Origin of the sequence: Comamonas odontotermitis (genome assembly GCF_020080045.1) — a bacterium.
GTDB lineage: Bacteria > Pseudomonadota > Gammaproteobacteria > Burkholderiales > Burkholderiaceae_C > Comamonas > Comamonas odontotermitis.
Map to the genome: position 1 here is coordinate 1,079,092 of NZ_CP083451.1, position 56,692 is coordinate 1,135,783.

General features: G+C 61.9%; 52 protein-coding genes (2 of these 52 running past the window's edge). 29 read left to right on the top strand and 23 right to left on the bottom strand.

What is annotated here, in order from left to right:
• The 5 genes from LAD35_RS05030 to LAD35_RS05050 all read left to right on the top strand — a co-directional run.
• Nucleotides 1-394: the final stretch of a serine/threonine protein kinase gene (locus LAD35_RS05030; RefSeq protein ID WP_224151605.1), read on the top strand. It extends 608 nt beyond the left edge of the window; only the last 394 of its 1,002 coding nucleotides appear in the window; its start codon lies beyond the left edge, outside the window; it ends in the stop codon at nt 392-394.
• Nucleotides 391-1,227 carry a PP2C family protein-serine/threonine phosphatase gene (locus tag LAD35_RS05035; protein ID WP_224151606.1) on the top strand — a complete coding sequence of 279 codons (837 nt, stop codon included), beginning with the start codon at nt 391-393 and terminating at the stop codon, nt 1,225-1,227. Before LAD35_RS05030 ends, LAD35_RS05035 begins: the two co-directional genes overlap by 4 nt.
• Before the next feature lie 184 nt (nt 1,228-1,411).
• A complete protein-coding gene (locus LAD35_RS05040; RefSeq protein ID WP_184709140.1) occupies nt 1,412-2,047 on the top strand; it encodes a non-canonical purine NTP pyrophosphatase in 636 nt (211 codons plus the stop codon).
• A 79-nt stretch (nt 2,048-2,126) separates the two neighbouring features.
• On the top strand, nt 2,127-3,374 hold the full coding sequence (gene hemW / locus LAD35_RS05045; RefSeq protein WP_224151607.1) for a radical SAM family heme chaperone HemW: 1,248 nt from the start codon (nt 2,127-2,129) through the stop codon (nt 3,372-3,374).
• 163 nt (nt 3,375-3,537) lie between these two features.
• Nucleotides 3,538-4,779: an MFS transporter gene (locus LAD35_RS05050; RefSeq protein WP_224151608.1), complete on the top strand. Its 1,242-nt coding sequence runs from the start codon at nt 3,538-3,540 to the stop codon at nt 4,777-4,779.
• A 155-nt stretch (nt 4,780-4,934) separates the two neighbouring features.
• Here LAD35_RS05050 and LAD35_RS05055 read toward each other — a convergent pair whose 3' ends face one another.
• From LAD35_RS05055 to LAD35_RS05085, 7 genes are all read right to left on the bottom strand, one after another.
• Nucleotides 4,935-7,286 carry a CHASE2 and HATPase_c domain-containing protein gene (locus LAD35_RS05055; protein WP_224151609.1) on the bottom strand — a complete coding sequence of 784 codons (2,352 nt, stop codon included), beginning with the start codon at nt 7,284-7,286 and terminating at the stop codon, nt 4,935-4,937.
• Nucleotides 7,287-7,338: 52 nt separating this feature from the next.
• The gene (locus tag LAD35_RS05060; protein ID WP_224151610.1) at nt 7,339-9,054 is read right to left on the bottom strand and encodes a FecR domain-containing protein; all 1,716 of its coding nucleotides are present in this window, start codon (nt 9,052-9,054) and stop codon (nt 7,339-7,341) included.
• A 115-nt stretch (nt 9,055-9,169) separates the two neighbouring features.
• Nucleotides 9,170-9,880, bottom strand: a complete 711-nt coding sequence (locus LAD35_RS05065; RefSeq protein ID WP_224151611.1) for a response regulator transcription factor — start codon at nt 9,878-9,880, stop codon at nt 9,170-9,172.
• 156 nt (nt 9,881-10,036) lie between these two features.
• A complete protein-coding gene (locus LAD35_RS05070; protein WP_224151612.1) occupies nt 10,037-11,329 on the bottom strand; it encodes a tryptophan--tRNA ligase in 1,293 nt (430 codons plus the stop codon).
• A 145-nt stretch (nt 11,330-11,474) separates the two neighbouring features.
• On the bottom strand, nt 11,475-12,098 hold the full coding sequence (locus LAD35_RS05075; RefSeq protein ID WP_224152594.1) for a site-2 protease family protein: 624 nt from the start codon (nt 12,096-12,098) through the stop codon (nt 11,475-11,477).
• Nucleotides 12,099-12,302: 204 nt separating this feature from the next.
• Nucleotides 12,303-12,938: an L-threonylcarbamoyladenylate synthase gene (locus LAD35_RS05080; protein WP_224151613.1), complete on the bottom strand. Its 636-nt coding sequence runs from the start codon at nt 12,936-12,938 to the stop codon at nt 12,303-12,305.
• A gap of 82 nt (nt 12,939-13,020) precedes the next feature.
• The gene (locus LAD35_RS05085; protein WP_224151614.1) at nt 13,021-13,881 is read right to left on the bottom strand and encodes a 3',5'-nucleoside bisphosphate phosphatase; all 861 of its coding nucleotides are present in this window, start codon (nt 13,879-13,881) and stop codon (nt 13,021-13,023) included.
• A gap of 235 nt (nt 13,882-14,116) precedes the next feature.
• Here LAD35_RS05085 and LAD35_RS05090 point away from each other — a divergent pair, with 235 nt between their 5' ends.
• The 5 genes from LAD35_RS05090 (at nt 14,117) to LAD35_RS05110 (ending at nt 17,665) form a co-directional block, all read left to right on the top strand.
• The gene (locus LAD35_RS05090) at nt 14,117-14,950 is read left to right on the top strand and encodes a transporter substrate-binding domain-containing protein (RefSeq protein WP_224151615.1); all 834 of its coding nucleotides are present in this window, start codon (nt 14,117-14,119) and stop codon (nt 14,948-14,950) included.
• 92 nt (nt 14,951-15,042) lie between these two features.
• Nucleotides 15,043-15,711: an amino acid ABC transporter permease gene (locus LAD35_RS05095; protein ID WP_224151616.1), complete on the top strand. Its 669-nt coding sequence runs from the start codon at nt 15,043-15,045 to the stop codon at nt 15,709-15,711.
• Nucleotide 15,712: 1 nt separating this feature from the next.
• Nucleotides 15,713-16,486, top strand: a complete 774-nt coding sequence (locus LAD35_RS05100) for an amino acid ABC transporter ATP-binding protein (protein ID WP_224151617.1) — start codon at nt 15,713-15,715, stop codon at nt 16,484-16,486.
• A 16-nt stretch (nt 16,487-16,502) separates the two neighbouring features.
• Complete coding sequence (locus LAD35_RS05105) at nt 16,503-16,976, top strand: Lrp/AsnC family transcriptional regulator (protein ID WP_224151618.1); 474 nt, start codon at nt 16,503-16,505, stop codon at nt 16,974-16,976.
• Nucleotides 16,976-17,665 carry an aspartate/glutamate racemase family protein gene (locus LAD35_RS05110; RefSeq protein WP_224151619.1) on the top strand — a complete coding sequence of 230 codons (690 nt, stop codon included), beginning with the start codon at nt 16,976-16,978 and terminating at the stop codon, nt 17,663-17,665. The genes LAD35_RS05105 and LAD35_RS05110 overlap by 1 nt, the downstream gene beginning before the upstream one ends.
• A 145-nt stretch (nt 17,666-17,810) precedes the next feature.
• Here the strand turns inward: LAD35_RS05110 and LAD35_RS05115 are convergent, their stop codons facing one another.
• From LAD35_RS05115 to LAD35_RS05125, 3 genes are all read right to left on the bottom strand, one after another.
• On the bottom strand, nt 17,811-19,067 hold the full coding sequence (locus tag LAD35_RS05115; RefSeq protein ID WP_224151620.1) for an NAD(P)/FAD-dependent oxidoreductase: 1,257 nt from the start codon (nt 19,065-19,067) through the stop codon (nt 17,811-17,813).
• Nucleotides 19,068-19,336: 269 nt separating this feature from the next.
• Nucleotides 19,337-21,112: a single-stranded-DNA-specific exonuclease RecJ gene (recJ, locus tag LAD35_RS05120; protein ID WP_224151621.1), complete on the bottom strand. Its 1,776-nt coding sequence runs from the start codon at nt 21,110-21,112 to the stop codon at nt 19,337-19,339.
• Nucleotides 21,109-22,029, bottom strand: a complete 921-nt coding sequence (locus LAD35_RS05125; RefSeq protein WP_224151622.1) for a phosphoglycerate mutase — start codon at nt 22,027-22,029, stop codon at nt 21,109-21,111. Before LAD35_RS05125 ends, recJ begins: the two co-directional genes overlap by 4 nt.
• Before the next feature lie 75 nt (nt 22,030-22,104).
• Here LAD35_RS05125 and LAD35_RS05130 point away from each other — a divergent pair, with 75 nt between their 5' ends.
• The 4 genes from LAD35_RS05130 to LAD35_RS05145 all read left to right on the top strand — a co-directional run bounded on the left by LAD35_RS05130 (nt 22,105) and on the right by LAD35_RS05145 (nt 25,499).
• Nucleotides 22,105-23,361 (top strand): lipoprotein-releasing ABC transporter permease subunit, encoded by a 1,257-nt coding sequence (locus LAD35_RS05130; protein WP_224151623.1) that lies wholly within the window; start codon nt 22,105-22,107, stop codon nt 23,359-23,361.
• Nucleotides 23,354-24,034 carry a lipoprotein-releasing ABC transporter ATP-binding protein LolD gene (gene lolD / locus LAD35_RS05135; RefSeq protein ID WP_224151624.1) on the top strand — a complete coding sequence of 227 codons (681 nt, stop codon included), beginning with the start codon at nt 23,354-23,356 and terminating at the stop codon, nt 24,032-24,034. Before LAD35_RS05130 ends, lolD begins: the two co-directional genes overlap by 8 nt.
• Nucleotides 24,035-24,115: 81 nt before the next feature.
• Nucleotides 24,116-24,982 (top strand): TatD family hydrolase, encoded by an 867-nt coding sequence (locus LAD35_RS05140; protein ID WP_224151625.1) that lies wholly within the window; start codon nt 24,116-24,118, stop codon nt 24,980-24,982.
• On the top strand, nt 24,975-25,499 hold the full coding sequence (locus LAD35_RS05145; protein ID WP_224151626.1) for a DNA-deoxyinosine glycosylase: 525 nt from the start codon (nt 24,975-24,977) through the stop codon (nt 25,497-25,499). The genes LAD35_RS05140 and LAD35_RS05145 overlap by 8 nt, the downstream gene beginning before the upstream one ends.
• On the opposite strand, the gene LAD35_RS05150 is transcribed toward LAD35_RS05145, so the two are convergent.
• Entirely contained in the window at nt 25,478-25,753 is a 276-nt protein-coding gene (locus LAD35_RS05150; protein ID WP_224151627.1) for a DUF2798 domain-containing protein, read from the bottom strand. The genes LAD35_RS05145 and LAD35_RS05150 overlap by 22 nt on opposite strands.
• A gap of 99 nt (nt 25,754-25,852) precedes the next feature.
• Here LAD35_RS05150 and LAD35_RS05155 point away from each other — a divergent pair, with 99 nt between their 5' ends.
• The 3 genes from LAD35_RS05155 (at nt 25,853) to LAD35_RS05165 (ending at nt 29,626) form a co-directional block, all read left to right on the top strand.
• Entirely contained in the window at nt 25,853-26,776 is a 924-nt protein-coding gene (locus LAD35_RS05155) for a LysR family transcriptional regulator (RefSeq protein WP_224151628.1), read from the top strand.
• The gene (locus tag LAD35_RS05160) at nt 26,773-27,552 is read left to right on the top strand and encodes a spermine/spermidine synthase domain-containing protein (protein WP_224151629.1); all 780 of its coding nucleotides are present in this window, start codon (nt 26,773-26,775) and stop codon (nt 27,550-27,552) included. The genes LAD35_RS05155 and LAD35_RS05160 overlap by 4 nt, the downstream gene beginning before the upstream one ends.
• Nucleotides 27,553-27,862: 310 nt before the next feature.
• A complete protein-coding gene (locus LAD35_RS05165) occupies nt 27,863-29,626 on the top strand; it encodes a GspE/PulE family protein (protein ID WP_224152595.1) in 1,764 nt (587 codons plus the stop codon).
• A gap of 14 nt (nt 29,627-29,640) precedes the next feature.
• Here LAD35_RS05165 and LAD35_RS05170 read toward each other — a convergent pair whose 3' ends face one another.
• Nucleotides 29,641-29,856, bottom strand: a complete 216-nt coding sequence (locus LAD35_RS05170; protein ID WP_224151630.1) for a hypothetical protein — start codon at nt 29,854-29,856, stop codon at nt 29,641-29,643.
• 60 nt (nt 29,857-29,916) lie between these two features.
• Between LAD35_RS05170 and LAD35_RS05175 the strand changes: the two genes are divergently transcribed.
• From LAD35_RS05175 to LAD35_RS05195, 5 genes are all read left to right on the top strand, one after another.
• Nucleotides 29,917-30,405, top strand: a complete 489-nt coding sequence (locus LAD35_RS05175) for a tripartite tricarboxylate transporter TctB family protein (RefSeq protein ID WP_224151631.1) — start codon at nt 29,917-29,919, stop codon at nt 30,403-30,405.
• A 14-nt stretch (nt 30,406-30,419) separates the two neighbouring features.
• Entirely contained in the window at nt 30,420-31,934 is a 1,515-nt protein-coding gene (locus tag LAD35_RS05180; protein WP_184709183.1) for a tripartite tricarboxylate transporter permease, read from the top strand.
• A 260-nt stretch (nt 31,935-32,194) separates the two neighbouring features.
• Nucleotides 32,195-33,508, top strand: coding sequence for a DUF3422 family protein (locus tag LAD35_RS05185; protein ID WP_224151632.1), 1,314 nt, complete (start codon nt 32,195-32,197; stop codon nt 33,506-33,508).
• A 102-nt stretch (nt 33,509-33,610) separates the two neighbouring features.
• Entirely contained in the window at nt 33,611-34,522 is a 912-nt protein-coding gene (locus tag LAD35_RS05190) for a DMT family transporter (RefSeq protein ID WP_224152596.1), read from the top strand.
• A 64-nt stretch (nt 34,523-34,586) separates the two neighbouring features.
• Entirely contained in the window at nt 34,587-35,414 is an 828-nt protein-coding gene (locus LAD35_RS05195; protein ID WP_224151633.1) for an SDR family oxidoreductase, read from the top strand.
• Between the two features lie 77 nt (nt 35,415-35,491).
• Here the strand turns inward: LAD35_RS05195 and LAD35_RS05200 are convergent.
• From LAD35_RS05200 to LAD35_RS05210, 3 genes are all read right to left on the bottom strand, one after another.
• A protein-coding gene (locus tag LAD35_RS05200) for an IS3 family transposase (RefSeq protein WP_396022749.1) occupies nt 35,492-36,750 on the bottom strand; the annotation gives its coding sequence in 2 pieces (ribosomal slippage) (nt 35,492-36,402 and nt 36,402-36,750; 1,260 coding nt in all).
• 109 nt (nt 36,751-36,859) lie between these two features.
• Nucleotides 36,860-37,645 carry a DUF2076 family protein gene (locus LAD35_RS05205; protein ID WP_224151634.1) on the bottom strand — a complete coding sequence of 262 codons (786 nt, stop codon included), beginning with the start codon at nt 37,643-37,645 and terminating at the stop codon, nt 36,860-36,862.
• Between the two features lie 143 nt (nt 37,646-37,788).
• Nucleotides 37,789-38,691: a DMT family transporter gene (locus LAD35_RS05210; RefSeq protein WP_224151635.1), complete on the bottom strand. Its 903-nt coding sequence runs from the start codon at nt 38,689-38,691 to the stop codon at nt 37,789-37,791.
• Nucleotides 38,692-38,842: 151 nt separating this feature from the next.
• On the opposite strand from LAD35_RS05210, the gene LAD35_RS05215 reads away from it, so the two are divergent.
• The 3 genes from LAD35_RS05215 (at nt 38,843) to LAD35_RS05225 (ending at nt 42,088) form a co-directional block, all read left to right on the top strand.
• A complete protein-coding gene (locus LAD35_RS05215) occupies nt 38,843-39,823 on the top strand; it encodes a quinone oxidoreductase family protein (RefSeq protein WP_224151636.1) in 981 nt (326 codons plus the stop codon).
• 120 nt (nt 39,824-39,943) lie between these two features.
• Nucleotides 39,944-40,795 (top strand): NUDIX hydrolase, encoded by an 852-nt coding sequence (locus tag LAD35_RS05220; RefSeq protein ID WP_224151637.1) that lies wholly within the window; start codon nt 39,944-39,946, stop codon nt 40,793-40,795.
• A 15-nt stretch (nt 40,796-40,810) separates the two neighbouring features.
• Nucleotides 40,811-42,088: an NAD(P)/FAD-dependent oxidoreductase gene (locus tag LAD35_RS05225; protein WP_224151638.1), complete on the top strand. Its 1,278-nt coding sequence runs from the start codon at nt 40,811-40,813 to the stop codon at nt 42,086-42,088.
• Between the two features lie 165 nt (nt 42,089-42,253).
• Here LAD35_RS05225 and LAD35_RS05230 read toward each other — a convergent pair whose 3' ends face one another.
• From LAD35_RS05230 to LAD35_RS05255, 6 genes are all read right to left on the bottom strand, one after another.
• On the bottom strand, nt 42,254-44,578 hold the full coding sequence (locus LAD35_RS05230; protein ID WP_224151639.1) for an NADP-dependent malic enzyme: 2,325 nt from the start codon (nt 44,576-44,578) through the stop codon (nt 42,254-42,256).
• 98 nt (nt 44,579-44,676) lie between these two features.
• Complete coding sequence (locus tag LAD35_RS05235; RefSeq protein ID WP_224151640.1) at nt 44,677-46,164, bottom strand: nucleobase:cation symporter-2 family protein; 1,488 nt, start codon at nt 46,162-46,164, stop codon at nt 44,677-44,679.
• 296 nt (nt 46,165-46,460) lie between these two features.
• Nucleotides 46,461-47,729, bottom strand: coding sequence for a M20 family metallopeptidase (locus LAD35_RS05240; protein WP_224151641.1), 1,269 nt, complete (start codon nt 47,727-47,729; stop codon nt 46,461-46,463).
• Nucleotides 47,726-49,501, bottom strand: a complete 1,776-nt coding sequence (uraD, locus tag LAD35_RS05245; RefSeq protein ID WP_224151642.1) for a 2-oxo-4-hydroxy-4-carboxy-5-ureidoimidazoline decarboxylase — start codon at nt 49,499-49,501, stop codon at nt 47,726-47,728. The genes LAD35_RS05240 and uraD overlap by 4 nt, the downstream gene beginning before the upstream one ends.
• Nucleotides 49,502-49,572: 71 nt before the next feature.
• A complete protein-coding gene (puuE, locus tag LAD35_RS05250; RefSeq protein WP_224151643.1) occupies nt 49,573-50,532 on the bottom strand; it encodes an allantoinase PuuE in 960 nt (319 codons plus the stop codon).
• Nucleotides 50,529-51,206: a GntR family transcriptional regulator gene (locus LAD35_RS05255; RefSeq protein WP_184709207.1), complete on the bottom strand. Its 678-nt coding sequence runs from the start codon at nt 51,204-51,206 to the stop codon at nt 50,529-50,531. Before LAD35_RS05255 ends, puuE begins: the two co-directional genes overlap by 4 nt.
• 92 nt (nt 51,207-51,298) lie before the next feature.
• Between LAD35_RS05255 and uraH the strand changes: the two genes are divergently transcribed.
• Complete coding sequence (gene uraH / locus LAD35_RS05260; protein ID WP_224151644.1) at nt 51,299-51,649, top strand: hydroxyisourate hydrolase; 351 nt, start codon at nt 51,299-51,301, stop codon at nt 51,647-51,649.
• 107 nt (nt 51,650-51,756) lie between these two features.
• Here the strand turns inward: uraH and LAD35_RS05265 are convergent, their stop codons facing one another.
• Nucleotides 51,757-52,251, bottom strand: a complete 495-nt coding sequence (locus tag LAD35_RS05265) for a hypothetical protein (protein WP_224151645.1) — start codon at nt 52,249-52,251, stop codon at nt 51,757-51,759.
• 62 nt (nt 52,252-52,313) lie between these two features.
• Between LAD35_RS05265 and xdhC the strand changes: the two genes are divergently transcribed.
• Together xdhC and LAD35_RS05275 are read left to right on the top strand one after the other, a co-directional pair.
• The gene (gene xdhC, locus LAD35_RS05270; RefSeq protein WP_224151646.1) at nt 52,314-53,138 is read left to right on the top strand and encodes a xanthine dehydrogenase accessory protein XdhC; all 825 of its coding nucleotides are present in this window, start codon (nt 52,314-52,316) and stop codon (nt 53,136-53,138) included.
• Nucleotides 53,139-53,492: 354 nt separating this feature from the next.
• Entirely contained in the window at nt 53,493-54,728 is a 1,236-nt protein-coding gene (locus tag LAD35_RS05275; RefSeq protein ID WP_224151647.1) for a urate hydroxylase PuuD, read from the top strand.
• Between the two features lie 250 nt (nt 54,729-54,978).
• Here the strand turns inward: LAD35_RS05275 and LAD35_RS05280 are convergent, their stop codons facing one another.
• A complete protein-coding gene (locus LAD35_RS05280; protein ID WP_224151648.1) occupies nt 54,979-55,995 on the bottom strand; it encodes a porin in 1,017 nt (338 codons plus the stop codon).
• Nucleotides 55,996-56,188: 193 nt separating this feature from the next.
• Between LAD35_RS05280 and LAD35_RS05285 the strand changes: the two genes are divergently transcribed.
• Nucleotides 56,189-56,692: the 5' portion of a Crp/Fnr family transcriptional regulator gene (locus LAD35_RS05285; RefSeq protein ID WP_224151649.1), read on the top strand. 129 nt of this gene lie beyond the right edge of the window; 504 of the gene's 633 nt are visible here — the first part of the coding sequence; it begins with the start codon at nt 56,189-56,191; the stop codon falls past the right edge of the window.

The window sequence follows — 56,692 nt, forward strand, 5'->3', positions numbered from 1 at the left end:
GGGCTTTGCAGCGCCCGAGATGTACCGCCGCGACACACCGCTGGGGCCGTGGACCGATATCTATGCCATTGGTGCCTGTATCTATGCCTGCATGCAAGGCATTCCGCCCAATGACGCGCCCAAGCGGCAGGAGAAGGATCGCCTGGGCCTTGCGCTTTCGAAAGTGCGCGGCGTTTATTCCGACAACCTGATCGAACTGGTGGAGTGGTGCATGGCGCTGGATCCCCAGGCGCGCCCGCAGTCGGTGTTTCTGCTGCAGAAGGAGCTGGCGCGGGAGGACGAGCGCCGCTACACCAAGCTGACGGTTTCCGAGAAAGTTCGTATGTCGATTGACTCGCTGGTAAGCGATACCAAGAAAAATATCCAGGCGCGTGCAGGGAGCTCCACCAAATGAAGTTCTCGGTCTTCCAGCTCAGTCGCAAGGGTGGTCGGGAAAAGAACGAAGACAGGATGGGGTACAGCTACACCAAAGAGTCCTGTCTGTTCGTCGTTGCCGATGGCATGGGCGGTCACCCCGAAGGCGAGGTTGCAGCCCAGCTGGCGCTGCAGACGGTTTCGCTGGATTTCCAGCGTCTGGCGCGCCCCAAGCTGGATGACCCGGCGGAGTTCCTCGAAAACGCACTGCTGTCGGCACACCACAACATCCTCAAGTACGCCATTGCGAACAATATGGAAGACCCACCGCGCACCACTCTGGTGGCTTCGGTGGTTCAGGACGGCAATGTCTGGTGGGTGCACTGCGGCGATTCACGGCTGTACATGGTGCGCGGCGCCAAGGTGATGGCGCGTACGCGTGACCATTCGTACATGGAGCTACGCGGCTCTGGTGTCACCAGCGTCAACCCGGATCGCTTCAATCGCAATGTGCTGTTCACCTGCCTGGGCAGCCCTTCCCGGCCGTTTTTCGATGTGGCAGGGCCCACTGAGCTGCATCGCAGCGATCGCATCATGCTGTGTTCCGACGGGTTGTGGAGCAGCGTGTCCGAGACGGTGATTGCCCGTGAGTTGGGCAACAAGTCGGTATCGCGCGCCATCCCTGATCTGATTGACGCCGCACTGCGCAAGGCCGGTGCCAGCAGCGACAACGTCACCGCCGTGGCTTTGGAATGGGAAATGCCGGGGGCGGAGCGGTTTGTCTCTGAGGAAGATCCGTCTGCGGCAGGCGCCATGCCGCCAGAGCCGCCCGCCGAGCCAGACGGGAGCAAGGCCCAGCCGCCATTGCCCTGAGGCGTCTGTAGTCCGGCGTGCAGAAGGCCCGCAGCATGCAGCGTTTTGGCCGTCGGCTGATAATGAGGACTTACCACACCCACAACATCTGCAAGGCGGTCACCCAGGCCGCCTTGTTGCTTGGGTACTATTAAAAATATAGCGTTTGGCGTTTGATCATTGCACGCCAAGCGCCATTCAGACCATGAAAATCGTTCTTGCATCCAACAACCAGGGCAAGCTCGCCGAGCTGCAGGCCATGTTCCATCCATTGGGCGTAGAACTGGTGCCGCAAGGCGCATTGATGGATGGTGAGGCGCCCGAGCCCTATGGCACTTTTCTGGAAAATGCCCTGTCCAAGGCACGCTTTGCGTCAGAGCGTACGGGTCTGCCTGCAATTGCTGATGATGCGGGCCTGTGCGTGGCGGCATTTGGCGGCTTGCCTGGCGTGGATACCGCCTATTACTGCATGCAGTTCGGCTACGAGAAAAGCGATGCCAACAATGTGCGCGCCCTGATCGAGCAGATGAGTGGCGTGACAGACCGCCGCGCGGCCATGGTGAGCACCCTGGTGGCCGTGCGCCACCCCAAAGATCCGGAGCCCCTGGTGGCAGTAGGCCGGGTGGCCGCACTGATTGCGCAGCAGCCCATGGGTGAGGGGGGGTTCGGCTTTGATCCAGTGCTGCTGATCCCTGAGCTGGGAATGACCTTTGCGCAGATGACCCCTGAGGTCAAGCACGCCCACAGCCATCGCGGCCGTTCGTCGCGCCTGATGATGGAGCTGGTGCGCGAGAACTGGCTGGCTGGAAGCGCTGCTGTACGCGCTGCGGCAAAGGACTGAGGCGCATACGCTCGTCAGGCTGCAGCGCCGCTTGCTCGTCTCGGACGGCGGCTTTTGCTTCGGCCAAGGAGCCTGGGATATGACAGATTCAAAAATGATAGCTATCGGTGCCCACGAGGCGGTTGCAACAGGCCTGAAAGACGTTCAGCATTACATGCGGCCGGGCACTTTGCAGCTGGCCAGCCTGCCGCCGTTGTCGCTGTACGTACACCTGCCCTGGTGCCTCAAGAAGTGTCCCTACTGTGACTTCAACTCGCACGAGGCGCGCGATGGCCGCGCCGGGTTGCCGGAGGACCGCTACATCGACGCCGTGATTGCCGATCTGGAGCAGGCGCTGCCGCTGGTCTGGGGGCGCAGCGTGCACAGCATCTTCCTGGGTGGGGGCACGCCAAGCCTGTTTTCACCGGCGGCGATCGACCGGTTGATCTCGGCCATCCGCGCACGCCTGCGGGTCGATGCCGGGTGTGAGATCACCATGGAAGCCAACCCCGGCACCTTCGAGAAGGACCGTTTCAAGGCCTTCCGCGCCGCAGGCATCACGCGTCTGTCGATTGGCGTGCAGAGCTTTGACGACCGGTACCTGCAGGCGCTGGGCCGGGTGCACGACAGTGCTCAGGCGCTGGCTGCCGTGGCGGAAGCTGCCAGCAGCTTCGATACCTTCAATCTCGACATCATGTACGCCCTGCCGGGGCAGACCGCCGCCGATCTGCAGCGTGATCTCGATGTGGCACTCAGCTTTGCGCCGCCGCATATCTCGATCTACCACCTGACCATCGAGCCCAACACCTATTTCGCCAAATACCCGCCGGCCATTCCGGAGGACGACGAGGCCTACGCCATGCTCGACCAGATCACCGAGCGGACCGCCATCGCAGGCATGCAGCGCTACGAGGTGTCGGCCTACGCCAAGCCGGGCCACACATGCGTGCACAACAGCAACTACTGGTCGTTTGGCGATTACCTGGGCATTGGCGCTGGCGCGCACAGCAAACTGAGCTTTGCGCACCGTGTAGTGCGCCAGGTGCGTGTGCGCGATCCGGCCCGCTACATGGACGCTGCCTTGCAAGGCAATGCACTGGCGCAGGACGAAGATGTGAAGCGTGCCGATCTGCCGTTCGAGTACATGCTGAATGCGCTGCGACTGCGTGAAGGCTTTGCGCTGCAGGACTACCTGGACCGCACCGGCCTGCCGCTCAGTAGCATCGACAAGGCCTTGCAGCAAGCCGAGGCCAAGGGGTTGATCACGCGCGATTGGGCCCGGGTGCGGCCTACCGAGCGGGGTTTTGATTTTCTGAGCGACCTGCAAGAGTTGTTTCTGGCCGATTGAGTGGGCGTTCGGCAAGTCAATTTTTACCGAGTAGTCAATGTGTGATTTTTCGCTTTCTACGCAGAGCGTATAGATAAAGTGCAAAATCACGCTCCGCGTCAAATCATGCCGCCCTGTGCGGCATTTTTTGTGCGCGTTTCTTTCCGCACTACCAGAACCTCCCATGTCCGCTTCTGCATCACCGCCATCTGCCCTCCAGCCGCTCACGACCGTCAATGGCTATGGGTGGAAAGCGCTGGCGGGATCGGCGGTCGGCTATGCGATGGATGGGTTTGACCTGCTGATTCTGGGTTTCATGCTGGGCGCCATCCGGGAAGACCTGGGCCTGTCGACCGCACAAGCAGGTGCCTTGGTGACATGGACCTTGATTGGTGCGGTCGTGGGCGGCATTGTGTTTGGTGCGCTCAGCGACCGGTTTGGACGCATCCGCGTGCTCACCTGGACCATTGTGATGTTTGCCGTATTCACCGGCCTGTGCGCATTTGCGCAAGGCTACTGGGACCTGCTGGTCTACCGCACGCTGGCTGGCATCGGCCTGGGCGGCGAGTTCGGCATCGGTATGGCATTGGCAGCCGAGGCCTGGCCCGCACGTTATCGAGCCCGAGTATCGTCGTATGTGGCACTGGGCTGGCAGGTGGGCGTGTTGGGCGCGGCGCTGCTCACGCCGTTGCTGCTGCCATATATCGGCTGGCGTGGCATGTTTCTGGTGGGCGTGATTCCGGCATTTGTGGCCTGGTTCATTCGCAATCGCCTGCACGAGCCGGAAGTCTTTGTGCGCAGCCAGGAGAAGAAGCCCTCTGCGCTGCAATGCTTCAAGCTCCTGGTCAAGGACCGTGCCACCACCAAGATCAGTGCGGGCATCGTGGTGCTCACCTCGGTACAGAACTTCGGCTACTACGGCATCATGATCTGGATGCCGGGCTTTCTGGCGAACAAGCTGGGCTTCAACCTGACCAAATCCGCCATGTGGACGGCTGTCACCATCCTGGGGATGATGGCCGGCATCTGGATCTTCGGCCAACTGGCCGACCGCATCGGGCGCAAGCCGAGCTTCCTGCTGTTTCAGGCGGGTGCCGCCGTCATGGTGCTGGTGTACTCGCAGTTGAACGACCCGATCACCATGCTCTGGGCAGGCGCGCTGATGGGCATGTTTGTCAATGGCATGATGGGGGGCTTTGGTGCGCTGATGAGCGAGGCCTACCCAACCGAGGCGCGTGCAACGGCGCAGAACGTGCTCTTCAACCTCGGCCGGGCCGTGGGCGGGCTGGGGCCGGTGGTGATTGGCGCGATTGCCTCGCAATACTCATTCCAGATGGCGATTGCACTGCTGGCTGCCATCTATGTACTGGATGCATTCGCAACCATGTTTCTGGTGCCTGAACTCAAAGGCAAGGAATTGCATTGAGCGGCAGTGGATAGCTGCCACTGCGCTATTGAAATAGGAGCGGCGTGCGCACGCACGCATGATTCAGCCTGCCGCTTTCAGGCGGAAACCGTACTGACAAGCGGCAGTCGTGCGCAGCGTGCGGCGTGCGCGTGGGGTGATGGCCTCACTATGTTTCATGGGGTTGGTGGCAATGCGGTGTCATCCCCACCATTCATGGGCAGGTGCACGCTGAAGCACGAGCCTTCGCCTTCGGTGCTGGTGACCGATACAAAACCCTGGTGGCGTTGCACCACAGTCTGAACAAAGGTCAGCCCCAGGCCAATACCGGCAATGTGCGGCTGGCTGTTCTGGTGAAAGCGCTGAAAGGGCTGGAACAGGCGTGTCAGCTGTTCTTCGTTCATGCCGTATCCGTGGTCCTGGATATGCACCACCCAATAGCCGTGCTCCGCAGTCACATTGGCCTCGACCACGCCGCCGGCAGGGCTGTATTTGATGGCATTGGTGATCAGATTCACCAGGCAGCGGTGCAGCAGCGAACGGTCACCCAGGGTGGTGATTTCGGTGTGGGTGGCTTCCAGGCGGCCGGGGGCGTAGCGTACCTGCAGCTTTTTCTCGGTTGCCTTGGCCCAGCAGTCATCGATGGCCTCCTGCAGCAGGATGTCCAGGTGCACCGGCCTTCTCTGCAGGCTTTGCGACTGGGCAGAGGCCAGTTGCACGAAGCTCTCCGCCATTTCCAACGACTGGTTGGCCAGGCGGCCGATCTTGTGGTGCAGGTCGGCCTCGGTCATCTGGCCAGGGAATTCCTGGTACATCTCCAGCAAGGTGATGATGGAGGCCTGCGGCGAGCGGAAATCGTGGGAGATGAATCGCAGTGCCTGGTCGCGCTGCTCCATGGCCTTGTGCAGCTCGGTCATGTCCACCAGCATCAGGAGCCAGCCATCGGGCGCAGGTGCGCGAAACGCCTCGGCCAGAAGCAGCCAGGGCCGCTGCTGGCGGTCGATCACTTCACTTTCGGTCGGCAGGGCGCCCAGCTGTTCAGGCGTCGCAAACCACAGCTCCTGTCCAGTGGATTTGATGCGCAGGCCTTGCAGCACGGTGCGGATCGGGATCAGCCCTTGCGGAGGGATGCCCAGGTTCTGCATGTATTGGTCGGCGGCCTGGTTGTGTAGGCTGACCATGCCCTGCGGATCAATCGCGAAGGTGGGCGAAGGGATCTGGCGCAGGGTATCGCGGACGAAGCCGTGCATCTGGCGCAAGGTGCTGGTGGCGGTCTCGACGGCCTTGATGCGCCTGTCCAGAAAATCGTCCACCAGAGCAGTATTGCGCTGCGGTGCACCGGTGTTTTCGAGCGCTTCGCGCAGAGTGACCATCTCCTGCTGCAGAAAGGAGGCTGCCGCACTCAGGCGCCGCCAGCTCCAGATGGGATAGATGACGACCAGGCCCATCAGCGCGGCAGCAGGTGCGAGCTGCACACCCGCCCAGTTGCGCAGTGCAAAGCTCAGCAGCAGCGCTCCCACCGCCAGGGCCAGCTGCATGGCCAAGCCCGCCATCGGGCCCAGCACGGCAATGGCAGCCAGAGCCAGCAGGATGATGCCGACATTGACCACGGCATCAGTGGTTGCAGAGGCTGGGGTCACGTGCCGGCCAGAGAGCTGTGAATCCAGCGCATGGGCAATCAGCTCCACCCCGGCGATATGGCGCGAGGAAGGGCGTGCGGGACTGGCAAAGTAATCGCCAAGACCTGACGCAGTGGCGCCCAGCAGCACGTACTTGCCGGTGAACGCGTTGGATGGCACGCGTCCGGTCAGCACCGTTTCCGCAGAGTACAGGCGATAGGGCTCGGCGCCACGGGCAAAATTGAAGACCTCTGGAGACTGCTGTACCCAGGCGTCTCCGGGCCGGGGGGCTTGCACACCCCGGCAGAGTGGGTGGCTGCGTCCAGCCGCGCACAGCATGGCGATACCGAAGTGTGGCCAGGGGCCCGTGTCTTCTCCCTGGGCGGCAAAATAGCGGCGAATCACCCCGTCTTCATCCACGCTGACATTGACATGGCCCAATTCGCTTGCTGCGCTGCGCAGGTTGGCAATCGGCAATTCGGCACCGATGTCGACGCCAGCCATACGCCAGTCCACGGGCAGCACGATATTGCCTGCACTGCGGATGGCATCGGCCAGCAACTGGTCGTCCTGGGGATTCGCCCGGTCCGGCTCGCTGAACAGCACGTCAACGCCAATGGCAGCAGGTTTTTGCGCCTCGATGTCTCGCAGCAACTGGGCGAGAATCGCGCGCCGCCATGGCCAGCGGCCTACGCTTTGCAAGCTTGCGTCGTCAATGGCGACAATGACGATATCGTTGCGCGCGTAGGGCGCACTGACCCAGCCAGCCAGGTCTTGCACCATTGCGTTGACCGCACGCGGCTGGCCGCGCAGGCTGGCCCATGCCACACAGGCCAGCAAAATGGCAGCCAGCACCAGCCATTCCAGCCAGCGTAGCTGGGTTCGGGTCAGCAGAGGAGAGCGGCTCACGTTGTGGCGGACTGGTTGCCTTGGGCAGGGTGCCCGCAGGCTGGCAGATCGATCAGCGTGGGCTCTGCACCGGTCTGCCGTCGTCGGATTTGAGCATGGAACCGTAGCCAGTTGTGATCGCGGACTCCACGGTCAGCTTGCGAGCGGCTGAGTAGCGGCTTTGGAGTCCGGAAGGATCCAGCACCTGGATGCGCACGAAGTAATCGCCCGGGGCAAGTTCGTCGGAAACCCAGCGCGGCTGATCCAGTTGCACGGTGCTGAGGGGGGCGTCGAACTGCTCATTGCGTGCCAGTTGCAGGTTGTATTTTTGCCCTGGCTCTCCGGTCCAGAACAGCTGCAGTTGATTGGGCATGTCCATTTCACCAGGGCTGAGTGCATCCGCACTCAAGGATGCAGGATTGGTGCCCGCCTTGAAAGCCTGGGGTTTGGAAAACGGCCCCTGGTCCAGGCTGCCGTCGGCAGCCTTGCGCACGCTGGCTGCACGCCAGTAGTAGTTGCCTGCAGCCAGCTTGCCGATAGTCGTTTGGCATTCCGTCACCACGCCACTGTCTGCCAGAGGTTGGGTGAAGTCGGTGCTGGCTGCCACCTGAATGCGATAGCCGATGACCCCCTTGCCTCCTTCGGTGCAAGTCAACGTGCCATCACTGATGCCGATCAGACCACCCGGCGCGGGGTTGGAATACAGGGGGGGCACCGGCGTTGCCTTGACCTTGATCGCCTCCACATGGGGCCTGCCGGGAATCTGCTGGCTGTCGACTGCGCGGACTGCAACGTAGTAGTTGCCGTCTTCAACGCCGGGAAATTTGGCCAGCGGCGTATTGAAGCGTTGGCTGCGTACCACCTGCCGCATGTCGGCATCGTGCGCCAGTTTGACCTGGTACTGACGGGCTTGCTCCACGGGGCTGAGCTGGATGGTCAGAAAGTCGGCGTCCTCAAACACCGGCGGGTTGCCTTGCAGGCTGGGCGCTGCGAGCTGATCCACGATGGACCCCACACGACCATTGTTCTGCACGGCGATGCCCCGGCCGGCCGTGACCGAGGTTTCGCGTGCTGCGGCACTACCGGCCACCACGACCACACCGTGGTCAACTGCGGTGACGGCCTCGCCGGAATCGGAGACGCTGACTGAGAACACGGTGCCGCGCACACTGGTGGTCGCCATGGGCGTCTTGATCTCGAACTTGCGCTTGCGGCGCTGCTCAATAGCGGGGGTGACCTGCGACTCGATACCGCCTTTGTGCAGGTCCACCACGGACTGCTGCTCCTGTGTGCGCTGGTTCTTGCGCATTTCGCTGAGTTTCAGCTCCGATTTCTCGTTGATGCGGACCGAACTGCCATCGGCAAACTTCAGCGTGACAAAGCTGCCGGGCGCCACTTTCAGTTCATCACCTTCGGTCAGTACGGCTCCCTGGATGAGCCTCTGCCAATTGGCGCCACCGGCCATGTGGGGGGAGCGCAACTGGGCATCGCCTTGCACATACTCGGCAACGGCGTTCTGGTATCCCACCAACCGTGCAGGAATGACGATGGTCGAGCCGACCGGCAGACGGGTTGGATACCTGACCTGATTGAGTTCACCGAGCGCGCGCCACTGCTGCGGATCCTTGAGGTAGCGCTTGGCCACATCTTCCAGGGTGTCACCGGGCTGCACCCGGTGCTGGATATCCGGCAGCTGATCGGCTGAGGCAGCACTGGCCACGCATGGCAGCAGCACTCCCAAGGCAATCAGCAGCGAAACAGGCAGCGTTACGTGCAGGTTTACAAACATCAAAAATCCTTTTGTACCGCAAACATGCGGTGCGTATTTGCCAGCGTCATAGCGGCAAGACGGCCAACGCACCCCTAGGGGTGGGTTGGCCGGCAGGCGTATATGGCTTGGCAGCTCAATTCGGCGGCACGGCCTCAGCCTGCGGCTTGACCGCTTCAAAACGGTAACCTACACCGTAGACAGCATTGATCACGTAACCATTTTCCGGTCGCAGATCAAGCAGCGTGCGCAGGCGCGATACATGGGTGTCCAGCGAGCGGGAGATCACATCCGAGTTCTGGCCCCAGATGATTTCGCGCAGATGGTCGCGTGAGAGCAGGCGTCCCATGTTCTGGAACAGGAACAGCGCCAGATCGTACTCGCGGTTTTTCAGCTCCACCTGTTTGCCATCGACTTCAAGCGTGCGTGAATCCGACATGAAGCGGTAACGGCCAAACTCCATGGTGCCCTTGGTGGCTGCCGGGTAGGCACGGCGCAACAATGCACGTACGCGCGCCACCAATTCGGCAACACGCAGGGGCTTGACCATGAAGTCATCCGCGCCCGATTCCAGGCCTTCGACAATGTCGGCTTCACCCTGCCGACTGGTGATGAACAGCACCGGCAACTCCTGGCTGACATTGTCACGGATCCAGCGCACCACCACGGGGCCAGACGTATCGGGCAATTGCCAGTCCAGAATCAGCAGGTCGTAGGTTTCGCGGCGCATGTCTTTCATCAAAGACGCGCCAGTGGTATGGGTCGTACAGGCGTGGCCTTCCGCCTCCATGGTTTTGGAGAGCATGTCCAACACCACCAGATCATCATCCAGCGCCACAATCCTCATAGTAGCTCTCTCCCAAAACTTAATAGTTTGCCTTTATAAGATAAACCATCTTAAAGGCAAATCCAATCACCTACCCCAACTCATACAAATAACGAGCTGGCCTTCACCTATTCAACTGTTACAACATTTGGTTGCATTTGAAGTATAGGCAGCTAATCAACTTTCCGCTATCTCTTTTAGAGCCAATTGCACGTCAGAAAGCGAAAAACTGTCGCCCAATTGCACGTTATCCATGATCTGCCCCAAGGTTTCTGGTTGCGATTGCAACTGGGCGATCATCACACCCGCATCGCGTGGTGCATCAAATGCCTGGCTCTGCAGCAGTATGGCGCCATCTGCGCGTACCAGCTTGAAATAGAACTTGCCATCCTTTTCACGGTACTGCTTGAAGGATGCTGCCGCAGCCTTGGTGCTGACCTTGGCTGTGGTGGCGGTGGTCGCCACGGTCAGTGGCCTCAAACCAACGGCGCCGCGCAGCTTGTGCAAGAGCGGCTGAGAGTAGGCACGGGCCTTCTCGGCGCCTTGCAGCAAGATGGTCTCCACCTCCTGCGGATGGGCCATCAGGTCGTTGTAGCGCTCGCGCAGGGGCGCAATTTCGCGATCCACACATTCAAACAGCATGGTCTTGGCATCGCCCCAGGCAATGCCATCGGCGTAGGCCTGGCGCAGAGCTGCGGTTTCCCCATCGCTGGCAAAGGCCTGGTAGATCTGAAACAACGCCGATCCTTCCACATCCTTAGGCTCGCCCGGTGCCCGTGAATCGGTGACGATGGAGCCAATCAGCTTTTTGAGCTGCGCCTGTGTCGAGAACAGCGGAATCGTGTTGTCGTAGCTCTTGCTCATCTTGCGGCCATCCAGGCCTGCCAGGGTGGCTACCTGTTCATCGATCGCGGCCTCCGGCAGCGTGAAGAACTCGCCATACAGATGGTTGAAGCTCGATGCCATGTCGCGCGCCATCTCGATGTGCTGGATCTGGTCACGGCCCACGGGCACCCTGTTGGCGTTGAAGGCCAGAATGTCGGCACCCATCAGCACGGGATACATGAAGAGGCCTGCCGTCACACCATCATCGCTGTCCTTGCCTGCTTCATGGTTCTTGTCCTGCGAGGCCTTGTAGGCATGGGCGCGGTTGAGCAGGCCTTTGCCGGTGACGCAGGTCAGAAACCAGGTCAGCTCGGGGATCTGGGGAATGTCCGACTGGCGGTAGAAGGTCACATGTTCAGGATCCAGTCCGGCGGCGAGCCAACTGGCTGCGATCTCCAGGGTCGAGCGATTGACGCGCTCAGGGTCCTGGCACTTGATCAGGGCATGGTAGTCGGCCAGAAAATAGAAATTCTCGACATCCTTGGCGCGACTGGCGGCGATGGCCGGGCGCATCATACCGGCATAGTTACCCAGATGGGGAGTGCCCGATGGGGTGATGCCGGTGAGGAAACGGGTTTTTTGCATGGTTCTGTTATTGGGGAAATAAGCCGGGGTACAGGCTTTTTGCGTCTGTGCCCAGAGATATCAGTGGCGAGATGCAATGTAGCACTATCGTCCGAGCACCCATGGCGAGGCGTAATGGCGCTGTGCAGTTGCCATGCTAGCCGGTCTATAGAAAAAGCTTCAGGATGGTGTCCACGATCGCGTAGCCCACCGACATCAACGGACGCATCCAGACGGCGCTGATGACGCCGGCAACGACCAGTCCCATCACAATGAAAAAGCCATAAGGCTCGATCCGGGAAACCGCCTCGGCCTGCCGGTAGGGAAGCAATCCGACCAGCACACGGCCTCCATCCAGTGGGGGCAGTGGGAACAGGTTGAATGCCCACATCACCAGATTGACCGCGATACCGGCCTTGGCCATGCCCAGGAAGAACGGCTCGTGCAGTCCGGTGATGGCCAGAATGCCCAGTACCACCGCCCAGAGCAGAGCCTGAATGAAGTTGGTGGCAGGGCCAGCCAGCGCGACCCAGATCATGTCGCGCTTGGGGTTTCGCAGATTGCCAAAGGCCACTGGCACGGGCTTGGCATAACCGAACACAAAGGCACCCGAAGTCATGAAATACAGTGCCAACGGCATGACGATGGTGCCGATCGGGTCGATGTGCTTGATCGGGTTGAGCGTGATGCGCCCCAGCATCGCGGCAGTGTTGTCACCGAAATGACGAGCCACATAGCCATGCGCGGCTTCGTGCAACGTGATGGAAAACAGCACGGGCAGCGCATACATCAAGACGTTTTGGATCAGTTCAGGATTCACAGGACGATGGTCACAAGGTTGTATGGTGTGTTGCGGTGCAGCAACCGAGGCAGTCTAGCCTATCAGGCTGGAAATGGCCCCTCGGTTGGCGAAACGGATAGAAATGCTATCAAAATAAAAGTTCCTGCGCGCACTGGCTGTACGCTGAAAGCCCATTTTGCTTATAAAAGAATCTCATAGGCCAAGCTGCGCAAGTGGACCTCGCCCTTCGCGCACCACAACCGGAGCACCACCGGCGCCCATGGGGGTCAGATCCACGATGGTCGTGGGCTCCAGCGGGCAGGGGCCGGCGTCTACCACCAGTTCGATCTGTGATTCAAAGCGCTCACGGATTTCCTGCGGATCGTTCAAGGGCTCGGTCTCGCCGGGCGGGATCAAGGTAGTCGAGAGCAAGGGCTCGCCGTGCAGTTCCAGAAGCATCAATAGGCCCTTACGGTCGGGTACACGCAGGCCGATCGTCTTGCGGGAGGGGTGGCTGATACGACGTGGAACCTCCTTGGTGGCATCCAGAATGAAGGTGTAGGGGCCGGGTGTGCCAAGCTTGAGGATGCGGAACTGGTGGTTGTCCACCATGGCGTAGCTGGCCAATTGCGAGAGGTCGCTGCACAGCAGTGTGAGCATGCGCTTCTCGTCGATCTGGCGGATGCGGCGCAGCCGGTCCACCACCTGCTTGTTGTCCAACTGGCAGACAAAAGCGTAGCTGGAATCAGTGGGCACGGCCAGAATGCCTCCATCCTTGAGCATGGCCGCAGCCTGCTTGAGCAGGCGCGGCTGGGGATTGTCGGGGTGAACTTCAAAGTACTGGGCCATGGTGGTACTCCGGATGGGGAATTGTTTTTGCTCTTATCTTGATAGCTGTTGGCATTTGATGTGCAAGCGCAACAGCCGCATTTCATGGATGGATGATACGCGCTTGCAGCGCATCCCACACGGGCGTTACGCCGGCGGGCAACGGAGGGAGGGCGCCAAAGTCGGTGCTCGACTCTGCCGGGCTGTGGAAGTCCGAGCCACGCGAGGCGTACAAGCCAAACTCGCGGGCCTTGTCCGCGTAGCTGCCGTATTCGTGAGGAAAGTGGCTGCCGGTGACCACCTCCACGCCTTGGCCGCCATGCTGTTTGAACTCGGAGAACAGCACATACTCCTCGGTGGCGTTCAGCCGGTAGCGCGCGGGGTGAGCCAGCACGGCCATGCCGCCGGCGTCCACGATCCAGCGGACGGCATCGTGCAGCCGGGCCCAGCGGTGCGGCACGAAACCGGGTTTGCCTTCCACCAGATAGTTGCGAAAGACTTCATTCGTATCGCGGCAGACCCTGGCATCCACCAGAAAGCGCGCAAAATGCGTGCGTGAAATCAGATCGGGGTTGCCTACGTAGCGCAAAGCGCCTTCGAATGCGTCTGCAATGCCCGCCTGGGCAAGACCGGCCGCCATTTCGCGTGCGCGCTGCTCGCGGCCGCCCCGAGTGCGGGCCAGCCCTGCCTGCAGAGCGGCGTTGTCCGCATCGAAACCCAGGCCGACAATGTGCACGGTGGTTTCGATGAAGGTGACCGAGATTTCCACACCAGTCAGGAAGTCAAGACCCGCTGCGCTTGCCGCTTGTTGCGCCTGGGCCAGACCGCTGACTTCGTCATGGTCGGTCAGTGCCCACAATTGCACACCGCATTCGCTGGCGCGCGCAACCAATTGCACCGGCGTCAGGGTTCCGTCGGAGAAGGTGGAGTGGCAATGCAGGTCAGCGTTGAGAGTAGAAGGCACCGCTACATTGTAGGCGTGCAGGCCGATAGGCGCTTCTGGATTCCCAAAGCCCGGCCAGGTTGAGCCCTGGCGCCCCCGTCGAAAGTCGGTATTAACCCCTAAATTGTCAGTTTTTCGTCAGTCTGACGAAAATATTGATGCATCTCGACGTTTTGTATTTTTCACCAGGGTTTTCAGAGGAATACACTGTCGGTTTTTACATTGCGCGGTGCAACACTGCGAGCGGGGAATCAGAATGTTTGCTGTCAAAAGGTGGATGGGTGTGGCCGCGCTGGCGGTTGCTGGCGTTGCGGTCGCGGGCACAGCCATGGCGCAGGAGTCGACCATGGAACGCGTCAAGCGTACCAAGGAGTTGCGCGTGGGGACCGTGGCTGGCGCGATTCCTTACTTCAACAAGGATCTGGTCTCGCAAAAATGGGAAGGCTTTGGCCCCGATTTTGGTGAAAGCCTGGCCAAGAAGCTCGGCGTGCAGGTCAAGTTTGTGGAAACGACCTGGGGCAATTCCGTGCTGGACCTGCAGTCCAACAAGATCGACCTGATGTTTGCCCTGGCGCCGACACCGCAGCGCCAGGAGGTGGTGAATTTCTCCAAGCCCCTGTTGAACAATACCTTCACAGCCGTGTGCAAGAAGGGCCATGAGCCGGTCAAGACCTGGGAGCAACTGAACAAGCCGGAGGCCAAGGTCGTCGTGGACATTGGCTCCAACCAGGACCAGTTCGCCACCCGCGCGCTGCCCAAGGCCAGCATCTCGCGCCTGGAAAGCTCGGGCGCTGCCACCATGTCGGTGCAGACGGGCCGCTCCGACTGCCAGGTGCTGGTGGTGCTGCTGTCGCAGCCACTGGTTGCCAAGCGCCCCGATGTGGGCACGGTGTATGTGCCAACGCCTGTCGAGACCGCCAACACCAATGTCGGTCTGCGCAAGGAGGCGAACAAGGATTTCGAGAACGCCGTGAATGAGTGGCTGGATGAGGCCCGCAGCAAGGGTGAGATCCAGTCCGTGGTGCTCAAGAACATGGAAAAGCTCGCCGGCGTGAAGGCCGACGCCTTCCCCAAGGAAGTGAAGTTTTAAGCATGTACATGCATGGGCCCCAGGCCTGTGCGACGCACCCCGGCATGGCATTGCGCCGTTCCGGGGTGTATGCGTTCAAGGTTGGTTGAGATATGTACGAATGGGACTTTGGCTTCCTCTGGAAGTACCGCACCTTGCTGGTGGGTGGAATCGGTTACACCCTGCTGTTCACGGTGATCTGTGTGCTGGGCGGGCTGGCGATCGGACTGGTCGCGGGGCTGGGTCGGCTCTCGCGCCACAAAGTGGTCACTGTGCCGCTGCGCGCCTTTGTGGAGGTGTTCCGCTGCACGCCGGTACTGGTGCAGCTGGTGTGGTTCTACTATGCGCTGCCGGTGCTCACCGGCATCGAGATGAGCGCGCCGGTGGCGGCTGCGCTGTGCCTGTCGCTGTATGGCGGGGCCTTCTATTCTGAAATCATCCGGGGAGGCATCATCTCCACGGACATTGGCCAGACCGAGGCCGGCCAGGCCATCGGCATGACGCGCGGGCAGGTCATGCGCCGCATCATCCTGCCACAGGCTTTTCGCAAGATGATTCCGCCGCTCGTCAACCAATCCATTCTGCAGCTCAAGAACACTTCGCTGCTGATGGTGCTGGCAGTGCCGGATCTGCTCTACCAGGGCCAGGTGATTGCGCACGACACCTACCGTCCGCTGGAGGTCTACACCTTCATCGCGATTGCGTATTTCGTGATCCTGTTCCCGATCACCCTGTGGGCCAAGCGTCTGGAACACGGCAACCTGACTGCCAAGGAGGCCTGAGATGCAGGACCAACCGCTCATTTGTATCAAGGGCCTGAAAAAGTCCTTCGGCAAGCTCGAAGTGCTCAAGGACATCTGCCTGGAAGTGAACCGCGGCCAGGTGGTTGCATTGATCGGCCCTTCGGGCTCGGGCAAATCCACTTTGCTGCGCTGCATCAATCTGCTGACGGTGCCGGACGGCGGTGACATCCGCGTGGATGCGCAGTCGCTCGCCTTCAGCGGCAGCGCCACGCAACTGCCCAAGGACAAGGTGCTGGCCGGTTTTCGTGCGCGAACCGGCATGGTGTTTCAGCACTTCAACCTGTTTCCGCACATGAGCGTGCTGAAAAACGTGATGGAAGGGCCGATCACCGTATTGCGCCTGCCCAAAGCGGAGGCCGAGGCCCGTGCCCAAGCCTTGCTGCAGAAGGTGGGGCTGGCCGAGCGCGCGCACATGGTGCCCGATCAGCTCTCGGGCGGCCAGAAACAGCGGGTGGCCATTGCCCGTGCATTGGCCATGCAGCCTTCGGTAATGCTGTTTGACGAAGCCACCTCGGCGCTGGACCCGGAGCTGGTGGGCGAGGTGCTGCAGGTCATCCAGTCGCTGGCGAAAGACGGCATGACCATGATCCTCGTGACGCACGAAATCGCCTTTGCGCGCGAGGTGGCCGACAAGGTCGTCTTCATGCGCGATGGCGTGGTGGTCGAAGAAGGGCCGCCGTCACAAGTCATCGACAATCCGCGCGAGGAAGCCACGCGCAGCTTTTTGGGCCGTATCATCGGCCACACTGCTTAAGAAGAGGGAACAAGGAATGGATTTTCGACTTGACGACATCGACCGCAAGCTGCTCGCCTTGCTCCAGGCCGATGCCCGTGAATCCACGGCCAAGCTGGCCCGCAAGCTCAACCTGGCGCGCACCACCGTCGTGGCCCGCATTGCGCGGCTTGAAAAGGAAGGCGTCATTGCCGGTTACGGGGTGCGCCTGGGCAGCAAGCTCGAGCAATCGGCTGTGCGAGCCTATTGCGGCATTTCCGTCATGCCCAAGACGGCGCAATCGGTGATGCAGGTGCTCGAAGGCATTCCCGAGGTGGAAGAAGTCTCGGCCGTTTCCGGTCAGCACGACTACATGATCTTTCTGCGCTGCGACTCCAATGAAAAGCTCGACGCGCTGCTCGACCGCATTGGCCTGATCGATGGCATTCGGCAGACCTATACCTCGGTGGTTCTGAGCCGCAAGATCGACCGCCGCGGCGCACTGCCCACCATGCCCAACCTGGGCGGCTGATGGGCTCCAGCCAAACCGCCGTCAGGCGGCCGGCGCCGTTTCTCGGCATTCTGATGCTGGATACGCGCTTTCCACGGCCTCCTGGCGATATCGGCAACCCGCAAACCTGGGCGGAGTTGGGTATTCCGGTCCGCATGCTGAAGGTCGAAGGTGCATTGCCGGCCAAGATTGTGCAGGAGGCCGATCCGCGCTTTGTGCAGCCCTTTGTGGAAGCCGCGCAGCAGCTGGAGGCTGAAGGCGCCGCGCTCATCTCCACCAGTTGTGGATTTCTGGCGGCTTACCAGGGCCTGCTGGCGCAAAGCGTGGCGGTGCCGGTGGTCAGCTCCAGCCTTCTGCAATGCGCAGACCTGCCCGTGCCCGGTGTCGTGACGATTGCTGCAGCGTCGCTGACCCCGCGCATCCTGCAGGCCGCTGGCGTACCTGCGGGAACGCCCGTGCAAGGCGTGGCGCCTGGCAGTGAATTTGCCACGCGCATTCTGCAAAACGAGGCCGACATGGACATTGTCCAAGCCGGGCGCGATGTGGTTGCCGCTGCAGTGGCACTGCAGCAGGCGCATCCCCAGATCCAATCCCTGGTTCTGGAATGCACCAACATGCCGGTCTACCGCGATGCCGTGGCGCAGGCAACGGGCCTGCCAGTGTGCGATGTGGTGAGCCTGCTGGCTGTGCGCTGGGCTGCCTTGGGCTGAACAGACGCTATTCAAACCAAGCGCTGGCGTACATGGATTGCGCGCCAGCGCTTGGTTTTTGATAGCAACGTTGGGGGTGACATCAAGCCCTCTGCTGCGTCACTTTGCGGCGCCGCGTGCTTGGCTTCCGCATCAATGACGCAGGTCAAGCTTTCAGAAACCGCTCTGCCCGGAACGGAGTCGCATCCACGGGGGCGGCCTCGCCGTTCATCAGGGCTGCCAAAATGGCGCCGGTGCCGGGCCCGGTGCTGAAGCCGATGTGCTGGTGGCCAAAGGCGAGCCACAGGTTGCGCTTGCCGGGCATGGCGCCGATGATGGGGCGGCTGTCGGGCAGGGTGGGGCGACGGCCCAGCCAGGGCGTGGGCTCCAGCCGTGCACCCATGTCGATGGCCTGGCGGGCTGCGGCTTCTGCCAGATCCAGTTGCAGCGGATTGGGCGGGGCATCCAGGTCGGTCAACTCCACACCGCTGCTCACGCGCAGGCCTTGCTCCATGGGCGTCATCACGTAGGCGCCGGCGGTGTCGTAAATGGGGCGGCTGATGTTGCAGGCAGCAGGCGGCGCAAAGTGCATGTGGTAGCCGCGCTCATAGGCCATGGGCACATGCACCCCCAAGGTGGCCATGAAGTCGCGGCTCCAGGGGCCCAGGGCGACGACGATCCGGTCGGCTTCCACTGCGCCACCGGCATCGCCCACCACGCGCCAGCGGCTGCCCGCCAGAGGCTCCAGCGTCTTGAGGCGGGCCTGCAGAATCTGCCCGCCTTGCTTGCGGAACAGTTCGGCATAGGCTTTGACGACAGCGCCCGGGTTGTCGACCGACCAGGTGTCCTTGATCCAGAGCGCGCGCTCAAAGATAGGGTTGAGCGCGGGCTCCAGTTGGCGGATATGGTCGCGCTCCAGCACCTCGGTCGAAACGCCGAAATGTGCCATGCGCTCGCGGGCCAGTGCCGCGCCTCCCAGGGCGGCCGCCTGCCGGTAGGCCATCAGGTAGCCGTTGTCGCGCATGCGATGCGCGGAGCCGCTTGCGCGCAGCAGTCGGGCATGCTCGGTCATCGACAGGCGGATAAGGCTGTCGAGTGCCGTGGTGGTTTCGCGGAATATGCTGGCGCGGGCATTGGCCAGAAACTTCGCTGCCCAGCCCAGGTTGTGCAACAGAAACTGCGGGCGGTAGCGAAAGCCGGCGCTCTGGTTCTTCAGCAAGGTCGGCAAATTTCCAAACAGGGCAGGATTGTTGAATGGCATCAACGAGCTGCGGGCAATCACGCCCGCATTGCCATACGAGGTTTCCTCGCCGGGTGCACGCCTGTCCAGCAAGGTGACCTGGAAGCCTTTTTTCTGCAGGGCCAGCGCCGTTGCAACGCCGACCATGCCGGCTCCAAGTACGGCTACGGAAATATTGCTCATGGATGATGGTGGTGTGGTGCGCTATTGATATGAAATCAATAGCAAGCAGCGCTTTCTGGATATGCGAGAGCGCCATTTTTTCAGCAAAAAAACCGCAGCTACAGCGGACTGCTTTCATGCCGATGCAGCATTTAAAAACTATAGCACTTCCTGGCGGCAAGGTGGGTGAGCTGTAGCTACGCGCAGGTGCTTGGGTCTCTGCAAATTTTCGATTGCCTACAAGCTTGCAGTGCTCTGCGGGGGCGTAGGCGGCTTGCAGCCAGGGTTTTCTACCCAGCGGTCAACTGCGCACCTTCCACCAGAAACTGCAGCTTGCGCTGGCCCTGCCATTCGTTGATGTCGAGACGATAGGCGAGCAGCACCTTGGCAGGCAGGGGCTCGGTATGGCCGAACCAGATGCCGTCCACCATTTCGCCCTGGTGGCGCAGCTTGAGGGACAGATGCTTTTCGCCCACCAGGCGCTGGCTGATCACCTCCAGCTCTTCGCTGAAGGTCGGAGGCGCAAAGCCCTGGCCCCAGACCTGGCTGTTGATCGCGTCCACGGTCTCGGTACGGCGAAACTGCGCGGGCAGCGGGCCGTCGGTTTCCATCTGGCGGGTGAGCGTGCGCTCGTCCAGCCACTCCTGCGCCACCTGTGCCAGCGCCTGCTCGAACACCTCAAAATGTTCTTCTGCAATCGTGCAGCCTGCCGCCATGGCATGGCCGCCAAACTTGATCAGCACGCCCGGGTGGCGCTTGGCAACCAGGTCGAGCGCGTCGCGCAGGTGAAAACCTGCGATCGAGCGGCCCGAGCCTTTGAGCTCATGCTCATGCCCCGGCGCACTGCTGGCGGCAAAGACGAAGGTGGGGCGGTGCAGCTTGTCCTTGATGCGTGACGCCACGATGCCGACCACGCCTTCGTGGAAATCCGGGTCGAACACGCTGACGGCGGGAGGCGGCTCCTCGCCTTCTTCAAACAGTTCCTCGACCAGCAGCATGGCGTGCTCGCGCATGCCGCTTTCGATATCGCGGCGCTCGCGGTTGATGGCGTCGAGCTGGCGTGCCAGTTCGTCGGCGCGCAATGCGTCCTCCGTCAGCAGGCATTCGATGCCGATCGTCATATCCGCAAGGCGCCCTGCGGCATTGATGCGCGGGCCCAGGGCAAAGCCGAAATCAAAAGTGCTGGCGGCTGCCGCGCGCCGGCTGGCGGCCGAGAACAGGGCCCCCAGGCCTGGCGGCATCTGGCCCGCACGGATGCGGCGCAGGCCCTGGGCTACCAGGCGGCGGTTGTTGGCATCGAGCTTGACCACATCGGCCACCGTGCCCAGTGCCACCAGGGGCAGCAGGGTGTCCAGCCGGGGCTGAGGCCGTTTTGCCGCCGCGTTTGGCGCTGCATGCGCTGCATTGTTTCCCGAGGGAGTGCCCGCATCCTCAAAAGCGCCACGGCTGCGCAACTCGGCGCGCAAGGCCATCAGCACATAGAACATCACGCCGACACCTGCGATGGATTTGCTGGCAAAGCCGCAGGCTGGCTGGTTGGGGTTGACGATGGCGTCCGCTGCGGGCAGGGTGGCTGCAGGCAGGTGGTGGTCAGTCACGATCACCGTCAGGCCCAGCGCCTTGGCGCGGGCCACGCCATCCACGCTGGCGATGCCGTTGTCCACGGTCACCAGTACATCGGTGCCCAACTGGTGCACCCGCTCGGCGATTGCAGGGGTGAGACCGTAGCCGTCCACCACGCGGTCGGGCACCAGGTAGCGCACGTTGGCCGCGCCCAGCATGCGCAGCCCGCGCAGGGCCACGGCGCAGGCGGTGGCACCGTCGCAGTCGTAATCGGCCACCACGCAGATGCGCGCCTGCTGCTCAATGGCGTCGGCCAGCAGGCGGGCGGCATCCTGCGCGCCAAGCAGGTCGGCGGGCGAGAGCAATTGGGCCAGACCATCGTCCAGCTCGGCAGCGGCCTGTACACCGCGCGCGGCAAACAGCCGGGCGAGCAGCGGATGCACGCCTGCCTGCTCCAGCGCCCAGGCGGTACGTGGCGGGATATCTCTTGCTAGGATTTTCATAGTGAACGGAGCATATCGGCAGCATGCTGGCTGCCAAACAGTTGTTTGATTTTCTGGAGCAGTCCTCCAGGGGCATGCTCCAGCGTGACGGCATTTTTTTCGCCGCACAAGGTGAGTCTGGCAGGGGCGGCTGCAGGCAGGCTGGCATCGAGCCGCTGCCAGGTCTTTTGCCAGGCAGGCCAGTTGCCGGTGAGCGCTGCATTGCGCAAATCAGTATTCAGTACCGGCATGGTGGCGGGCAACTGGTAGCCGGAAGGCAGGGCGCCGGCGCCATGCACCCAGAAGGAATTGATGGGCGCCTGGCCCGCAGCCTCGCGCGCGTCGCTCCAGGCATGGGTGTAGAGCAGCATCTGCATTTCGGTCTGCAGGCGGTGCAGCACGGCGGCCTGGTCCTTGCTGGGCAGCCAGGGGCGCACATCGCGCAGGGCAATGCGATCCAGCGAAGCGGTTTCCAGGCCCCGGAATACCTCGCCCTGCGCCAGCCAGCGGTCTGCGCGGTCATAGGCGAGGGTGATGCCGTCCTCGGCAAACCAGGGCGCCATGATGGCAAGCAACTCGCGCGACTGCGCCTCGTGCATCTGCGCGGCTGCCAGCTCGCTCATGCGGACCTGGTCGGGCGAAATATGCCAATGGCAAGGGGTGATGAAGGCCCAGGCGGCATCGCCGGGCGTGGCGCCTTGCTGCAGCTGGTGCAGCGCTGCCCACGGTGTGGCGCGGGCGGGCAGTTGCAGGGCGCGGGCGAGGGCGCGTTCGTGCGGCGGGGCAAAATCCTCGGTCTCGCCGCTGTCGGTGGCGGCGGGCTGCAGGGTTTTGAGCCACTGCTGCAGCCGGGGCAGTGCAAGGTCTTGCAGCGCCTGCTGGCAGCCCTCCTCGTCGGAGGCTGCGTAGGAAATGATCAAATGCTGGAATTCCGACATGGGCCTATTGTCAGCGATGCCACAATGCTGGATTGCAAGCGGTGGCTTCCGCCGCCATGATGGCTACAAAAACATATGCAGATTCCCTATGAGCTGGCGCTGGGCTGGCGCTACACCCGGGCGGGGCGTGCCACGCGCCGCAACGGGTTCATTTCATTCATCTCGGGTGTGTCCATGCTGGGCATTGCGCTGGGGGTGGCAGCCCTCATCATCGTGCTGTCCGTGATGAACGGGTTCCAGAAAGAGGTGCGTGACCGCATGCTCAGCGTGGTCTCGCACATCGAAATCTTCACGCCCGGCGGCGATGCCCTGCCCGACGTGGCCAAGACCATGGCAGAGGCGCGGCAGAACCCCAATGTCATCGGTGCAGCCCCCTTCGTGGCGGCCCAGGCGCTCGTGGCGCGTGGGGAAGACATGCGCGGCGCCTTGCTGCGCGGTATCGATCCGGCGCTGGAGCCCGAGGTGACCGACATGGCCACCGGCATCCAGCAGCAAGCCCTGCAGGCGCTCACGCCCGGCAGCTTCAATGTGGTGCTGGGATCGGAGCTGGCGCGCATCCTGGGCGTGGAGCCGGGCGACCAGGTCACGCTGGTGGCGCCCAGCGGCCAGGTAACACCGGCTGGCGTAGTGCCGCGCCTCAAGCAGATGAATGTCGTGGGCACGTTCAACTCGGGCCACTATGAGTACGACTCCGCCCTGGTGCTGATGCACTACGAGGATGCTGCCAAGCTTTTCCGGCTGGAAGGCCCCACCGGCGTGCGCCTCAAGCTCAAGAACCTGCATGATGCGCCCGAAGTGGTGCAGCAACTGGCCAAGACGCTCAGCGGCCATCTGCTGATTCGCGACTGGACGCAGCAGAACAAGACCTGGTTTGCAGCCGTGCAGGTGGAAAAACGCATGATGTTCATCATCCTCACCCTGATCGTGGCCGTGGCGGCCTTCAATCTGGTGACGACCCTGGTGATGACCGTGACCGACAAGCGCGCCGATATCGCCATCCTGCGAACCCTGGGCGCCAGTCCCAAAAGCATCATGGGCGTGTTCGTGGTGCAGGGCGCACTGGTCGGGGTGATCGGCACCCTGGCGGGCCTGGCGCTGGGTTTGCTGATTGCCTGCAACATCGATGTGATCGTGCCCGCCATCGAGCGGGCGCTGCACACCAGCTTCCTGCCCAAGGATATTTACCTGATCAGCCGCATGCCGAGCGAGCCGCAAAGCGCCGACATCGTGCCGATCACCGTGATTTCGCTGATTCTGGCTTTTGTGGCCACGCTGTACCCGAGCTGGCGCGCCAGCCGCGTCAACCCTGCGGAGGCCCTGCGTTATGAATGATTCTTCTGTGGTGTTGCAGGCCGGCGGCCTGACCAAGCGTTTCTCCGAAGGACTTCTGGATGTGGAGGTGCTCAAGGGCATCGATCTGGAGGTACGCGCTGGCGAAACGCTGGCCATCGTGGGGGCCTCCGGCTCGGGCAAATCCACCTTGCTGCACCTGCTGGGTGGGCTCGATGAGCCCACCAGCGGCTCGGTGCGCCTGAAGGGCCAGTTGCTGGGCGAATTGAGCCCTGCGCGGCAGGGTCAGTTGCGCAACCAGCACCTGGGCTTCATCTACCAGTTTCACCATCTGCTGCCCGAGTTCAGCGCCCTCGACAATGTGGCCATGCCGTTGCGCATCCGCCGCATGCCTTATGAAGCGTGCACGGCGCGCGCCGAAGCCATGCTGGCGGCCGTGGGCCTGAAGGACCGCGTGCAGCATCGCCCGGCCGAATTGTCTGGCGGCGAACGCCAGCGCGTGGCCATTGCGCGGGCGCTCGTCACCCAACCGGCCTGCGTGCTGGCGGATGAGCCCACCGGCAATCTGGACCGCTCCACCGCCGACACCGTGTTTGCGCTGATGATGCAGCTCGCTCGTGAGCAGGGCACCGCGTTTGTGATGGTGACGCACGATGGGGAACTGGCAAAGCGCTGCGACCGCGCCGTACGCATGGCCAACGGCAGATTTGAATGAAATGGGTTGTCGGCGTTCAACCAGTGAGCGCTGATTGCTCATATTTTGATAGCGTTTGATGGACGGACATAGCCGCATATCGTGAGCTTCTGGATCGACACCCACTGCCACTGGGACGCGCCCGAGTTTGACCCTGATCGCGACCTGCTGCGCGAGGCTGCGCGTGCCGCGGGGGTGGCGCACTGTGTCATACCCGCGATTGGCCGCATGGATTGGGAGACGGTGCGTGAGCTGGCCCACCGCTGGGGTGACAGCTACGCGCTGGGCATTCACCCGCTCTATACCGGCCCGGGTCGTGCGCATGAGCGTGATATCGACGCGCTGGCGCAAATGCTGGAAGACTGCCGCGATGACCCGCGCCTTGTGGCCATCGGCGAGATAGGGCTTGATTTCTTTGTCGAAGGCCTGGGTGCAGACCGGCAGACCTGGTTCTACCAGGAGCAGCTCAAGCTGGCGCGCCGCTTTGACCTGCCGGTGATCGTGCATGTGCGTAAATCCAGCGACCAGTTGCTCAAGGCCTTGCGGCAGTGGCCGGTGGTGGGTGGCATTGCCCATGCCTTCAATGGCAGCCTGCAGCAGGCGCAGCAGTTCGTGGAACGCGGCTTTGCGCTGGGCTTTGGCGGTGCGCTCACCTATGACCGGGCGCTCCACCTGCGCCGCCTGTTGCAAGCAGTGCCGATGGAGAGCATCGTCGTCGAGACCGACGCGCCGGATATCCCCCCGCATTGGCTCTACGCCACGGCCGAGCAGCGCGCGCAGGGCGTGCCGCAGGGGCGCAACCAGCCTGCCGAGATACCACGCATTGCGCAGGTTTTGCAGGAAATACGCGCCCAGGGGTCATCAAACAAGCGCGAAATGCTACAAGATTGGATGCAAATCACCACGGCCAATGCTTGCCGCGTACTGCCCAAGCTGGGCGCCCTGCTGGCAGGAGCGCGCCATGGCTGACGGGCGCGAGCAGTCTTCGCTGGTGCTGCATGGCCTGTCGCCGGTGGTGGGGGCAGCGACTCGGGTGCTGATCCTCGGGAGCTTTCCCGGCGCTGCATCGCTGGGTGCCCAGCAATACTATGCCTACCCGCGCAACCACTTCTGGCCCATTCTGGCGCAGCTGTGGCCGCAGTACCCGCAGCCGCAGGATTATGCGGGCCGCTGCGAGTGGTTGCTGGCGCGCGGGCTGGGGCTGTGGGATGTGTACGCCAGTTGCGAGCGCGCCGGCAGCCTGGACAGCGCCATCCGCAATGCCACCGTCAACGATTTTGCCGCGCTGAAGGCCCATTGCCCGCAATTGGTGGCAGCCGCCCACAATGGCGGCGAGAGCTTTCGCCATGCCAAGTCCGTTCAGGCCATCCTTGGTCTACCGGTGTACCGGCTGCCATCCACCAGCCCGGCCAATGCCTCATGGAGCATGCAGCGCAAGCTGGAGGGCTGGCGCGAGGTGCTGCGTCACTGCGGCTTGCCGGTCTGAACACGGGCCAGGGGCATGGGCGTGCCCGCATGGCTTTGCAGCAGGCGCAGTGACAGCCTTTGCACCCATGGGCCGAGCAGCACCACGATGACGAAGGCCGCTGGCCAGGCGCATACATAGGCATGCAGCCACAGGCCGACAAAATGTGCGGTGAAACCCAGGTTCAGCCAGGTGACCCAGGCGGTCATCAGCCCGCTGAGCAGCAGAGACATCAGCATAGAAGTCAGCAGCCGTTGTTTGAGTGCGAGAGACATGGTGTGCGAAGCCTTTCTTGTGAATGGCTCGCAGTGTAGATTCTGATTAAATTAGAAAAAAGAGATAAATTATCATTTTTAAATTCCATATTTGAAATCATGTTCGATGATCTGGCCTTGTTTGTCGCCATTGTGGAAAGCGGCAGCCTGAGCGCAGCGGCGCGCAGGGCCGGACTACCGCCAGCGACCGTGACACGCCGACTGCAGCAACTGGAGCGCCAACTGGGATGCAAGCTACTGCACCGCAGTGCACGCCGCATGCTGCCAACGCCCGAGGGTCAGGCCTATTTCGAGCGCTGCAGCCCGCTCTTGCAGTCACTGGCACAGGCCACGCAGAATCTGGAGCAGAGCCTTACCCAGGTGCAAGGCATGGTGCGTGTGCTGGCGCCCATGAATCTGGCCAAAGGTCTGTTGCTGCCGGTATGGCAGGAGTTTCTGGCGCGCTACCCGGGTGTGCAACTGGACTTGCGCCTGTCCAATCTGCGGGAGGACCTGCTGGAGCAGGGGGCCGATCTGGCCATTCGCGTTGGCTCGCTTGCCGATTCGAGCCTGACAGGGCGCAGGCTGGGCCATGCTGCCATGGGGCTGCTGGCATCCCCCGGCTACCTGGCCCAGGCTGCGCCCATCAACGGTCCGCAGGATTTGGCCGGGCATCGCTGGATCGTGGCCGATCCACTGCGCCAGTTGCGCCTTGCGCACAGCCAGACGGGGGAGGTCTACAGCCAGTCGCTCTATGGCGCTGCGATGCGTGGCATGGTCAACGATGTAGCGGTGGCTGCCACCATGGCGGCCAGTGGGCTGGGTCTGCTGTTTGCCCCGCTGTGGGCCTGCGCGAGCTATCTGGAGCAGGGCAGTCTGGTGTCGGTGCTACCGCAGTGGCAGGCGGGTTCGCACGATATTTCGCTGATATGGCCGCAGCACCATCTGCCTGCGCGGGTGAGGGCCTTGATCGACCTGTTGCTGGAGTTTTCGGCCAACGATCCGCGACTGCAAGGCCAAATGCAGATAATGCCCGCACCATGACCAAAAGAAAAACCGTGGCAGCCGAAGCAGCGCTGCCTGAAGTGACCATTTCCGATTTCGACGGCATCCGTTACCTGCACCTGGGAACGCCCTGGGTGCAAGGCTCCATGCGTATCAGGAAGCCATTCGACATCGACCTGGAATACGTGCAGCGCATGATGGCCTGGTTGCTGCTGGTAGACCCGGCCACCGTACCCGAGCGCCGCGCCATGCAACTGGGTCTGGGCGCGGCGGCGGCCACCAAGTTCTGCGTGCAGAAGCTGGGCATGGCGACCACGGCGGTGGAGCTGAACCCGCAGGTCATCTCTGTATGTCGTCAGTGGTTCAAGCTGCCGCCCGACAGCGACAGATTGCAGGTGGTGCTGGGCGATGCGGGGGCAGAAATCCAGAAGCCCCAGTATCTGCAGACGGTGGACGCCTTGCAGGTGGATCTGTATGACCACGAGGCGGCGGCTCCGGTGCTCGACAGCCCCGACTTCTACCTGCATTGCCGCAACCTGCTGACCGACGAAGGCTGCATGACGGTCAACCTGTTTGGCCGCACCAACAGCTATGCGCGCAGCCTGGCCAATATCCAGCAGGCTTTTGGCGATGAGGCCGTATGGCGCTTTGCTGCCACCAAAGAGGGCAATACCGTCGTGCTGGCACAACGCACCGCCAGCCGCCCGGAGCGCGAACTGCTGGTGCAGCGTGCCGATGCCATACAGCAGGCAACTGGCTTGCCCGCACTCAAATGGTTGAAGGTTTTTAAACCTGTGGTGGCCCTGGCGGTCTGAGCTTTACCCCGCCTGCGCGGGCTTTCAGGTATAACCTCGGCAGACCAACTATGACATGAGGGATTGCACCATGGGCGCGCCAGATCACCCGTCGGATGACGAGCCGGATTTTCAACATACGGTGCTGGTGGACCCTGCTGGCTTGCCGAGGGATGCGGACCCTCCTGCACCGCCTGCCTCATCCGGCCGGCGCTCTGCCGTGTTTGTGCCCGGCGCGGTGGACAGCAACGATCCCGTGAGCGCACCGGCGGCATCTGCTTCTCAAGGTTCTGCATCCTCGCTCATTGGCCGCAGCGCCAAGTCTGCGCTGATGCAGCGCCCGCTCGATCTGGTGCAGATCATCAGCTGGCTGCAGGCAGATGGCTGGATCACTTCGGCCATTGCCAAGGCCACGATCGAGCGATGCAGCCATGCGTCCAGCAGCCAGCATCCGATCGTTCGTCTGGCCAGCGTGGTGGTGCCCCGCGCGCAGGATGGCAAGGCGCTCGACGTGGAGATGCTGACCGAGTTCGTCGCCAAGCACTGCGGCCTGCCTTATTACAAGATCGATCCACTCAAGACCGATGCGGCGAAGGTGGCCGAAACCATGGGCGCGCCGTATGCCCAGCGCCACGGTATCCTGCCGGTGCAGGCTTCCTCCCAGGAGGTGGTGATTGCCGTCAAGGAGCCCTGGATCGACGAGTGGGTGGGCGAGGTGGAACGCCAGGCACGGCGCAAGGTGCGCCGTGTGCTCGCCAACCCCAAGGATATCGACAGGTACCGCAGCGAGTTCTTTGCACTGGCCAAATCGGTCAAGGCGGCGAACAAGCTGAATGGCTCGCTATCGAGCATCGGCAATTTTGAGCAACTGGTCGATCTGGGCAACGCCAACCAGCAGTTCGATGCCAATGACCAGGGCATCATCCGGCTGGTCGATTGGCTGTGGCAGTTTGCGTTTTCGCAGCGCGCCAGCGATATCCATCTGGAGCCGCGCCGCGACCAGGCGGTGATCCGCTTCCGAATTGATGGCGTGCTGCACAAGGTCTACCAGATGCCCATTGGCGTGCACAACGCTATCGTCTCGCGTGTCAAGCTGCTCGGCCGTATCGATGTGGTGGAGAAGCGCCGCCCGCAGGACGGCCGCATCAAGACCCGCAACACCCTGGGCGACGAAGTGGAAATGCGCCTCTCGACCTTGCCGACCGCATTTGGCGAGAAGATGGTGATGCGTATCTTCGACCCGGAAAACACGGTCAAGGATCTGGCCGAACTGGGCTTCACCCCACATGACGCCCAGCGCTGGGAGCAGTTGGTATCGCGTCCGCACGGCATCATTCTGGTGACCGGCCCCACCGGCTCGGGCAAGACGACAACCCTGTACTCGACCCTGAAGCGGCTGGCGACGGAGGAGGTGAACGTCTCGACGGTGGAGGACCCGATCGAAATGATCGAGCCCTCCTTCAACCAGACGCAGGTGCAGCCGGTGCTTGATTTCAGCTTTGCCGAAGGGCTGCGCGCGCTGATGCGCCAGGATCCGGACATCATCATGGTGGGCGAAATCCGCGATCTGGAGACGGCTGAGATGGCGGTGCAGGCGGCGCTGACCGGTCACCTGGTGTTCTCCACCCTGCACACCAACGATGCCCCCAGCGCCATCAGCCGCCTGATGGAGCTGGGCGTGCCGCCTTACCTGATCAATGCCACCATGCTGGGCGTGCTGGCCCAGCGCCTGGTACGCACCCTGTGCGAAACCTGCAAGCAGCCTGATGAAGAAAGCACGGTGGATGCGCTGAACAACGCCATCCACCCCTGGAAGATCAAGCGCGAGTACAGGCCCTACAAGCCCGTGGGCTGTGACGAGTGCCGCAATACCGGCTACCGTGGCCGCATGGGCCTGTATGAGTTGCTGACGGTCAGCGAGGCGATCAAGGACCAGGTGCATATCTCGCCCTCCATGTCTGCCCTGCGCCGCCAGGCGGTAAAGGACGGCATGCACCCATTGCGCCTGGCGGGCGCACTGCGCGTATCCGAAGGCATGACCACCTTCGAGGAAGTCATCGCGAGCACGCCGCCCATCGAGATGGGCGACCGCTGACAGCCACTGGCTCTTCAGCCTGTCCGCCAGTCGTTCGGGCTGTTATCAAAAGCAAAGTTCTGCCGTGCGCCGATGGCACGGTGGTGGCCGGTCTCATAAAAAATTTCCGGGGCTAGAGAATCCCGGAAATACAGCCGTGCCCGTAATTGCTTGTGAATCATGGCGCTGCGGTTGGGAGCGGCGTTTTGACCTAGGGTTTTCCTGTGTCCAATCGTAAGTGGAATCCACATCTGTCAGCCAACTGTCAGCATCCACAATGCACAACATCCATATTTTCGTTTGGAGACATAGTGAAACTCAAGAGCCAAAAAGACTTTTGGGCGGGCATCATGTACATGACGGTGGGGATTGCGTTCGCAGTGGGCGCAAAGAACTACACGATCGGTACAGGCGCTCGCATGGGGCCAGGTTACTTCCCGCTGATTCTGGGCATTCTGCTTGCTGTGATTGGTGCGGCCGTCGCCTTCAAGGGCCTCACCAGTGGCCCCCGGGACGGTGATCCCATCGGTAAATGGGCATGGAAGCAGGTGTTCTTCATTCTGCTGGCGAACTTTGCATTCGGCATCCTGCTGGTTGGCGTGCCTACGCTCGGTATTCCAGCCATGGGCCTGATTGTTGCCATCTATGCACTGGTCTTCATTGCCAGCATGGCGGGGCATGAGTTCCGCGCCAAGGAAGTGTTCATTCTGGCCACCATCCTGGCCGTTGGCAGTTACGTCGCTTTCGTGTGGGCACTGAATCTGCAGTTCCCCGTGTGGCCTAGCTTCATTACCGGTTAAGAGGAGCCAGGACCATGGATCTGATCAATAACCTGGCCACCGGTTTCGGTGTGGCCTTCACTTTCCAAAACCTGATCTACTGCTTTGTCGGCTGTCTGTTGGGTACCCTGATCGGCGTGCTGCCTGGCATTGGCCCCGTGGCCACCATCGCCATGCTGCTGCCCGCCACCTACGCGCTGCCGCCCGTGGCCGCGCTGATCATGCTGGCCGGTATCTACTACGGCGCGCAGTATGGTGGCTCGACCACCGCCATTCTGGTGAACCTGCCGGGCGAATCGTCCTCGGTGGTGACCGTGATCGATGGCTACCAGATGGCCCGAAAAGGGCGAGCGGGGCCGGCGTTGGCAGCTGCGGGCATTGGCTCGTTCTTTGCGGGCTGCGTGGGCACCGTGATTCTGGCTGCCTTTGCGCCTCCGCTGACCGAGGTGGCCTTCATGTTCGGCCCTGCCGAGTACTTCTCGCTGATGACCCTGGGCCTGATCGGTGCCGTGGTGCTGGCCTCGGGCTCGCTGCTCAAGGCGGTGGGCATGATCGTGCTGGGCTTGCTGCTGGGTCTGGTGGGCACGGACGTGAACTCGGGCGTGGCCCGCTACTCCTTCGACATTCCTGAACTGACCGACGGTATCGACTTCGTCGTGATTGCCATGGGTGTGTTCGGCTACGGTGAAATCATTGCCAATCTGTCCAAACCTGACGATGAGCGTGAAGTGTTCGCCGCCAAGGTGACCGGTCTGATGCCCACGGCAGAAGACTTCAAGCGCATGTTCCCTGCAATGCTGCGCGGCACGGCCCTGGGCTCGGCGCTGGGCATTCTGCCTGGTGGCGGCGCCATGCTGTCGGCTTTTGCGGCTTACACGATCGAGAAGAAGACGCGCCTCAAGCCAGGTGAAGTTCCATTCGGCCAGGGCAATATCCGTGGCGTATGTGCACCGGAATCGGCCAACAATGCAGGTTCGCAGACCTCGTTCATTCCACTTTTGACCCTGGGTATCCCGCCAAATGCCGTGATGGCACTGATGGTGGGCGCCATGACCATTCACAACATCCAGCCTGGTCCCCAGGTGATGACCAGCAACCCCGAGCTGTTCTGGGGTCTGATTGCCTCGATGTGGATCGGTAACCTGATGCTGATCATCCTGAACCTGCCGCTGATCGGCGTCTGGATCAAGCTGCTCACCGTGCCTTACCGCTGGCTGTTCCCTTCGATCGTGCTGTTCTGCGCGGTCGGTGTGTATGGCACCAACAACAACAGCTGGGACGTGTGGATGGTCGGTATCTTCGGCTTTGTGGGTTATGTGTTCCACAAGCTGGGCACCGAGCCCGCACCACTGCTGCTGGGCTTCATCCTGGGCCCGATGATGGAAGAGAACCTGCGCCGTGCACTGCTGCTTTCGCGCGGTGACTGGTCGGTGTTCGTCACCCGCCCCATCTCCGCAGGCTTGCTGATTGCAGCTGCCATCCTGCTGATCGTGGTGTGCTTGCCCGCAGTGAGCAAGAAGCGTGAGGAAGCCTTCGTTGAAGAAGACTGATCGCTGATAGAGACAGACAACTACCACTTTGCAGCGGCACCTTCGGGTGCCGCTTTTTTTTGGGCCTTCGATGCAATGCGGCGGGTTGTGGAAGAACTGCGTTTCAGGGAGTGCGGCGCCGGGTGGGGAGCAGGTAACGACTCTGGATGGAACTCGCAAAATTAACAACAGGGCGGGCAACAGGTACTGGCTTGGCGTAACAATGGCTGCCATGGCTGCGCCACCTGCACAGGGCGTGGCTGCCAGCAACGCACACCTGCATGAAAAATCTGCCTCTCCTGCAACAGCACGGCCTGCGCCGCTCCTTGCACAACGAAGTCCATTCGCGCCCGCCCGAAGCCTTGCCCAACGACACCGCAGTCTTTTACGTGGTGATGTGGGCCGATGCTGCAGAGCGCGCAGCCAGCCGCCAGTGGCTCTACCAGTTGCTGCGCGAACTGCACCTGCCTATCCCCGATGGCGCAGACGATGCCAATCACCTGAGGCTGGATTTGGGAAACTGCCGCCTGCGCTGGGAGCTGCACACCGAGTTTGTATCGTGGACCTGGATGGTGTCCGCCAACGCCGCCACCATGCAGGCTACCGGCCCGCAATCGGCCAGTGACGCCATTCCTGCGCAATGGCTCGCCGGTTTGCCGGGCCAGTGCCTGCTGGCGATGAATGTGTGGGTACTGGCGCCGGCTGAAGGCCTGGAGCGGAATATCGAGCACGGCTGGCTGTATGAGGACAAGCTGGTTGCATCGCAAACCGCCGAGCAGCAGGCGCACATCTACACCGATTTCGCCATCCATTCGGATGGTGCCTCGCGCCTTTTTGTACTGAACCACGGCTTGCCGGCTGCACGCATGGGCCGGCTGGTGCAGCGGTTGATCGAGATCGAGACCTACCGCATGGCCGCACTGCTGGGTTTGCCTGCAGCGCGCGACACCATGGAGAAGCTGGCCGCCACCGAAATCGAACTGGCCCAGCTGTCCGAAGCCATTCGCAGTGCCGGTACCACGAGCGAGCCGCAACTGCTCGATCAGCTCACGCGGCTGGCGGCGCAGGTGGAGAGCCAGTACGCGGCCAACCACTCACGGTTTTCGGCCAGCACGGCCTACTTCGCACTGGTGCAGCAACGGGTGGGCGACATCGCAGAAACGCGCCTGGCGGGCTACCAGACCATCCGCGACTTCATGGACAGGCGCCTCACCCCGGCGCGCAACACCTGTGTCTCCGCCCACCAGCGGCTGGAGGCGTTGTCCCAGCGCGTATCGCGCATCAGCAACCTGCTGCAGGCGCGGGTCGATATCAGCCAGAAGCAGGGCCGCCAGGCAGTACTCAAGGCGATGAACGAGCGGCAGGGCCTGCAGCTCAAGATGCAGTCGACTGTGGAGGGCCTGTCGGTGGCGGCCATCACCTATTACTTCGTCGGCCTCATCAGCTACCTGGCCAAAGGCCTGCAGAAATGGGGCTGGCCGCTGTCGCCAGAAACGACGGCAGCGCTGGCGATCCCCATGGTAGGCTTGGGTGTCTGGTGGTCGATCCGCCGCATGCACCATCGCCTGTTCCATGGTGCGCAAGAGCACAACTAAACCGCCCGCAGGCCCTGTGGTACCCGGGCCTTCTTCTTCGCTGGATTCACTGTGTCAGTTACTGCAGCACCTGCACCGGTGCTTTCGCCATCGGCCCGCAAAATGGGCATGGCCTGTGCCGTGGTGGGCGCCATTGCCTTCAGTGGCAAGGCCATCATCGTCAAGCTTGCCTATCGCTACGGTGTGGATGCGGTCACGCTCATCATGTACCGCATGCTGTTTGCGCTGCCGCTGTTTGTTGTGATGGCCTGGTGGGCCGGGCGCGGCAAGCCCCCGCTTTCGCTGCGCGACTGGCTGGGCTCTGCAGCGCTGGGTTTTTCGGGCTACTACCTGGCGAGCTTTCTGGATTTTGCAGGGCTTACCTACATCACCGCAGGGCTGGAGCGCCTCATCCTTTACCTCAACCCCACCCTGGTGCTGGCACTGGGTTGGTTGCTCTATCGCAAGACAGCCTCCCGCCGCCAATTGCTGGGCCTGGCGATCAGCTACGCCGGTGTGATGCTGGTGTTTGGCGTGGAGGCGCTCGGGCACGGCGCTGCGGGCCCTGGTGGTGGCAAGGTGTGGTGGGGTGCCACGCTGGTGTTTGCCAGTGCGGTGAGCTATGCCATCTACCTGGTGTACAGCGCGCAGTTTGTGCAGCGCATGGGCGCGTTGCGTCTGGTGGGGCTGGCCACCAGCTTTGCCTGCCTGTTCTGCATTGTGCAGTTTCTGCTGGTTCGGCCCTTGGCTGCCGCACAGGTGGCGATGCCCGTCATCTGGCTGTCGGTACTCAATGCAACGGTGTGCACGGCGCTGCCGGTGCTGCTGGTCATGCTGGCGATCGAACGCCTGGGCGCCGCCACGGTGGCGCAAACTGGCATGATTGGCCCCTTGTCCACCATTTTGATGGGCGTTTGGCTGCTCGATGAGGCGCTGACACCCGTGATGGTGGCTGGCACGGCACTGGTGCTGGTGGGGATCTATGTATTCACCCACCAGGTGAAAATTATAAAAAAGATAGCTACAAGCGCTTGACATGTAAGCGCTGGTGGCAGATTTTCTTTGATCTTGGTATTGCAATCTCGAAAGGAGACGGATTATGGATTTGGGAATTGCGGGCAAATGGGCCTTGGTGTGTGCGGCCAGCAAGGGGTTGGGGCGTGGCTGTGCGCAGGCCCTGGTCAACGAGGGCGTGAATGTGGTCATCAACGCCCGTGGCGCCGATGCGCTCAAAGACACGGCGCGCCAGTTCAAGGTGATGGCTGCCATGTGGGCGGCTGCAGCACCTGGCCGGGTGGCTCCACAGGTGATTGCCGTGGCAGCAGACATCACCACCGAGGAAGGCCGCGCTGCGGTGCTGAACGCCGAAGGCGGCCCTGGCAGGAACTTTGACATCCTGGTGAACAACGCAGGCGGTCCGCCCCCGGGTGATTTTCGCGACTGGGACCGCGAGGCGTGGGTGAAGGCGCTGGATGCCAACATGCTCACCCCGATTGCGCTGATCCAGACCGTGATCGACGGCATGGCCGAGCGTGGGTTCGGCCGCATTGTCAACATCACTTCCAGCTCGGTCAAGGCACCCATCGATATCCTTGGCCTGTCCAATGGCGCGCGCAGCGGCCTGACTGGCTTTGTGGCGGGTGTGGCGCGCAGTTCCATCGCTGCGCAGGGCGTCACCATCAACAACATCCTGCCCGGCAAGTTCGATACCGACCGCATTGCAGGCACCATTGCTGCCACCGCCCAGAAAACCGGCAAGTCCGAAGCGGACATCCGGGCTGCGCAGCAAAAGCAGATTCCTGCGGGCCGCTATGGCACCGCTGAGGAGTTTGGCGCCATCTGCGCGTTTCTGTGCAGCCAGCAGGCGGCCTACATCACCGGGCAGAACATCCTGCCTGACGGTGGCGCCTATCCAGGTACCTATTGAGGTGAGGTACGGGGTGTCGGCTGGCGCTTGCCCCTGAGGGCCAGCTGCCATTGACTCGTCCTGTCATAGGTTGACACCTATTCGCGACTAATCTCCAGCCCAAGCTGGTTGGCGAGAGACGCCCGATGTACTGCATCGGGCGTTTTGTATTTTAGGGACAGGTGCGGCCGGCGCTCGTTGTACAGCCGTACCGATTCGCCCACCATGGTGCGGGCCTGCGAGAGATCGGCAGGTCGTTGCAACAAGTATTCCATCTTGAGGATTCCATTGACCCGCTCAGCCAGAGCGTTTTGGTAGCAATCGTAGCCATCGGTCATGGAGCAGGTGATGCGGTGGCGTGCATGGATGCGCTGGTATTGAGCCGAGCAGTACTGAACACCTCTATCAGAGTGGTGTACGAGCGGCTGATCTGTTCGCCGCTGACGCAGTGCCATCTTCAACGCTTGGCTGACCTGCTTGGTCTCCAGACTATCGTGCACGTGCCAGCCCACGATCTTGCGCGAGTAGGCATCGGTCACCAGGCTCAGATAGGCAGTCTTCTCCTTGGTGGGTAGATACGTGATGTCAGCGACCCATAGCTGCTCACAACCACTTGCCACTGTTTTGGTCGGGCCCTCCTTGAGTAGATTGGGGTGCCTGCGGTAGTGATGATGGCTATTGGTGGTCTTGTGGTACGCATGCCGTGGCAGCACCAGCATGCGTGCTTGGCGCAGGACAACGAACAGTGCATCGCGCCCGATCTGGATTCCCGCCTGTTCAAGCGGCGGCTTGAGCAAGTGCAGCAGTTTGCGCGTGCCAATGCGTGGCTGATGGCGCCTCTCTTCACTGGCCAACTCCACCACCGCCTTGTCCCGCTCGCTGCGTGCACGCTGGCAGACCAGGCGCTTGTAGTGCGCTTGGCGGCTGATTCCCATGTAGCGGCAAGCCCTCGTGACGCTTAACCCTTTGACGAGCTTTTGCGTGAGGACTTGCCCGCAGGCTTTTTTGTGACTTGGACTCCGTAGTCGCGCTTGAGCACGTTCACTACCGCTTCAAAGAAGGCCGCTTTCTCGCGGGCTTCTTTCAGTTGCACTTCCAGCTCCTTGATGCGCTGCTCTGGAGTCAGCAGCTTGGGCGATTCAGGCATCTTCTGTAATCCTTTGCCCCTTGATGATGCAGCTTTCCAGTCCTGCCGTCCGTGCTTGCGAAGCCACACCAGTACAGTTGAGGCGCCCTGGATTCCGTACCGCTCATGGGCCTGCCGGTAGGTCAGCTCACCTCTTTCTACTTGATCGACTACTGCGAGTTTAAAAGCCAGCGTGTAGTCCCGTTGCGTTCTCTTAACCCACTGTTCCATTTGACTTTCCTTTCTGTTCTTCAGAAAGGTGTCAACCCAATTCAGGACGGGTCACATCAAACAAAAAAGCCACGGCATGCCGTGGCTTTTTCATTGCAGTTGCATGCAATCAGGCGAAATTGTCGTCGTCAAAGCTATCGCCGCCGTCGCTGAAGTTGCTGCCGAACCCGTCATCGCGGCTGTCATCGGCGCGGCCGTCGTCCAGCAAGGTGTTGGGTGACGTATCCGGCTGGCCGACATGGTCACGCCCGGCTTGCTGGGCCAGCTTGTCCAGGCCGCTGTTGTCGTTGCCGGGGAGGGCGCTGCCATGGTCCGTGGTGTTGGCGTTGCTGTCCTTGTTCCAGCCATTGCCCGCAGTTTGTTGGCTGCCCAGCAGGTGGCCTAGTCCATTGAACAGCAGCATGCCTCCTGCGACACCGGCAGCTGCTGCGGCGGCGTTGCCAAGAAAACTGCTGCCCAGGTTTGACGCGGGTGATGTGTAAGCGCCAGAGGACGTGGCAGGAGCCTGCGCAAGGGGAGCGCCGATCCGGCGGTCGCGCCAGCCTGGGAGTGCGGAAGGCGCTGCGCCAACCGGCCCAGCAGTTGGCACATCGGCACGTCGGCCAAAGCGGGTGTCCAGGCCAGGCGCGGATGACAGAAAGCTGCCGGATCCGCTGCTGGCGCCAGTGCCAGCGGCGGCCGAGAGCTGGCCTTGCAGCTGTGCAATCTGCTGCTGGGCCTGTTGCAGCGATTGCTGCAGCAGCAGCGTGCGTTGGGTGAGCCAGTAAGCGGCATCCGGTGTTTGCGCGGCCCACTGGCGAATGCTGGCCTCAGCCTGCGCATCCTTGGGCTGGCCGTCCAGTTGGCTCAGTTGTTGAAACAAACTGCTGATCAGTTGCTGCTCTTGTTCGGTCATGGGGTGAATTCCTTCCAGTCTGCCGAGGAATGAACCGAAGATGGTTGCAGTGTGCGCCGAAACAAGAGCACTTATGTGAAGTTACAGAGGCAGCCGTTGCAGGGTGTAACTCTGCGTCGCAGCCAGAGGCCGTGCATGCGTTCTCAGGCGCGGCGCGATGAGATCACGATGCCCGCCACAATCAGCAGGAAGGCGATGGCATGGTAGAGGCGCGGTGGCTCCCCCAGAAAGGCTGCGGAGAGCACGGCGGCGAAGAGCGGCGTCAGATTGGTGAAAAAACCCGCAGCCGTAGGGCCCGCGCGCTGCACACCCACGCCCCAGAAGCGGTAGGCCAGGATGGCCGGGCCGATCACGATATAGGCAATGGCGGCCAGCAAGGTGCCGTTCAGTTGCAGGTGGCTTGCGCCCACGGCCCATTCGCCTCCGGCAAACAGGCCCGACCAGACCAGGCCGAAGGCCAGTTGCGCCATCAACAACTGCGCCCAATGGCTTTTGATGCCTGCCGGCTCCGTGGTGCGCACCAACAGCCAGCTGTAGAGAGACCAGCAGGCCGTGGACAGCAGCATGTACAGATCGCCGGGCACCAGCCGCAGTTGGGTCAACTGCTCCCACTGGCCATGGCTGAGCACGATCAGCACGCCGGTGATGGAGAACACTGCTCCCGCCAGTTGTGGGCGCGTGATGCGGCTGTTGAAGAACAGGGCGCCAAAGGCCATCATCCACAGTGGCATGCTGGCGGCCACCAGCGTTACGTTGATGGGCCCCGAAGTCTTGAGCGCCAGGTATTGGAAGGCGTTGTAGCAGCCGATGCCCAGAAGGCCGATGACGGACCAGCGCTTCCAGTGCGGCCACAGCGGGCTGTTCCTGGTCAGAATGCTGCGTGCCAGCGGCAGGATGACGGCAAAGGCAACCAGCCAGCGGATGAAGTTGAGCAACATGGGTGACACCAGATCGTGCACCACCCGCCCAACCACCGCATTGCCTGCCCACATGAGCGGAGCGGCTGTCAGGAAGAAGATGGTCGATGGCGTCAGTTTTTGTTGCATCGCGTGACTGTAACTGCTGCAGACCGCGTTCGAAGTCTCCTCGGGCAGTTGCCTGGTGCGCTGAGGCTTTGAGAAACCTGGGCTGCAGATTTGGCGAAACCATGGCAGCATGACCGTTCATTTGGCGACAGACAGGCGCAAAGGAGATCCCATGGTTTTGGCAGTACAGATTGAACGCAATGGTGGCCCTGAGGAGATGAAGCTCGTTCAGGTGCAGGTAGGCGCACCGGGCAAGGGCGAGGTGCGGGTGCGCCACCATGCCATCGGCCTGAACTTCATCGATGTGTACCAGCGCAGCGGCCTGTACCAGCTGCCCCTGCCTTTGCAATTGGGCATGGAGGGTGCGGGCGTTGTGGAGGCCGTAGGAGAAGGCGTGGACCATTTGAAGGAAGGCGACCGCGTCGCCTATGCCACCAATCCGCCGGGCAGCTACAGCGAAGTGCGAGTCATGCCCGCCACCTTTGTCTGCAAGCTGCCCGACGCGATCAGCTTCGAGACCGGCGCTGCCATGATGCTCAAGGGCATGACGGCGCAGTATCTGCTGAAAAAGGCCAAGCCCGTGGAGGGGCTGAACCCTGGCGATCATGTGCTGTTCCATGCGGCTGCAGGCGGTGTCGGCCTGATTGCCTGCCAATGGGCGAGAGCGCTGGGCCTGCGCCTGATTGCCACCGCGGGCTCGGAAGAAAAATGCCAGCTGGCGCTCGCCAATGGTGCGGATGTTGCTATCAATTACCGCACGGAGGATTTTTCCAAGCGCGTGCACGAGATCACCGGCGGTGAAGGCGTGAAGGTGGTCTACGACTCGGTCGGCAAGGATACATGGGAAGGCTCGCTGCAGTGCCTGCGCCGTTTCGGGCTGATGGTGTCGTTCGGCAATGCATCCGGACCCGTGCCGCCGTTTGCACCGGCGGCACTGGCACCCAAGAGCCTGTATGTGACGCGCCAGACGCTGTTTGCACACCTCAGCTCGCGCCAGGCCTGTCAGGCCATGGCCGATGATCTGTTCGGCGTGGTGGCTTCCGGCGAGGTCAAGATTCACATCGAACAGCGCTTTGCGCTGGCTGATGTGCAGGAGGCCCACCGCGCGCTGGAAGCGCGCAAGACGACCGGCTCCAGCATACTGCTGCCGTAAACACCCTAGGCGTTATAAGAACCATAGCTGGCAGCGCTGTCTGATATTGGGGTTGATGGATAAAATCCATGTAAAGCCAATAAGGTAAAGCGCTACCAGCTCTCTTTTTTGATAGTTTTCATGCCAGCCATTCTCTCCGCCCTCTTTGCTTCAGAGCCGCCAGCGTGGCTTGCTACAGCACAAGCTGCCATGCAGCAGCCAGCGCGCAAGCCGCGCATTCCGCTGTGGGTCAATGGCCAGGCAGTGGGTTCGCTGGTGGAGCACTTTCTGCTGGAGACCGGTATTGCAGGCAGACTGGGAGGCGACAGTCTGTTGTCCAAGGAGGAGCGCGCAGGCGTGGCGGTGTGGCTGCTGGAGTCTCCCACCCAGGACGCCACCCGGTTGATGAACCGGTTGGCCGATGCGCTGCGCGATGTGGGCCGCAATGGCCCATGGCGCAATGAACAACTGGCCGTGCAGGCCGTTGATGGCCGCCGCATTGGAACGGTGGAGCGCGGTGCAGTGCGCGTGCTGGGTATCGCGACGCAGGCCGTGCATCTGGTGGGCGTCAGCCCCGATGGCCGATTGTGGGTGCAGCAGCGGGCGGCAGACAAGGCCAGCTATCCGCTGCACTGGGATACCCTGATGGGCGGTATGGTGTCCGCACAGGATACGCTGGAGCAGGCGCTGGAGCGCGAAACCTGGGAAGAAGCAGGGTTGCGCACCGCGGAGCTGGCCGATATGCGCTGGGGCGGTGTTCTGCATTTTCGCCAGCCGGGCATGGATGGCGGTGACGACATCAGCTACATGCACGAAGACATTCACTGGTATGCGGCTACCGTGCCCCAGGGCATGGCGCCGCAGAACCAGGATGGAGAGGTTGCGCAGTTTGCCCCCTGGTCGGCAGACGAGGTGCAGCAGCACTTGGCGCAAGGCCAATTTACCCCCGAGGCCAGCCTGGTATGGGCAGGCTATGCGGGATGGATGAAGTAGCAACAGAGGATGGTCATGGCAGAGCAGGCAGGTGCGGGAGGCGCAAACGTGGTGCGCCCCAAGGAAGCGGTAGTAGTGGGCGCGGGCGTGGTGGGTGTGGCAACTGCGCTGGCGCTGCAAAGCTATGGCGTGGCCGTCACCCTGGTCGACCGTGGAGAGCCCGGCATGGAGTGCAGCTACGGCAACTCGGGCGCGATCAGCCCGGGCTCGGTGGCGCCGCTCGCCTTGCCCGGCATCTTGAAGACCGTGCCCGGCATGCTGCTGGACCAGGATGGCCCTTTATCCATTGCATGGAAGCATTTCCCCAAGGCGGCGTCGTGGCTGGTGGCCTTTGCGCAATCGGCCGAGCCCAAGCGTGTGGCGGCGGCTGCAGCGCGGCTCAACGACCTGTACCACGGCGCGGTTGATGCCCACGAAACCTTGGCGCAGCGCTTGGGCGTGCCGGAGCTGTTCATTCGCCATGGCCATCTGCACCTCTACCGCGATGCAGTGGCTGCAGAGAAGGACGCCATGGGCTGGAAGCTGCGCGAGCAATACGGCTACCAGGTCGAACAGCTGGACCGCGCCGGAATTGAAGCGCTGGAGCCCCATGCTCCCCCTGGCTATGGCCATGGCCGTTTTCTGGCTGACCACGGCACCATCCTGAACCCCTTGCGCTATGTACAGGCCATGGCGGATGCCTTTGTCCGGCGTGGCGGCACCTTGGTGCGTGCCGAAGTGCGCGCGCTCCACATTACCCCCGATGGCTGGTCGGTGAAAACCGGAGAGGCGGCACTGGACAAGCAACGCTGGACGCAGGTGGTTGTGGCGGCGGGCGTCTGGGCTCCGCAATTGCTGCGGCCGCTGGGCATGTTGCTGCCGGTGGAATCGCAGCGTGGCTACCACGCGCAGTTTGCGGGTGCCCAGCATCTGGTGGGCCGTACCGTGGTGCTGGCCGATAAGAAGGTGTTCATTGCACCCATGGAGGGCGGCCTGCGTGTCGGGGGCACGGTCGAGATTGCAGGCCTGAAGGCGCCGCCCAATCCGCGCCGCGCAGCGGGTATCGAACGTATCGCGCGCGAGGCATTCCCGGCCCTGGCGCAACACCAGGCCCAGCACTGGATGGGGCACCGGCCTTGCCTGCCGGGCTCAGTGCCGGTGGTGGGCCACATCGACACCATCCCCGGTCTGTGGCTTGCCGTGGGTCACGGCCATCTGGGGCTGACCGGATCGCTGCCCACGGCACAGCGCATTGCCACTGGCATGTGCGGTCCGCAGGCGCTGCCGTTCTGGCAACTGCGCACGGCAGGCTAGCGGTTGCTGCGCCACCGAAGACCTGCATGCCCGCGCAGTGCTTTTGGCCGGTGGCGCTTCGAGGTTTGGCGCTTTTAACTATATTTTCAATAGCAAAATAAAAACCCCCTGCCACCGATTCGGCTGCAGGGGGTTTTGCGCAGGGCGGGTGCCCGGGTTATGGCATCAGGCGTTCGCGCGGCGCGCAGCGGCGCTGGCAACGGCCAGGGCTGTCATGTTGATCACGCGGCGCACGGTGGAGGCCGGTGTCAGGATGTAGGCCGTAGCAGCCGTGCCCATCAGGATCGGGCCGACGGTAACGCCACCGCTGGTCGTGGTCTTGAGTACGTTGTACAGAATGTTGGCCGCATCCAGGTTGGGGCAGACCAGCACATTGGCTTCACCCTTGAGCGTGGAGTCTGCCGATTCCATGTAGCGGTCGCGGATGGCGGGCTCCAGCGCAGCGTCGCCGTGCAGTTCACCATCACACTCGATGCCGGGGTGGCGGGCGACGAAGATGTCGCGCGCTTCGCGCATCTTGCGGGCCGAGGCACGCTTGGACGAACCGTAGGTGGAGTGCGAGAGGAAGGCCACCTTGGGCGGAATGCCAAAGCGTTGCACTTCCTGCACCGAAGCCCAGGCGATGTCGGCCAACTCTTCAGCGGTCGGGTTTTCGTTCACGTAGGTGTCGGCGATGAACAGCGAACCGTTCTGCTCGGTCATCAGCGCGTTCAGGGCTGCGTACTGCTTTTCGCCTTCTGCGCGGCCGATGATGTTGTGGATACGCTCCAGATGGGTTTCGTAGGTACCCACCAGGCCGCAGATCATGGCGTCGGCGTCGCCCAGCTTGACCATCAGCGCTGCAATGATGGTGTTGGAGCGGCGCACCACCGCCTTGGCCACTTCGGCAGTCACGCCGTTGCGCTTCATCAGCTGGTGGTAAGCCTCCCAGTACTGGCGGAAGCGTGGATCATCTTCTGGGTTGACGATTTCCACGTCCTTGCCGGGCTGCATGCGCAGGCCAGCCTTGGCGATGCGTGCTGCAATCACGGCGGGGCGGCCCACCAGAATGGGGCGGGCAATGCCGTCGTCGATGACGATCTGAGCGGCACGCAGCGCGCGCTCATCTTCACCGTCGGCGTAGGCCACTCGCTTCTGGGCGTCCGGCAGGGCCTTGGCGGCTGTGATGACAGGGCGCATCAGCATGCCGGTCTGGTAGACGAAGCGGGTCAGGTGTTCCTTGTACGCTTCCATGTCGGTGATGGGGCGCGTGGCAACACCGGATTCCACTGCAGCCTGGGCTACGGCGGGCGCGATCTTCAGGATCAGGCGCGAATCGAATGGCGTAGGAATGAGGTAGTCCGGGCCAAAGGTCAGTTCCTTGCCGGAGTAGGCGGCGGCCACTTCTTCGCTGATGTCGGCCTTGGCCAGCTCGGCAATCTGGCGCACGCAGGCGAGCTTCATGGCTTCGGTGATCTTGGTGGCGCCGCAGTCGAGCGCGCCACGGAAGATGTAAGGGAAGCACAGCACGTTGTTGACCTGGTTCGGATAGTCCGAACGGCCCGTGGCGATGATGCAGTCGGGGCGGATGGCCTTGGCCAGCTCTGGACGGATTTCCGGCTCGGGATTGGCCAGCGCCAGGATGATGGGCTTGTCGGCCATGGTCTTGACCATGTCGGCCGTCAGCACGCCGGGAGCCGAGCAACCGAGGAACACGTCGGCGCCATCGACCACGTCGGCCAGCGTGCGTGCTTCGGTGTTTTGCGCGTAGCGGGCCTTGGACGCATCGAGGCCACCAGGGCGGCCTTCGTAGATCACGCCCTTGGAGTCCACCATGTAGATGTTCTCGCGCTTGACGCCCAGGCCCACCATCACGTCCACGCAGGCAATGGCTGCAGCGCCCGCGCCCGATACGGCAATCTTGACGGCGCCAATGGCCTTGCCCACCAGCTCCAGGCCATTGAGCAATGCCGCGCTGGAGATGATGGCGGTGCCGTGCTGGTCGTCATGGAACACCGGAATGTTCATGCGCTTGGACAGCTCCTGCTCGATGTAGAAGCACTCGGGCGCCTTGATGTCTTCCAGGTTGATGCCGCCCAGCGTGGGCTCCAGTGCTGCAACGATTTCGATGATCTTGTCAGGGTCGCGTGCGTCCAGTTCGATGTCGAACACATCGACGCCGGCGAACTTCTTGAACAGGCAGCCCTTGCCCTCCATCACCGGCTTGCCGGCCAGCGGGCCGATGTCGCCCAGGCCCAGCACGGCGGTGCCGTTGGTGATCACGCCCACCAGGTTGCCGCGCGAGGTGTAATCGAACGCCTTGCTGGGGTCGGCCTGGATGTCGAGGCAGGGGTAGGCCACGCCTGGCGAATAGGCCAGCGACAGATCACGCTGGTTGGACAATGGCTTGGTGGGGGTGACCGAAATCTTGCCTCTGCTGGGGCTGCGGTGGTATTCGCGAGCCGCATCGCGGAGAGCCTGTTCGGCGGCGGAAAGTGGTTGCTGTGCCATAGATCAATCCTGTAAATGTCAACTGCATCATAAATGCGTCGACCCACTCCATTTTGGTAGTGGGTCTCAATTTCAATGCTGCAGCGCAGCAAGTGTTGTTAGTGAGCGTCCGCCTGCCGAGCGGCCTGCACAATGGCGGCCTCGTCGTGTTTGGCACCGTTGAAGAACACGTTCAGTGCCACGGCGCAGATGGATGCCAGCAGAATGCCCGATTCGATCAGCGGGTGAATGGCGTGCGGCATCCATTGGCGAAAGCTCGGTGCAATCAGCGGGATCATGCCCACGCCAATGGACACGGCGACAATCATGCCGTTGTAGCGGTTGTTGCGGAAATCCACATTGCCCAGAATGCGGATGCCCGTGGCGGCCACCATGCCAAACATCACCAGGCCCGCGCCGCCCAGCACCATGGTGGGCAGCGATTCCACCAGGGCCCCCAGTTTGGGCAGCACGCCCAGAATGATCAGGATGAAGCCGCCAGCCACGCAGACGAAGCGGCTCTGGATGCCGGTGACTGCCACCAGACCCACATTCTGCGAGAAGCTGGTATAGGGAAAGGTGTTGAAGATGCCGCCCAGCAGGGTGCCCAGGCCATCGGTGCGCAGGCCGCGCGTCAGGTCATCCGGCGTCACTTCCTTGCTCGTCATGTCTCCCAGCGCGAGGAACATGCCAACCGATTCGATCATCACGACGATCATCACCAAGGTCATGGTCAGGATCAGGATCGGATCGAACACGGGTGCTGCAATCTCGAACGGCATCACGAAATCGAACCATTCGGCCTGTGCCACCTTTTCATAGGTCATGAAACCCATCGCCGTGGCGATGATGGCGCCGATCACGATGCCAGCCAGCACGGCCACATTGGCCAGAAAGCCTTTGGCGAACTTGGTGATCAACAGGATGGATGCCAGCACGATGCCCGAAATGGCCACGCCGCTGAGGTCTGCGTACTTGGGGTTGGGAATGGACGGCAGGATGCTCATGCCCTTTGGAATGGGTGGCAGCGAAGAGCCTGGTGCGCCGGCCATGGCCTGGGCCTCTTGCAACCACTTGGCGTATTCGGGGTTGACGACATTGGGCGCGGTCGGCCCTACTGGGTTGCCGAAGATCCAGTTGATGCCCACGCGCATCAAGCTGATACCGATGACCGTGATGATGGTGCCGGTGACGACAGGTGGAAAGAACCGCAGCATGCGGCTGACAAACGGGGCTATGGCAATCGATATCACCCCGGCCCCAATGACCGAGCCAAAAATCAACCCCGCCCCATAGGTGCCGCCCGTGGTCTGCGCCATGGAAATCATCGGCGCTACGCTGGCAAAGGTCACGCCCATCATCACCGGCAGCTTGATGCCGAACCAGCGCGTCGCGCCCCAGGCCTGGATCAGGGTGACCAGGCCGCAGACAAACAGATCGGCGGAGATGAGCTTGGCGATCTGGTGGTGGTCCAGGTTCAATGCCCGGCCCACGATCAGCGGCACCGCGACCGCACCCGCATACATGACCAATACATGCTGCAAACCAAGTGCCGTCAACCGCCCCAACGGCAGTACTTCGTCCACAGGGTGTTTGTTAGATTGCATTCTTTCGCTCCTATCACGAAAAATCTTGTACAGCTGGATTGCGGTACGGCGAATCCATACAAAAAGTGTATACACATTCGGCGTGCAAGCGACTTGCTGATTACCCTGAAACTGCCCGGAACCTGTTCAGTCGGTGACAATTTTCTTGCTATTGAATCAGGAGCTTGCATGCGGACAGTGCATGCGCTGGAAGACGAAAGAATGCAAAAAGCCTCCCGAAGGAGGCATTGCGAGAAGGCGATGCGCGGGGGATAGCTGCGCTCAGGCAGCGTTCGCGGCTACTTTCGCAGCCATCGTCAGGCCAGCAGGTCGTACAGCGCGCGTGCCACCACCTTGGTAGCGCGGCGCAGGTCTTGCAGATCAAGGCGTTCGTCGGCGCGCTTGGCATGCGATTCCAGCACGGTACGGGGGCCTGCTCCATAGATCACACCGGGAATGCCACGCTCCACATACAGGCGCACATCGGTGTACAGCGGTGTGCCGACTGCGGGCGGCTTTTCGCCGAAAACGGCTTCGCCATGCTGCTGGATGGCATCCACCAGGGGCTTGTTGCCGGGTAGCGGAGTCATGGCATTGGCCAGCAGCAGACGCTTGATATCCACGCGCACGGCATCTTCGCCGGTGTAGCCGCCTCGGGTGTTGAAATCTTCGATGGCCTTGGCGATGACCGCACGGATGTGGGCCTCGACTTCTGCGGGATTCTCTTCCGGAATCATGCGGCGGTCGATCTTGAGCATCACCTTGCCCGGCACCACGTTGGTGTTGGTGCCACCGTCGATGCGGCCGATGTTGAGATATGGGTGCTTGATGCCGGGCACCTTGGAGGTGATCTGCTGGTACTTGGCATTTTCGGCATACAGTGCATTCATCAGCACCACGGCGGCCTGCAGCGCGTCCACACCGGTGTGCGGCACGGCAGCGTGGGCCATCTTGCCCTGCACGGTGATTTCCATCTGCAGGCAGCCGTTGTGGGCCGTCACCACTTCGTAGCTGAAGCCGGCAGCGATCATCAGATCGGGCTTGGTCAGTCCCTTCTCCAGCAGCCAGCCCGGGCCCATGATGCCGCCGAACTCTTCGTCGTAGGTGTAGTGCAGTTCGACCGCACCCTTGACGGGCTTGGCCACGGCTTCGAGGGCACGCACGGCGTAGGTGAAGCTGGCGAAATCGCTCTTGCTTACAGCGGCTGCGCGGCCATAGAGCTTGCCATCCACGATTTCGGCGCCGTAGGGGTCCTTGGTCCAGCCTTCGCCCGGAGGCACCACGTCGCCGTGGGCGTTCAGGGCGATGGTGCGGCCCGTGCCTGCGCTGCCGTACTGGCGGCGCACGATCAGGTTGGTGATCGATTCCATGCCATAGGCCTTGACCTCGGCTTCCGGCACGACGTGCTTCTCGGCTTCGTAGCCAAAGTCCTTGAGCAGCTCGGCCGTGCGCTCAGCGTGAGGCGCGTTGTTACCGGGCGGCGTATCGGTGGGAACCTGCACCAGCTTCTGGAAGAACTGCACTTCTTCGTCAAAGTGCTGGTCGATCCACTGGTCCAGGGCTGCGTAGGTGGTTGCGTTGGTCATGCTGCCTCTTTTTCGAGTTGTTGAAGGATGTGGGTGAAAGCGTCGATGGACAGCTGCATGTCGTCCGACGTGCTCGATTCCAGCGGGTTGTGGCTGATGCCGCTGTTGATGCCGCGCACGAACAACATGGCCTGCGGCATGACTTCGTGCAGCTTCATGGCATCGTGTCCTGCGCCGCTGGGCATGCGGAACAGAGACACTCCCTGGGCCTCTACGGCTTTTTCCCAGCGTTGTTGCCACTGCGGCGCGCTGGGGGCAGCGGCAGCCTGCATGGTCAGCTCGCTGGTCACGCGCAGGCCGCGGCGCTCGGCAATGGCTGCCAGCTCGGCGAGGATGTCGTTCACCATGGCATCGCGCTGTGCATTGGTGGGGGCGCGCATATCGAGGCTGAACTTGCAGCGGCCGGGCACCACGTTGATGGAGCCGCTGGGCACCTCCAGCATGCCGACGGTGGCGACCGAATCGCCATCCTGTGCGGCACGCTTTTCGGCGTACAGCATCAGCTCGGCCACGCCACAGGCGGCATCGCGGCGGCGATCCATGGGGGTGGTGCCTGCATGGCTGGCCATGCCGATCATCTCGCACACATAGCGGGAGCTGCCGTTGATCGAGGTGACGATACCCAGCGGAATATCGAGTTCGTTGAGCACCGGGCCCTGCTCGATATGCACTTCAATGAAGCCCAGGTACCTGGCGGCATCACGCTGGATCTTGGGGATGTCGTCGATGCACAGGCCGGCGTGCTGCATGGCTTCGCGCATGGTGATGCCGTCCGCGTCCTTCTGGCTCAGCCAGTTTTGGTCAAAGTGGCCGATCAGCGCGCCTGAGCCCAGGAAGGTTGCCTTGTAGCGCTGGCCTTCCTCTTCGGCAAAGCCGACGACTTCGATACCGAAGGGCAGACGCTTGCCTGCGCGGTGCAGTTCGCGCACACAGGCCATGGGCACGAAGATGCCCAGGCGGCCATCGTACTTGCCGCCGTTGCGCACGGTGTCGTAGTGGCTGCCGGTCAACAGGTATTGGGAATCGGGCGTGGCGCCGTGGTAGCGGCCCACTACGTTGCCTACGGCGTCGATCTCGACTTCGTCAAAACCGCTCTCGCGCATCCAGTGGCTGATGCGCTGGGCGCAGGCGCGGTGCGCGTCCGTGAGATAGGTGACGGTGAGCTGGCCCTTTTCGGCGTAGCCCTCGTCGCTGTGCTGAGCCAGTTTTTCCTGCCAGTCCCACACGTCGTTGCCCAGCGCGGGCTCGTAGCCGAACTTGTCGTTCAGGCGGATTTCTGCAATGCGGTGGATATTGCGCAGTGCTTCGTCACGTTCAAAGGCCGGGTGGTTGTGCAGGCGGCGCTCGAAGGTGGCAATGATCTCGGCCTTGGGCAGGCCCAGGCCACGCGGGCCGCGCACGGCAAGCACGGGTGGGAAGCCAAAGCGCGCCTGGTAGTCGGCATTGAGCTGGCGGATATGGGCCAGTTCATCCGGAGTGCAATTGGTCAGGCCCGCCTTGCTCTGCTCATTGGTCGATTCGGCCGTGAGCGCGTTGGTTTCCATGGCCTTGCCAGCCAGCTCAGGGTGAGCGCGGATCAGGTCGAGCTTCTTTTGATCGCTGCTGGCAGCCAGCGCCTGCACCATGGCGTACTTGAGCTGCGCGAGCGACCGAAAAGGGCGCTGTGCCAGCGCGGCCTCTGCGATCCACGGTGAATGCTCGTAAAGGCCATCGAGCATGACAAGCGCTTCTTCAGATGTTGCGCTATTGAGTTGTTCCAAGGTCAATGCCATGGTTGTCTCCTATCAAAATATGAGCATCCAGCGCTTGCCAATCAAGCACTTGGACTTGGTGCCGTTTTCATTCAAAGTGCAGGGGCTGGAAAGTGCTGGGCCCAGTGGCGGGCAATGTCGATGCGCTTGCAGACCCAGACCTTGTCATGCTGCTGGATGTGATCCAGAAAGCGCTGCAGCGCCGTGATGCGGCCAGGGCGGCCAAGCAGGCGGCAGTGCATGCCGACGCTCATCATCTTGGGGCGGTTCTCGCCATGCGGGTCGCCTTCGGCATACAGCACGTCAAAGCTGTCCTTCAGGTACTGGAAGAACGGATCGGCATGCGAGTAGCCCTGGGGCAGCGCAAAGCGCATGTCGTTGCAGTCGAGCGTGTAGGGCACGATCAGCTGGTGGGCGGCTGCGCCATCGGATTTTTGCAGCTTCATCCAGAACGGCAGGTCGTCACCGTAGTAATCGCTGTCATAGGCAAAGCCGCCGAAATCGGCCACCAGGCGGTGGGTGTTGGGGCTGTCGCGGCCGGTGTACCAGCCCAGGCCGTGTTCGACGCGGCTGCCATAGATATTCTTGAAGATATCCATGGCCTGCTGCATGTGCGCGCGCTCGATCTCTTCGGGCACGTTCTGGTAGTGGATCCACTTGAGGCCGTGGCAGGCCACTTCATGGCCCAGGTCGGCAAAGGCCTGCGCCAGTTCTCGGTGGCGCTGCAACGCCGTGGCCACGCCAAACACGGTCAGTGGCAGGCCGCGTTTTTCAAATTCGCGCAGCAGGCGCCACACGCCTGCGCGCGAGCCGTATTCGTAGATGCCGTCCATGCTCATGTGGCGCTCAGGGTAGGCCGCCGGGTTGAACATTTCGGACAGGAACTGCTCGCTGGCGGGATCGCCATGCAACACGTTGTTTTCACCGCCTTCTTCGTAGTTCAGCACAAACTGCACGGCAATGCGCGCGCCCTGCGGCCATTGCGCATGGGGCACGTCGCGGCCGTAGCCGATGAGGTCGCGGGGGTAGGAGGCGGTGGCGTCGTAAGTCATACCGTGATCGTGGACAAAGCCATGGACAAATCGTTGCTGGGAATATCGCGCTCAAACTGCAAGCCTTGCTCGACGTGCTCCAGGTGCTCCTGCAGCAGCTGCACGGCGCCTTCAACATCTCGTGCAGCAATCGCCTGCACGATGGCCTCGTGCTCTTCGTGCGAATGCGCGGCGGCGCTGGCCGATTGGTACATCAATGTGATCAGCGCGCAGCGGGAGATCAGATCGCTCAGCATCTGGGCAAGCACTTCATTGCCCATCAGTTCGGCAATGCGGACATGGAAGTCGCCCAGCAGTTCGGTACGGCTGCTGACATCGGTGCCTCCCATCGCGGCGGCTTCCTGCTTGACATGGTCGCGCAGGGCCTTGAGCTGTTTGGGCGTCACGTTCTGCGCAAAGTTGCGCGTCATCTCTATCTCGAGCATCTTGCGCACGGCAAACACCTGGCGGGCCTCTTCGACCGAAGGCGTAGACACGAACGCGCCACGGGCCGGTTCGAGCGTGACCAGATGGTTCTGCGACAGTTGGAAGAGCGCCTGGCGCACCAGAGTGCGAGAGACCCCGAAGTGATCGGCAAGCTTTTGCTCTGCCAGTTTGGTGCCTGGCAACAGCTTGTGCTCGACGATGGCGCGGGTCAGCGCCTGAGCGATGGTGGAAGTGGAGGTGGATTCCATACCAGGATGATAGATCGATTGACAAAAAGTGTATACACTTTCAGTGCACATCACCAGTGTCATCTTAACCATAATCATCAGGAGATTTCCCTATGGGCCTCAGCACCCACGTTCTCGATACCATGAATGGCTGCCCCGCTGCGGGCATGGCGGTGGAATTGTTCGCCACCGAAGGCGACAAGGCCACTTTGGTCAAAAGCCTGGTTTTGAACCTCGACGGACGTACCGACGCGCCGCTGTTTGACAACAACACCCTCCAAGTGGGTACGTACCGTTTGACTTTTGACGTGGCGGCTTATTTCAAGGCACGGGGCGTGCAACTGCCCGAGCCCAGCTTTCTGAACAAGGTGAGCCTGGATTTTGGCGTGGCCAATGTGGACCAGCACTACCACGTGCCGCTTCTGGTCAGCCCCTGGAGCTATTCCACGTACCGAGGCTCGTGATGCAGGTTATGCCCGACATGTTGGCAGGCACTCGCGGCCAAGGCTTCTGAGAATAGCTTCTGTAGCGCGCTGTTGATGCGTGCGACAGGCTACTGTTTGGATAGCAATCAGCGCTGGCCTTCGGTGAGGGTGTGCAGCTGGAAGCGGCCACTTTCATCCCACAGCCAGGTATCGGTGTAAATGGTTTGTGCCAGCCGGGGTGCAGCCGGAAAAGGGGCGGCGTCGTAGACCATGTCTTCGATCTGCTGCACTACTTCTGGTGCGTGGCTTGGTTCGCGCAGCCAGTTCAGGCCTTCGATACGGCCTTGGGCGTCCAGATAGAGCTCCAGGCTGCCGATGGCGTATAGCATGGGCGGCATCATGCCCTGGAAGATGCGGTCCGCATAACGATCGTACAGGTGGCGCGCGCACTCGCGGCGGTACTCATCTTCGTTACGGGCGGCAGACAGTGTGACGGGCTTGTCGGCAGATGGTGCAGAAGGCGCAGGTGGCGCGGGCTGTGCCGCTGTACCTTCCGTGGCAGCCAGGCTGGATTTGGAATCTGCGTGGCCGGTGATTCTCTTCCAGAAGCGCTGCCAGGCGCTGGGGTTGGGTTCGGTCATGGTAGAAATGATAGCGTGCAGCGCCAATGGGCGTTGCCGCCTTTCGGGATGGAGAACTAGGAATGCGTGCGTTGCAGCAACTATTGGCCCGCCTGTCAACGGAGCCGGCGTGCCTGGTCGAAGTCGAGGCGACCCAGGGGTCGGCGCCACGTGAGCAGGGCGCATGGATGGCGGTGTTTGGTACAGGTGTTGCACCAACCGCCATGGGCCAGATCGGAACCATCGGGGGCGGCCACCTGGAATGGCTGGCCGCCGAAAAAGCCCGCACCATGCTGGCTGGCTGCGAGACGGAGGCACACGAGCGCTACCCATTGGGCCCCAAACTTGGCCAATGTTGCGGCGGCGTGGTGCATCTGCGTTTTTTGAAGGTGGGGCTCGCAGACCGTGCTGCCTTGCAGGCTCGGCTGGCGGAGAAGTTCGCGCCGGTCGCCATTTTCGGCGCTGGTCACGTAGGTGCGGCTCTCGTGCAGGTGCTGGCGCCATTGCCTCTGCAAATCACCTGGGTGGACAGCCGGGACGCGATCTTTCCCACCGAGTTGCCCGCCAATGTGGTGGCCGAGCACTCCGAGCCCATCGAGGCTGCGGTGGCCGATCTGCCTGCAGGCAGCAGTATTTTCATCCTCACGCACAACCACCAGCAGGACCTGTTCATCACCCAGTCCTGCCTTGCGCGGTTGCGCGAGCAGGGCGATTTGGGCATGGTCGGCCTGATCGGGAGTGCCACCAAGCGTGCGAGTTTTGCGCATCGCCTGGAAGAGCGCGGTTTTTCTGCCACTGAATTTGCCCGTGTCACCTGTCCGATCGGCGTGCCGGGCATCACGGGCAAGGCGCCCGAAGTGATTGCCATTGCGGTGGCAGCGCAGCTTTTGCAGTCATTGAACTATTAATTTGATAGCTGGCGGCGCTTTCATGCTGTACTCCAGAGGCCGAAGGAAGGCATCTTTTAGCCTTGGTTGCACGCACCTGTTCGAGACAGTGCGTAATCATGGTGTATTTCACATCAGGGTTTTAACTAGGGCGAGCGTGACGCAATAAGCTCCCGCTGTCGTCAAAAATTGCATACACTTTGCGTCTACAAAATGGTCGCAGCGGAGCCCTGGCATCAATGATTGCTGTGGAGCGCGGCCACTTGGCTGCTCAGAGCGCCCGCAGTGGTGAGCAGCTTTTCCCGGACGGTGCCGGTTGCCCCACGCAACAGCGCCGCCCGCTAGGGCAGCTCCACGCTGCCAAGGATGAAAGCGATGGAAGGCTATATCCTCGACTGGGCGAATCTCTTGCTGCGCTGGCTGCATGTCATCACGGCAATTGCATGGGTGGGCTCGTCGTTCTACTTTGTGTTTCTGGACAGCAGCCTGACGCCGCCCGAAGACGAAGACCTGAAGAAGCAGGGCGTCAGTGGCGAGTTATGGGCCGTGCACGGCGGCGGCTTCTACCACCCGGTCAAGTTCAATGTCTCACCCCCCAAGCTGCCCGATCACCTGCATTGGTTCTACTGGGAAAGCTATACCACCTGGTTGTCCGGCTTTGCGCTGCTGACGGTGTCCTACCTGTGGAATGCGAATATCTATCTGGTCAACCCCGCCAACCCCAATGCCATGAGCACGCCGATGGCGGTGTTTGCGGCGCTGAGTTTTCTGGTGGTGTTCTGGCTGTTGTATGACGGCATCTGCCGCACCTTCGGCCAGAAGAAGAATGGCGATGGCATTGTGGGCGCCCTGGTGCTGGTGCTGGTCTGCATCGCAGCCTTCCTGGCCTGCCACATCTTCCCCGGCCAGGCGGCTTTCCTTCTGATGGGCGCCATGCTGGCGACATCAATGAGCGCCAATGTGTTCTTCTGGATCATCCCCGGCCAGCGCACGGTGGTGCGCGCGCTCAAGAACGGTGAACCGGTCGACCCCATCCACGGCAAGCGCGGCAAGCAGCGCAGCGTGCATAACACCTATTTCACGCTGCCAGTGCTGTTTGCCATGCTCTCCAACCACTACGGCTGGCTGTACAACCAGAAGTACAACTGGCTGGTGCTGATTTTCATGATGTTCGCGGGGGCTGCCATTCGCCAGTTCTTTGTACTGCGCCATGGCTTCAAGCTTGGCCGCAACAAGCATCCATGGCCGTATGCGGTGATCGGCGTGGCCGCCATCCTGGGCGTGATGGTCTGGCTCAAGCCTGTTCCCCAGGTTGCCGCGCCGGCAGCACCCGCAGCGGCTGCAAAGCCTGCAGCAGAAGGAGCTGTGGCGTACAGCGAGGTGTCCAAGGTGTTTGCCCAGCATTGCGTGGCCTGCCACAGCGCGGCTGGCCTCGCGCAGAAGAACGTGAAGCTGGATTCGCCGGGCGAAGTGGCGCAGCATACTCAGCAGATTTACCAACAGGTGGTGGTGCTCAAGAAGATGCCATTCGGCAACCCCGATGGCCTGTCTGCCGACGAGCGCGATCTGGTCAAGCGCTGGTATGAAAGCGGTGCGTCGACGGCACCTTGATGGCTGGCCGATGAATTGCCGACGAAACGCCCTCTGCTGAGGGCGTTTTTCATGGCGTTGGTTCTGCCGCTCGGTAGCTCTTCACCTCTGGTTTGATCCAGGAACAAGAAAACCTCCAAACTTTGCTTGGAGGTTTTTGCTTGTTTGCGCATAGGTAATGCGCGTCAGAGGCTATCCATCAGAGTGCAAGGTCGCAGGTGCATTCAAGTGGCGGTATGGAGAGCATCGGCTGACGCGCAATGGGCTAGGGTCAGAAGCGGTGGCGAATGCCCACGCCCACGCTGGTGCTGCTGCCAACGTCCTTGACCTTGTCATACATCACGATGGCGTAGCCATCGGTGCGTTTGGAAAAGTCGTAGTTGTAGCCAATCGAGACCGTGTTGCGCTTGGTGCTGGACTGGTCCAGCTTGGACTGAGCCCAGGCGGCCAGGATGCGGCTGTTGGCAGCCAGTGGAATGGTGGCGCCCAGCGAGCCGGTCTTGGCCTTGTAGTCGTCATTCTTGCCCTTGGTCTGGCCATAGGTGGCAAAGGTCTTGACCACGCCAAAGTCATAGCGTGCGCCCAGCATCCAGTTCTTGCGGCCATCAGGTAGCACGGTGGCAATGGGGCTGGTGATGCTGACGTCTTCGTAAAACGCCGTCAGGCCCAGCGGGCCCTGGCTGTAGGTAGCGTTGACGCCGACATTCTTCTTGCCGTTATCGCCGGGTTGCTCGCCAAACTGGTAGTGCACATTCGCCCTGAGACCGCTGAAGTCAGGGGTGGAATAGACGATCTGGTTGCTCCAACCGGTATCGGTGGGGTTGGTTCTCTGCCAAGCCGGACCGCTGATGTTCTGGTGCAGTACCAGTGGCGAAAAAGTGAACGAGTCGCCATAGGGATTGAAGGAGATGGTGGGCACGAAGTTGGGTGCCACCGTGCGGCCGAGCAATACGCGGCCAAAGCCGCCATCCAGGGCCACAAAGGCATCGCGCGAGAAGAATGGGTCGCCATTGAAGCGGCCAGGAGAGCCCGTGTCGCCGCGGAAGAAGCTGTTCAGCATGAAATTGAGCTTGAGGCCTCCGCCCAGATCTTCTGTGCCCTGGAAGCCGATCCAAGAGGTGGTCATGCCGCCGCTGTTGACGACGTTGCTGCGACCGGCATCGCCAGGGGCCTTCATCGAGCCCACATAAATGTCGGTCAGACCGGTCACCGTGACCGACGACTGGGCTTGTGCTGCTGCAGCGCAAGCCAGCATGGCAGCCATCGCGAGCAGTTTTTTGTTATGCATAGCAGTCCTTTGTTTCAGTTTTTTGACAGGGAATTGAGGAAGTTTTCAAAAGTGGGTAGCCCCACAGTGAAATATGCGTTTCAACCTGCGCTGTGTCAGTCAGAACTTACACGAGGTGTGGTGTAGAAGCAGCACGCAAGTGGATTGATGTAGCTCAATACGCGCGAGGGCAGCGGCATGCAAAGTGCGGGTCATGCTCGATCTGCTTTCTTTGGATGACTTTGTGACCCACAGCGCGCCTGCTGGCGCGACGGTGCGTCGACGGCATCAGCCGTTGGCGGATGTGCTGTACCTTGAAAGCGGCACCGTGGTCTTTGGCGTTCATGAAGAGGGGCGCATGCGCCATCTGCTGGGGGTAATGCATGCGCCTTGCTGGCTGGATGCGGCCCCGGCACTGGCGGGCCAGCCGTGTGCGGTGGACATGGTTGCGCAGACGCCCGTGCAGTGGCGCTCGGTACCGGTCGAGCAATTGCGCAGCAGCCTGCAGCAATGGCCTGCCGATGCGCAAGGCCTGGTGACCAGCATGGCCCAGGGCTACTGCCAGCAGGCTGCGCTGGCAGTGAGCCGGGTGGCGCAGGATGCAGTGGCGCGCTGTGCCCAATGGCTGCTGCAGCATGCCGAGCCCGTGCAGGCCAGCGAAGCTATTGGCGGATTGGCCGTACATCTGGCCCAGTCCAAGCGCCAGATTGCCGCCCAC

Bases quoted from the DNA above. Each gene is read 5' to 3' on its own strand.
- LAD35_RS05035 (WP_224151606.1), top strand. From the start codon at position 391: ATGAAGTTCTCGGTCTTCCAGCTCAGTCGCAAGGGTGGTCGGGAAAAG.
- LAD35_RS05040 (WP_184709140.1), top strand. From the start codon at position 1,412: ATGAAAATCGTTCTTGCATCCAACAACCAGGGCAAGCTCGCCGAGCTG.
- hemW (WP_224151607.1), top strand. From the start codon at position 2,127: ATGACAGATTCAAAAATGATAGCTATCGGTGCCCACGAGGCGGTTGCA.
- LAD35_RS05050 (WP_224151608.1), top strand. From the start codon at position 3,538: ATGTCCGCTTCTGCATCACCGCCATCTGCCCTCCAGCCGCTCACGACC.
- LAD35_RS05060 (WP_224151610.1), bottom strand. From the start codon at position 9,054: ATGTTTGTAAACCTGCACGTAACGCTGCCTGTTTCGCTGCTGATTGCC.
- LAD35_RS05065 (WP_224151611.1), bottom strand. From the start codon at position 9,880: ATGAGGATTGTGGCGCTGGATGATGATCTGGTGGTGTTGGACATGCTC.
- LAD35_RS05070 (WP_224151612.1), bottom strand. From the start codon at position 11,329: ATGCAAAAAACCCGTTTCCTCACCGGCATCACCCCATCGGGCACTCCC.
- LAD35_RS05075 (WP_224152594.1), bottom strand. From the start codon at position 12,098: ATGTATGCGCTGCCCGTGCTGTTTTCCATCACGTTGCACGAAGCCGCG.
- LAD35_RS05080 (WP_224151613.1), bottom strand. From the start codon at position 12,938: ATGGCCCAGTACTTTGAAGTTCACCCCGACAATCCCCAGCCGCGCCTG.
- LAD35_RS05090 (WP_224151615.1), top strand. From the start codon at position 14,117: ATGTTTGCTGTCAAAAGGTGGATGGGTGTGGCCGCGCTGGCGGTTGCT.
- LAD35_RS05095 (WP_224151616.1), top strand. From the start codon at position 15,043: ATGTACGAATGGGACTTTGGCTTCCTCTGGAAGTACCGCACCTTGCTG.
- LAD35_RS05100 (WP_224151617.1), top strand. From the start codon at position 15,713: ATGCAGGACCAACCGCTCATTTGTATCAAGGGCCTGAAAAAGTCCTTC.
- LAD35_RS05105 (WP_224151618.1), top strand. From the start codon at position 16,503: ATGGATTTTCGACTTGACGACATCGACCGCAAGCTGCTCGCCTTGCTC.
- LAD35_RS05110 (WP_224151619.1), top strand. From the start codon at position 16,976: ATGGGCTCCAGCCAAACCGCCGTCAGGCGGCCGGCGCCGTTTCTCGGC.
- LAD35_RS05115 (WP_224151620.1), bottom strand. From the start codon at position 19,067: ATGAGCAATATTTCCGTAGCCGTACTTGGAGCCGGCATGGTCGGCGTT.
- recJ (WP_224151621.1), bottom strand. From the start codon at position 21,112: ATGAAAATCCTAGCAAGAGATATCCCGCCACGTACCGCCTGGGCGCTG.
- LAD35_RS05125 (WP_224151622.1), bottom strand. From the start codon at position 22,029: ATGTCGGAATTCCAGCATTTGATCATTTCCTACGCAGCCTCCGACGAG.
- LAD35_RS05130 (WP_224151623.1), top strand. From the start codon at position 22,105: ATGCAGATTCCCTATGAGCTGGCGCTGGGCTGGCGCTACACCCGGGCG.
- lolD (WP_224151624.1), top strand. From the start codon at position 23,354: ATGAATGATTCTTCTGTGGTGTTGCAGGCCGGCGGCCTGACCAAGCGT.
- LAD35_RS05145 (WP_224151626.1), top strand. From the start codon at position 24,975: ATGGCTGACGGGCGCGAGCAGTCTTCGCTGGTGCTGCATGGCCTGTCG.
- LAD35_RS05150 (WP_224151627.1), bottom strand. From the start codon at position 25,753: ATGTCTCTCGCACTCAAACAACGGCTGCTGACTTCTATGCTGATGTCT.
- LAD35_RS05155 (WP_224151628.1), top strand. From the start codon at position 25,853: ATGTTCGATGATCTGGCCTTGTTTGTCGCCATTGTGGAAAGCGGCAGC.
- LAD35_RS05160 (WP_224151629.1), top strand. From the start codon at position 26,773: ATGACCAAAAGAAAAACCGTGGCAGCCGAAGCAGCGCTGCCTGAAGTG.
- LAD35_RS05165 (WP_224152595.1), top strand. From the start codon at position 27,863: ATGCAGCGCCCGCTCGATCTGGTGCAGATCATCAGCTGGCTGCAGGCA.
- LAD35_RS05170 (WP_224151630.1), bottom strand. From the start codon at position 29,856: ATGTGGATTCCACTTACGATTGGACACAGGAAAACCCTAGGTCAAAAC.
- LAD35_RS05180 (WP_184709183.1), top strand. From the start codon at position 30,420: ATGGATCTGATCAATAACCTGGCCACCGGTTTCGGTGTGGCCTTCACT.
- LAD35_RS05185 (WP_224151632.1), top strand. From the start codon at position 32,195: ATGAAAAATCTGCCTCTCCTGCAACAGCACGGCCTGCGCCGCTCCTTG.
- LAD35_RS05190 (WP_224152596.1), top strand. From the start codon at position 33,611: ATGGGCATGGCCTGTGCCGTGGTGGGCGCCATTGCCTTCAGTGGCAAG.
- LAD35_RS05195 (WP_224151633.1), top strand. From the start codon at position 34,587: ATGGATTTGGGAATTGCGGGCAAATGGGCCTTGGTGTGTGCGGCCAGC.
- LAD35_RS05205 (WP_224151634.1), bottom strand. From the start codon at position 37,645: ATGACCGAACAAGAGCAGCAACTGATCAGCAGTTTGTTTCAACAACTG.
- LAD35_RS05210 (WP_224151635.1), bottom strand. From the start codon at position 38,691: ATGCAACAAAAACTGACGCCATCGACCATCTTCTTCCTGACAGCCGCT.
- LAD35_RS05215 (WP_224151636.1), top strand. From the start codon at position 38,843: ATGGTTTTGGCAGTACAGATTGAACGCAATGGTGGCCCTGAGGAGATG.
- LAD35_RS05220 (WP_224151637.1), top strand. From the start codon at position 39,944: ATGCCAGCCATTCTCTCCGCCCTCTTTGCTTCAGAGCCGCCAGCGTGG.
- LAD35_RS05225 (WP_224151638.1), top strand. From the start codon at position 40,811: ATGGCAGAGCAGGCAGGTGCGGGAGGCGCAAACGTGGTGCGCCCCAAG.
- LAD35_RS05230 (WP_224151639.1), bottom strand. From the start codon at position 44,578: ATGGCACAGCAACCACTTTCCGCCGCCGAACAGGCTCTCCGCGATGCG.
- LAD35_RS05235 (WP_224151640.1), bottom strand. From the start codon at position 46,164: ATGCAATCTAACAAACACCCTGTGGACGAAGTACTGCCGTTGGGGCGG.
- LAD35_RS05240 (WP_224151641.1), bottom strand. From the start codon at position 47,729: ATGACCAACGCAACCACCTACGCAGCCCTGGACCAGTGGATCGACCAG.
- uraD (WP_224151642.1), bottom strand. From the start codon at position 49,501: ATGGCATTGACCTTGGAACAACTCAATAGCGCAACATCTGAAGAAGCG.
- puuE (WP_224151643.1), bottom strand. From the start codon at position 50,532: ATGACTTACGACGCCACCGCCTCCTACCCCCGCGACCTCATCGGCTAC.
- LAD35_RS05255 (WP_184709207.1), bottom strand. From the start codon at position 51,206: ATGGAATCCACCTCCACTTCCACCATCGCTCAGGCGCTGACCCGCGCC.
- uraH (WP_224151644.1), top strand. From the start codon at position 51,299: ATGGGCCTCAGCACCCACGTTCTCGATACCATGAATGGCTGCCCCGCT.
- LAD35_RS05265 (WP_224151645.1), bottom strand. From the start codon at position 52,251: ATGACCGAACCCAACCCCAGCGCCTGGCAGCGCTTCTGGAAGAGAATC.
- xdhC (WP_224151646.1), top strand. From the start codon at position 52,314: ATGCGTGCGTTGCAGCAACTATTGGCCCGCCTGTCAACGGAGCCGGCG.
- LAD35_RS05275 (WP_224151647.1), top strand. From the start codon at position 53,493: ATGGAAGGCTATATCCTCGACTGGGCGAATCTCTTGCTGCGCTGGCTG.
- LAD35_RS05280 (WP_224151648.1), bottom strand. From the start codon at position 55,995: ATGCATAACAAAAAACTGCTCGCGATGGCTGCCATGCTGGCTTGCGCT.